The sequence below is a fragment of the Streptomyces sp. NPDC057963 genome, from assembly GCF_042887155.1.
Classification (GTDB): Bacteria; Actinomycetota; Actinomycetes; order Streptomycetales; family Streptomycetaceae; genus Streptomyces.
Map to the genome: position 1 here is coordinate 267775 of NZ_JBHVPX010000013.1, position 46880 is coordinate 314654.

Genomic DNA, 46880 nt, shown 5'->3' on the forward strand with positions numbered 1-46880 from the left:
GGGGTGGTGCGGGGGCGGGGTTGCGCTGAGGGGCCCCCCCCCCCCGCCACCCCCCCCCCCCCCCCGCGCGGGGGCGGGCGGGGGCCCCGGGGGGGGCGCCCCCCCCCGACGGTGGGCGGGGCGGGTGGCCCGACGGACCCGATGCGGTGCCGTGGGTCAGACCTGCCGGAACGGCAGGTAGTCCACGTCGTACCCGAAGTACCGCGGCCCGGCGAGGGCCAGACCGCCCGGTGTGGTCCAGCGCGGGTCGCACGGGGCCGCGAGAACGCTGACGCGCAGGCCGTAGCGCAGGTGCTGCCGATTCCGTTCAGGTCGAGGTCGCCGACCGCCTTGACCCGGATACGGGTCGCGCCGCCCGGCAGATAGGCGAGCGGGACCTCCTCCACGTCGACGATGCGGACCGTGCCGGGCCTGGCGCCCACGCTCTCGGCCCGGCCCACGGCCTCCTCGCGGGCCTCGGCAAGTACGGAGTCCCTGCGCCCCTCGGGAACCCGGAAGACCCGGTCCACCTCTCCGCCGACCTGGGCGATGGCGGCGCCCACGGCGTTGGCGACGTCGAAGTGGCCAGGGCGGCGCACCTCGTCGAACCCCGGCAGGGCCGAGGGCACCAGCACGCTGCCGCCGCCCACCGCGACGACCGGCAGCGGCCCCGCCGAGGTGCGCATCCGGTCGACCGTCTCGGCCGGCCGCTCGGCGATCCGGTCGAACGCACGGGTGGTGAACCCGCGGTCCAGGTGCGCGACACGGGAGTGGTCGCCGATGTCCGCGCGGCCCGCGGCGACCGCGAGATCGGTCGCGGTCAGGGTGGAGCCGCCGAAGACCAGTGCCTCCTCGGTGAGCCGGAAGCCGACCGAGCGGGGGCCCGTCTCGCCGTCGGCCGACACCAGGGATCCGCCGTCGATGCCGAGCGAGAGGACGTCGGGGATACGGAAGTTGGTGCGGATGCCCGCGGCCTCGCTCTCGCCCGCCGCCTCGCGCGGGAAACCGCCGGCCAGTATGCCGACGTCCGCGGTCGTGCCGCCGACATCGACGACCGCGCAGTCGCCGAGACCGGACAGGAACGCGGCGCCGCGCATCAAGTTGGTGGGCCCTGAGGCGAAGGTCGCCACCGGGTAGGCGCGGGCGAAGTCCACGTCCATCAGGGTGCCGTCGTTCTGCGACAGGAAGAACGGGGCGGTCAGCTCGTCCGCGACCCGCGCCACGAGCACGGACAGGGCCGGGTCGAGGACCGTGGCGTTCTCACGGGCCAGCAGGTCGAGGGTGCCGACGTCGCTGGAGAGCAGAACGGTCGTTCCGGGCCCGTCTCGGCGCGCAGGATCTCGGCGGCCTCCCGCTCCTGGCCGCCGTCGACGGGAGAGAACACTGCGGTGACCGCGAACGCCTCGGCGCGGCCCGCGAGTGCGGCGCCGAACCGGGCCACGGCGTCCCGGTCGAGCGGTGTGGTGTCACGGGGCGCCAGGCCCCCGCCGCCCCTGACGTTCGCGGTGCCCGCGCCCCAGGATCCAGGCCGCCTTCCGCCCGATCATCGCGCCGACCGAGGAACTCGCCTGGGAGAAGGCCCACCGGACACCGGCCCGGATCAAGGCCCGCAAGGCCGGCGCGCCGCCGCCCGCTGAACAGCCCGCTGAACACCGGCTCCCGGCAGCTCCTCGCGGTGGCCGCCGCGCGCGAGCGCCACGACCGGGCACTGTGGACGCCGACCGCGGCGGAAACGGGCGGCGCGGGCAATTCGACGGCCTTGCTGGGAACACCCGAGACGGTGGCGCAGGCATTGCTGGCCTACTACGACCTGGGCGTGGAGATCCTCTCGGCCCGCGGCTACGACCTGCTGGACGACGCGATCGGCTTCGGCCGCCGTGTCGTCCCGATCGTCCGCGAGGAAGTGGCCGAGAGGGACGCGGCCCGCCCGGCGCACATCTTCAGCCCCTCCGCCGGTTGAGGAGCGGGGGTCCGGAGGCGCAGCCCCCGGTTACGGGAAGGGGCGGGCAGGGGAACAGGCCCGCCGCAGGCGCACCCCCGCACCGCACCGCACCACCGCACTCCACACCCACACCCGCACCCCGCCCCGGAATCCGCACCCAGCGGAACCCTCACCCCACGGAGCTGTAGGCCACAACCCCCCGCAACACCGCATCCACCGCCTTGCGCGCACTCCGCGCGACAGAACTCCCCTCCCGCGGAGCCGCGGCCGCGATCTGCCCCAGCACGTCGATCACCTGCTTGCACCACCGCACGAAGTCCCCGGCCGGCATGTCCGCCTCGCCCAGCACCTCGTCCAGCGTCCGCCCCGACGCCCACATGTAGACCGCCCAGGCAAACCCCAGATCGGGTTCGCGCTGCCCGACCCCCTCCGCCTGGTTGATCTTGAATTCCTCCTCCAGGGCATCGAGCCGGCCCCAGATCCGGACCATCTCGCCCATCGCGGTCTTCGCGGGACCCGACGGCAGCTTGGGCGCCACGGCGTCGTCTGCCTGCCGCGCCTCGTACACCAACGCCGAGACGCACGCGGCGAGTTCAGCGGGGTTCAGGTCTTCCCACACGCCGTCCCGCAGGCATTCGCTCGCCAGCAGGTCCAGCTCGCCGTAGAGCCGTGCGAGGCGCCGCCCGTGTTCGGTGACCTCATTGCCCCGCAGGTAGTCGAGCTCGGTGAGCAGCGCGACGATCCGGTCGAAGGTGCGGGCGATCGTGTTCGTCCGTCCCTCGATGCGCCGCTCCAGCTGCTTGGTGTCGCGCTGCAGCCGGTGGTGCCGCTCGGCCCACCGGGCGTGGTCCTCCCGCTCGTCGCACCCGTGGCAGGGGTGCGCGCGCAACGCCGCCCGGTAGCGGGCGATCTCCCGGTCGTCGGCCGCCGGGGACCGCTCCTTGCGATGCCGCTCCGGCGCTATGTGCCCGGCCTTCGTCCGCAGCGCGGAGGCCAGATCGCGGCGCGACTGGGGCGAGCGCGGATTGAACGACTTCGGTACCCGCATCCGCTCCAGCGCTTCGACCGGAACCGGGAAGTCGATCGAGGCGAGCCTCTTGACCTGCCGCTCGGCGGTCAGCACCAACGGCCGTGGCCCGTCGTGGTATTCGAGCCCGCGGTGCCCGTGCGCGTTGGTCCGTCCGGCGGACAGCCCCGGGTCGAGGACCAGCGCCAGTCCGGCGAACTTGCCGGTGGGTACGTGGATGACGTCGCCCGGCTTGAGCTTCTCCAGGGACGCCGCCGCGGCGGCCCGCCGATGCGACGCGCCCTGCTTGGCAAGCTCGGTCTCCCGGTCCTTGAGGTCGCGGCGCAGCCGCGCGTACTCCTCGAAGTCACCGAGGTGGCAGGTCATGCCCTCCCGGTAGCCCGCCAGCCCCTCTTCGTTCCGCTGGACCTGGCGGGAGATCCCGACCACCGAGCGGTCGGCCTGGAACTGGGCGAAGGAGGTCTCCAGCAGCTCGCGCGAGCGATGCCGCCCGAACTGGTGCACCAGGTTGACGGCCATGTTGTACGAGGGCCGGAAGCTGGACCGCAGCGGATACGTCCGCGTACCCGCGAGTCCGGCCAGCCCGCCCGGATCCATGCCGCGCTGCCACAGCACCACCGCGTGGCCCTCGACGTCGATCCCGCGCCGTCCGGCCCGCCCGGTCAGCTGCGTGTACTCGCCGGGGGTGATGTCGGCGTGCTGCTCGCCGTTCCACTTGACGAGCTTCTCCAGCACGACCGAGCGCGCTGGCATGTTGATGCCGAGGGCGAGGGTCTCCGTCGCGAACACGGCCTTGACGAGCCCTCGTACGAACAGTTCCTCGACGACTTCCTTGAACGTGGGCAGCATTCCGGCGTGGTGCGCGGCGATGCCGCGCTCCAGTCCTTCGAGCCACTCGTAGTAGCCGAGGACATGGAGGTCCTCACCGGGGATGGACGCCGTCCGCTCCTCGACGATCTCGCGGACCAGCCGCCGCTTGGCGTCGTCGTTGAGCCGGAGTCCGGCGTGCAGGCACTGCTGTACGGCGGCCTCGCAGGCAGCCCGGCTGAAGATGAACGTGATGGCGGGCAGCAGCCCTTCGGCGTCCAGCCGGTCGATGACCTCGGGCCTGGAGGGGGTCCAGATCCGGCTGCGCTGGCGGCGCTCGCGCTCGCGGTCCGCCTCGCGGACCATTTTGCCGCGGCGGCGCTCGCGCGGGTTGTACCCCCGCTGGCTCTCCATCCGGGCGAGCCGGACGAGGTCGGGGTTGACCTCGCGGCGTCCGGTGCCGCGGCCGCCGTGGTCGGTCTCCTCCTCGAAGAGGTCGTACATCCGGCGGCCCGCCAGGACGTGCTGCCAGAGCGGCACGGGGCGGTGTTCGGAGACGATGACCTGGGTGTCGCCGCGGACGGTGTCCAGCCAGTCACCGAACTCCTCGGCGTTGGACACGGTCGCCGACAGCGACACGAGGGTCACGGAGTCCGGGAGGTGAATGATCACTTCCTCCCAGACGGCGCCCCGGAAGCGGTCGGAGAGGTAGTGCACCTCGTCCATCACCACATAGCCGAGGCCGCGCAGCGTCTGCGAGCCTGCGTACAGCATGTTCCGCAGCACCTCGGTGGTCATGACGACCACCGGCGCATCGCCGTTGAGGCTGTTGTCGCCGGTCAGCAGGCCCACCTTGTCCGGCCCGTAGCGCTTGACCAGATCGGCGAACTTCTGATTGGACAGGGCCTTGATGGGGGTGGTGTAGAAGCACTTGCGGCCCTGCGCGAGCGCGAGGTGCACGGCGAATTCGCCGACGATCGTCTTGCCCGAACCGGTCGGAGCGGCGACGAGCACCCCCTTGCCGGCCTCCAGCGCCTCGCATGCCTCGATCTGGTAAGGGTCCAGATCGAACTCGTACAACTCGCGGAAGGGCGCGAGTGCGGTGGCCAGCTCGGCGGCGCGGATCCGAGAAGCCTGGTATCGCTCAGCTGGTGAGAGGTCCTCTGTCATCTTGCTTATGAGCCTACCCGCCGCCTCTGACAGTGACGCGATCTTTAAATCACGGTGGGAGGACCCGGTGCGAGCACCCGTACCGCGCCGGGTACGCAGGTCGCGGTGAGCGGCAGCGCCCCGAGTTGCTCACCGTCCGCGTACGCCGTGACACCGGCTGCGGCCAGTTCGATCGAGGAGACCCGGTACGAGGTGACGTCGGGGTGGCCGAGGTGCGTTCCCTTGTAGACGCGGGGAAAGACCTTGAGGAGTGTGGTGCGGCTGCAGTCCCCGACGACGGTCACGTCGAAGAACCCGTCGTCCATGACGGCGTCCGCGCAGATCCGCATGCCTCCGCCGTACGTCGATCCGTTGCCGACGGCGATGAGCGTCGCCTCGATCTCCCGGACCGGCCCCCCGTCCAGGCCGATGCGGTACGGGATGGGTCTGAACGCGGCGAGCTCGGCGAGGATCGCGAGGTCGTACTTGAACCGTCCGCCGACCCAGCGCATCCGGTTGCCGCGGTCGTTGACCCGGGAATCGAAGCCGGAGGCGAGCACGGACCCGAACCACCGCTCACCGACCCTGCCGAGGTCGATCGCCCGGACCGCACCGCCCTTCAGCGCCTGGGCGGCGAGCCGTCCGGCGGCGGCCGGATCCCGTATCGGCGTCCCGAGGGCGCGGGCGAAGTCGTTCCCGGTACCCACGGCGACGACGCCGAGCGGGGTCCTCGTGCCGGCGACGGCCTGCAGGGCGAGGGACACCATGCCGTCCCCGCCCACGGCTATCAGCGCACCGGTGCCGCCCGCGACGGCCTCCCGTGCCCGCCGCAGGGCGTCGTCGGCGTCCTCGCCGAGAATCGTGCGCACGGAGAATCCGGCGTCCCGCAACGCGGAAGCGGCCGGCTGCGCGGCGTGCGCGCCCCGGCCGCGTCCCGCGGTGGGATTGACGAAAAGGGTGATCTCGCTGGTCACCCCGGGGACCCTACAAGGTCAGGTGATGTCGTCGTAACCGTTGACCCGGTCACGGTCCGAGCTCGCCTGGGTGGGCAACGACCGGCCGGAGGAGACCGGTTCGATCTCACCGATGTCCTCAGGAGTGAGGTCCAGCTCCGAGGCCTCGTCGTCGGCGGGTCCGGCCGCCACGATCCGTGCCTTGCGACGGTCGTTGAGGAGCGAGATCCCCGTGGCCACGAAGTAGAGCACCCAGATCGGTCCGGCGAGCGCCAGCATGCTCACCGGGTCGGTGCTGGGCGTGGCCACTGCCGCGAAGACGGTAATGCCCATGATCATGCCCCGCCACCAGCCGAGCATGCGCTTGCCGGTGAGGACCCCGCCGAAGTTCAGCATGACGAGCAGCAGCGGCAGCTCGAAGGAGAGCCCGAAGACGACCACCATGCGCGTGATCAGATCGAGCAGCTCGTCCAGCGGCAGCTGGTTGTCGAGGTCGGCCGGCGAGAATTCCAGAAGCACCCGCGCCATGGTCGGCAGCGTCTTGTACGCGAAGAAGCCACCGGCCAGGAAGAGCGGGAATCCCGCGCCCACGAAGGCGAGCGAGTACTTCTTCTCCTGCTTGTGGAGCCCCGGTGCGACGAAGGCCCACAACTGGTAGAGCCAGATCGGCGACGACAGGACGACACCTGCCATCAAGGAGACCTTGAGGGCGAGGGTGAACGGGGTGAGCAGACCGTTCAGGACGATACGCGCGCAGGTACCGTCCTCCTGCTTGGCGAGTTCGGCGAAGCTGTACGCGCACCCGACCGACTTCAGCACCGGGTTGGTGAAGAACTCGATGATCTCCTTGTAGAAAAACGCGGCCACAATCGTGACGACGACGATCCCGAGCAGCCCCTTGGCCAACCGGTTACGCAGCTCACGCAGGTGCTCGACCAGGGGCATGCGCCCCTCTGGGTCCGTCTCCTGCTTGCGGGCAGACTTGAGCAACCCACGTCCTCATCTCGTGCAGCAGGCCCTCACCGATCAGGGCGCCTGCGTCGGCCCGTTTCTTGTCAGCGCTTGGTCGAGTCGGTCGGCTCGGCGACCGGACGCGAACTGGTCACGTCACCCGGCGCGGCCTTGATGGTGCGCGGGGCGGCCTGGTCCTGGGCGGCGGTGTCGTTCGCCGGTTCGGCCGGAGTGGCAGACGGGCTGCCCTCGGACTTCATGGCCTTGGCCTCGCTCTTGAGGATGCGGGCCGACTTGCCGAGCGAGCGAGCCATGTCAGGAAGCTTCTTCGCGCCGAACAGCAGAACAATGACGACGAGGATCAGGATGATCTCGGGAGCGCCGAGCCTTCCGAACATATGCGTGTACCTTCTCACCGAGGCAGCAGGGGTGGGGCGGATCGAACGTCGGACGGACGTCCGATCGTCGTACTGTCAGCGATCGTATCCCGCAGGAGTAAACGCAGGGCAATACCCATGCATCCTTGCGATTACGGCCCATGCCTCGCTCTCCGGGCCGCTTTCAGCAGCGTACCCCCCGAACCCGTGAAACTGGAGGCCGCGCCTGCGCCGTTCGATCGTCCCTGCTCACGGGGGTGCGGGGTCACGGCGCCCCGGGGTCACCCGAACGTGGGAGCGGTCCTTCTAGCGCAACGCCTCACCGGTGGCGGCGAGGTCCGTCGCGGCGCGTTCGAGGTCCTCCGCCGCCCGGTTGATGCGCTGGGTGGTCCGCGTCACCTGACGCCCCAGACGCTGGGCCTCGACGAAGACCTTGACGGCCAGCACCCCGAGGACGGCGATCCCGAGGAACCCCAGGGCGATGGCGAGCATGGGCCAGAGCATGCGCAGAGCCTCGATGTGTCTAGGTGTCCGGAGTTCTAAAGGCTGGTGTGCAGGCGCAGCGTCCGCACGCCGCCGCCGGTGAGGAGCTCAACTATCCGCTCCCCGGCGGGTTTGCGGACGGCCGCGCCGCACGCGGGGCAGGTGAAGGAGTAGAACGTCGTCCGGCGGCTGGCACCCACGGCGAGGCGGATGGCGCCCGCCGCCAGCTCGAACCGCTCGCGGCAGTCCGGGCAGGCGGCCTTGAACCGTACGGACTCGGGCACCACCACGGTCGGCACGCCCGACATCACGGACATATTGCTCATATCTCTCAGGTCCTCGTTCAGGCCGGGCCGTCATAGGCAGCGAGCGCGGCACGGGCCGCCCGCTGTGCGCTCTGTGCCAGTTCCGGCGGGGAGACGATGCGGCCTTCCCCGCCGAGCCGCAGCGCGAGCCTGCGCAGTGAGGCCGGGTCGGGCGTGCGCAGGGTGATCCGCAGCCCGCCGTCGGGCAGCTCCTGGGCACTGTCGTGCGGATAGTACTCGGCGACCCACCGGCCGCCGGGGCCCACCTCCACCACGACCTCCGGGTCCTCGGCCGACGGCTGGACGAGCCCTTCGGACAGATCCCGCAGCTCCAGCTCGGGCGGCGCGGCCGGCTCGTCCAGCAGCCGGATCTCGGCGACCCGGTCGAGCCGGAACGTACGCCGGTCCTCGGTGGACCGGCACCAGGCCTCCATGTACGTATGGCCCACGGCGAACAGCCGGATCGGGTCGACCTCGCGCTCGGTCAGCTCGTCGCGCGCGGGCGAGTAGTAGCGCAGCCAGAGCCGGCGCCGCTCGGAGATCGCCCGGTCGACATCGGCGAAGACGCCGCCCTCGGACTCGAAGGTGACCGAGAGCCGCGAGCTCGCCGCTCCCACCTCACCGGCCGCGGTCTCCAGCTTCGCGGTGGCCCGCAGCAGCGCCTGCCGGTCGCTCTCGCGCAGCCCCGGCAGGGTGGCCACGGCGCGGGCGGCGACCAGCAGCGCCGTCGCCTCGTCGGCCGCGAGCCGCAGCGGCTCCGCGACATCGTCCGGGTTGTGCCACCAGATCCGGTCGCCGTCGGTGTCGATGTCCAGCAGATCGCCGCCGCGGAAGCTCGTCCCGCACATGGGCAGCACATCGAGGTCCGAGATCAGCTCGTCCTCGGTGATCCCGAAGGCGCGGGCGACGTCCTGGACGTGGGCGCCGGGGCGCTCACGCAGATACGTCACCAGGGAGAGCATCCGGCGGGTCTGGTCGATCGCGTTCGTGGCCATGAAATGGGTCCCCTCAGTCCTTGGCCACGGCGCGCAGCCGGTCCACCACATCGGCCCGCAGATCGGCGGGTTCCTGCACGACGACGTCCGGACCGAACTCGACGAGCCAGGCATCCAGACCGTGTCCGTACGGAATCTCCAACTCGTCCCACCCGTCGCCGAGTTCCCGGACCGATACGGCGCGCGAGCGCAGCGGGTATCCGGCCCCCGCGCGCAGCTTGATGCGCGCGGTCCGGGTGGCCGTCTCCCCCGCCCAGCTCTCGACCGTCTCCCGGACGGTCACGACGTCGGGCACCTCGGCGGTGAACGCTCCGGCCCGGGAGCGGACCCGGCCGGTGATCCGGGAGAGCCGGAACACCCGCTCGGCGCCGCGCTCCCGGTCCCAGCCGGCCAGGTACCAGTGGCCGCGCCAGCACTCCAGCGTCCACGGCTCGACCTGGCGCTGCTCGGGCCGGGCGGCGTTGGCCTTGCGGTAGTCGAAGGTCACCGGGCGGCGGTCCCGGCAGGCCAGCATCAACGGCTCGAAGGCGGCCTCATGAACGGGGATGCGGGGTTCGAGGGCGCTGTGCACCTCGTACGCGTCCTCGGCCTCCGGCATGCCCGCGGCCCGCAGCTTCTGCAGCGCACCACTGGCGGCACCGGCCAGCCGCGCCTGCTGCCAGACCTTGGCGGCCAGTCCGAGGGCGGCGGCCTCCTCGGCGTCCAGCGTGATCGGGGGCAGCCGGTTGCTGTCGCGGCGGGCGAGATATCCCGTCTCGCCGTCCAGGTTCTCCACGGTTTCGATGACCAGACCGAGCTCGCGCAGATCTTCCTTGTCGCGCTCGAACATCCGGTTGAAGGCGTCGTCGGAACCGGCTTCCAGATAGGCCTCGATGGAGCCCCGCAGCTCGCGCTTGCTCAGCGGACGCCGGGTCCCCAGCAGACACAGAGCCAGGTTCATCAGCCGCTCGGCCTTGGCGATCGCCATCGACGCCCTTTCTGTTTTGCTCTACGACCGTCGACCGTACCGCTCCGCGGTGTCCGGACAAAAGCGAGGGCCCGTGCCTTGCGGCACGGGCCCTCGCATCGCACGGATGCGGATCAGACGGCGACCAGGTCGCAGACGAAGATCAGTGTCTCGCCGGGGGCGATACGGCCGCCACCGGCGCCGCGGTCGCCGTACGCGAGGTGCGCGGGGATGGTCAGCTGGCGGCGGCCGCCGACCTTCATGCCCTGCACGCCCTGGTCCCAGCCGGAGATGACCTGGCCGGCACCGAGCTGGAACTGCAGCGGGGCGCCGCGGTTCCAGGAGGCGTCGAACTCCTCGCCGGTGGAGAAGGCCACGCCCACGTAGTGGACGGAGACGGTGGCGCCCGCCTTGGCAACCGCGCCGTCGCCTTCCCAGATGTCCTTGATCTCCAGGTCGGCCGGCGGCTCGCCACCCGGGAAGTCGATCTCGGGCTTCTCGATGCTCACTGACTTGCTCCTCTTAATGATGAACTGGGCAACCGGGACAGTCTTACATCTTCGCCAGGATGTCCACGGCGAAGACCAGCGTCGACTTCGCCGGAATCGACTGCTGCGCCTTGTCGCCGAACCCCTGGTCCGGCGGGATGACGAGGAGCACGCGGCTGCCGATCTTCTTGCCGACCAGACCGTTCTTGAGCCCCTTGAGGGTGACCTGGGCGAGCGGGAAGGTCTGCGTCTTGCCCGCGGTGTAGGTGCTGTCGAACGTCTTGCCGTCCTTCCACAGCAGACCCACATAGTTCACGACGACGCTGTCGGTGTCCTTCACGACATCGCCCTTGGACTCCAGGATGTAATGGGAGACGAGCTTCTTCGGCGGGTCGCTCTTGGTCGGGATGGTGACCTTCGGGGCCTTGCCGTCCGTGTTGGTGCCGACCTTGGGCAGGGCGATGTCGTCCTGGGCGACCTCGGTGCCCTTGGCGGACGCCGGGATCTGCGTCGCCTTCAGAACGTCGACGACGAAGACGAGCGTGGCGTTCGGCTTGATGTCGCCCTGGCCCTGCGCCCCGTAGCCGAGCTCCGGCGGGATGACCAGCTCGACCCGGCTGCCGACCTTCTTGCCGACCAGGCCCTTGTCCCAGCCCTGGATCACCATGCCGGCGCCGAGGGTCAGGTCGAACGGCTGCTTGCGGTCGAAGCTGTTGTCGAACGGCTTGTCGGAGTCCCAGGCCTGCCCGAGGTAGTTGACCTGGATCGCGTCGCCGTTCTTGAGCGTGGCGCCGTCCCCCTCGCTGACGACCCGGGTCTTCAGCTCCTTGGGCGGGTTCCCCGTGCCTTTGGCCAGGGTGGGCTTCTCGCCGAACTTCGCGCCCGCGGTGATCGCGGGGAACCCGTCCTTGGACGCGGCGGAGGCGGAAGCGGAAGCGGAGCCCTTTTCGTCACCGCAGGACGCTGTCAGCAGCAACAGGGGGACGACGAGAAGGCCGGCAAGTCGGCGCACTTGTTCCTCAGATCTCAGACGGCACAGTTGGTTGAGTCCCCGACACTCTAGGGCGTACGCAGGGCCCCGCACGAGGAACGTACGGGGCCCGCGTCGCGTCGGAAGCCGGGGTTTCCTGTCGCCGGCTCACATACCCGCGATCAGCTTCTCCACCCGGTCGTCGACCGAACGGAACGGGTCCTTGCACAACACCGTGCGCTGCGCCTGGTCGTTGAGCTTGAGATGGACCCAGTCGACGGTGAAGTCCCGCCGCTGCTCCTGGGCCCTGCGGATGAAGTCTCCGCGCAGCCGCGCCCTGGTCGTCTGCGGGGGCACCGACTTGCCCTCGAAGATCTTCAGGTCGTTGCACACACGGGCGGCCTGCCCCTTGCGCTCCAGCAGGTAGTACAGGCCGCGGCGGCGGTGGATGTCGTGGTACGCGAGGTCTATCTGGGCGACCCGCGGATGCGACATGGTCATGTTGTGCTTGGCCCGGTACCGCTCGATGAGCTTGTACTTCATCACCCAGTCGATCTCGGTCTCGATCCGGTCGAGGTCCTCGGCCTCGACCGCGTCGAGCGTACGGCCCCACAGTTCCAGGACCTGGGCGACGGTGCCGGTGCGGATGCCCCGGCGGTCGACGAAGTCCACGGCCTTCTCGTAGTACTCGCGCTGCACCTCGATGGCGGACGCCTCACGGCCACTGGCCAGGCGCACCTTGCGCTGCCCCGTGGTGTCGTGACTGACCTCGCGGATCGCCCGGATCGGGTTCTCCAGCGTCAGATCCCGCATCACGGTGCCCGCCTCGATCATGCGGAGCACCAGATCGGTCGCGCCGACCTTGAGCAGCATCGTCGTCTCGGACATGTTGGAGTCGCCGACGATGACGTGGAGGCGGCGGTAGCGCTCCGCGTCCGCGTGCGGTTCGTCGCGCGTGTTGATGATCGGGCGGGAACGGGTCGTCGCGGAGCTGACGCCCTCCCAGATGTGCTCGGCACGCTGGCTGACGCAGTAGACGGCGCCCCGCGGTGTCTGCAGCACCTTGCCCGCGCCGCAGATCAGTTGCCTCGTGACGAGGAAAGGAATGAGGATGTCCGCGAGCCGGGAGAATTCTCCGTGCCGCGCCACGAGATAGTTCTCGTGGCACCCGTAGGAGTTTCCCGCCGAGTCGGTGTTGTTCTTGAAGAGATAGACGTCGCCCGCGATTCCCTCCTCGTGCAGGCGGCGTTCGGCGTCGACGAGCAGACCTTCGAGAATGCGCTCGCCGGCCTTGTCGTGGGTGACCAATTCGGTCAGGTTGTCGCATTCGGGGGTTGCATATTCCGGATGCGATCCCACGTCGAGGTAGAGGCGGGCGCCGTTCCGCAGAAAGACATTGCTGCTGCGGCCCCATGACACAACACGGCGGAAGAGGTAGCGCGCCACTTCATCAGGGGACAGTCGGCGCTGTCCCCTGAACGTGCACGTGACGCCGTACTCGTTCTCCAGCCCGAAAATGCGGCGGTCCATGACTGAACATTACGCCTGATGGCCTGAGCTGAAACCGGGTTCGACAGCACCGTTTCGATCATTTTCCGATCCCTGTACGGCAACTGCCGTGCGCCCGGGAACTGCGAGGACCCTTCCCGCGGCCAGCAGAACCAGCAGCGCCGCCACCCCACCGGCCCCCGCGACGGCGAAGCTCCACGCCGTACCGCCCAGCTCGACGGCCGGGCCGGCCACGGCCGTTCCCGCCGCCGCGCCCACCCCGAACGTCGTCACGAGCCAGGAGAACGCCTCCGTCACCGTGCCCCGCGGGGCGTGCCGGTCGACCACGATGAACGAGCACGCGATCGCGGGCGCCAGAAAGACTCCGGCCACCGCCGCCAGAGCGGTCATGGCGGCGACCCCCGGGGTCAGCATCAGCGGCAGGTAGCCCAGTGCCAGCAGGGCGACGATGCCCCGCAGCCGGCGCTCGGGAGCCCCGGCCCACTGCCGCGCCCCGTACACCGCGCCTCCGACCAGCGCACCCAGGCCGAGCGCGGCCATCAGCCAGCCGTAGACCGACTCCCGGCCGTGGTCGTCGGCGTACGCCACACCGGCCACCGTGATGGATCCGAGGGCGAGCCCGACGAAGAAGAACGAGCCGAGCAGCACCAGCAGCCCCGGCGAACGCAGCGCACCCAGCCAGTGCGCCTCGCGGGGCCCGGAGCGCCAGGCGCGGGAGGGCTCGGAGAGGACGACGGAGAGCGCCCCCAGGACCCCGATCGCGTTGATCACGAGCAGGGCGGCGGCGGGCGACCACAGGGAGACGAGCAGGGTCACCAGCAGCGGGCCCACGGTGAACATGACCTCCTGGGCGACGGCGTCCATCGCGTACGCCCGGTGCACCCGGTCCTCGCTGCCCAGGACGCTCGGCCACAGGGCCCGCAGACCGCCCTCCAGCGGCGGGGTGAAGACGCCGGCCACCACCACCGCCCCGTAGGCCAGCGGCAGCGAACCCAGGCCCACCAGGGCCAGCAGGGCCATGCCCAGCGCCGACACCACGGCGGCCGGCAGCTGGACGCGCGGCTGGCCGTACAGGTCGACGGCGCGGCCCAGCAGCGGCTGCCCGACCGCGGTGGACAGCCCGTACACGGCCGCGAGGGCGCCGGCGAGGGTGTAGCTGCCGCCCTCGGCGCGGGTGAACAGCACGATCGCGATGTGCGCGGTGCCGTTCGGCAGCCGCCCCACCAGGGTTCCCGTCAGCAGCCGGGCGGCATGCCGCGCCCGGAGGATGTCCAGATATCCCGCGGCCATGTCCCGCCCTTCTCCTGCGGGCGCTCTCCGGCACCCTGAGTTTTACGTATAACGTCGAGGTTCATACGTACCATGTGCCCAGTCCGCAGGTCCACCTCACGGCGCCTGCCCCAACCGGCCCGGAGGCCCCGAGTGACCAGCGCACCACCGTCACGCCCCGACCCGCCCCGGCCCACCAGCCACGATGTCGCGCGGGCCGTCGGGGTCTCGCAGGCCACCGTCTCCCTCGTGCTCGGCGGAAAATGGCGCGGCCGGGTCTCCGAGGCCACCGCCGAACGCGTCCGGCACGCCGCCCGCGGCCTCGGCTACCAGCCCAACCTCGCCGCCCGCAGCCTCCGCCTCGGCCGTACCAGGACCGCTCTGCTCGTCGTTCCCGCGCTCACGAGCGAGTTCTTCGCCCGCGTCTACACCGGCGCCGCCGAGGTCGCCGCCGAACACGGCTTCGGGGTCGTCCTCTATCCGTCGCCCGAAGGCGTCGGTCCGGCCAGGGACCCGTTCGCCTCGGCACGCGCCTCCCTGGACGGGGTGATCGCCTCGTCCATGGCCGCCGGCGCCCTCGACGCGCTGCGCGGCGCCGGTCTGCCGCTGGTCATGCTCGACAGCGACCCGGCGGACACCGGTGTCGCGGCCCGGGTCAACCTCGACATCGCCGACGGCATGCGGCAGGTCGCGGACCATCTGCTCGCGCTCGGCCACCGCCGCTTCGTGCACCTCGCGTCGGCGGTCGACTCCTGGACCTTCGCCGTCCGCGCGCGGGCACTCCACGACGCCCTGGCGGCGGTGCCCGGCACCTCCGTACGGACCGTCGCGGCGGCGCTCGACGTGCACGCGGGCCGCGAGGCGACGGAGCGGGCGCTGGACGCCCCCGGCCCCCGGCCCACTGCCCTCGTGTGCGACGACGACATCCTCGCCGCGGGCGCCTGCAAGGCCGCCCGCAGACTGGGGCTCCGGGTCCCCGACGACCTCTCCGTCACCGGTTTCGACGATCTGGCCCTGGCCACGGCCGTCGAACCGGAGCTCACCACCGTGCAGCTGCCCGCCGAGCAGGTCGGGGAACGCGGCATGGCCGCCCTGCTGGCGGTCCTGGACGGCCGCCCGGCCGAGCCCGGCAGCCTGCCCGTGCGGCTGGTGGCACGCGGCTCCTCGGCGCCCCCGCCCGCGGACGGCCCGCAGGCATGACGGTGCCCCGGCCCGCCGGGAGCGACGGACCGGGGCACCGGAGGAACTACTCCACGTCCCCACCGGAGTCGGTGGAATCGGTGGGCTTGGCGACGTCCGTCGTGCTCGCGGGAGACCCGGACTCCTCGCCGTCCTCGATGTCGGAGGGGGCGTCCGTCGGCGCGGCGCCGCCGTCCGCCTCCAGCAACCGCGCCAGCTGCCGGCCGACGATCCGCTTGAACTTGCGCTGCTGCGGCCTCGTACGGTCCAGGACCGCGACCTCCAGCCGCTCCGCGGGGATCTCCCGCTCGCTGCCGTTGGGATCACGGGACAGCGCCTGCACGGCCAGCTTGAGCGCCTCGGCGAGCGTCATCCCATCCCGGTGCCGCTGATCCAGGAAGGTGCTGATCTGCTCGGCGTTGCCGCCGACCGCGACGGAGCCGTGCTCGTCGACGATCGAGCCGTCGTGCGGCAGCCGGTAGATCTGGTCGCCCTCCGGCTCGGCGCCCACCTCGGCGACCACCAGCTCCACCTCGTACGGCTTCTCGGCCGCACTGGAGAAGATGGTGCCCAGCGTCTGCGCGTAGACGTTGGCCAGCCCACGGGCCGTCACATCGTCGCGGTCGTAGGTGTACCCGCGCAGATCGGCGTAGCGCACACCGCCGATGCGGAGGTTCTCGTACTCGTTGTACTTGCCGGCGGCGGCGAAACCGATCCGGTCGTAGATCTCGCTGAACTTGTGCAGCGCACGGGACGGGTTCTCGCCGACGAACACGATGCCGTCGGCGTACTGCAGCACAACCAGGCTGCGACCACGGGCGATGCCCTTCCGGGCGTATTCCGCCCGGTCGGCCATGGCCTGCTGAGGTGAGACATAGAACGGCGTCGACACCGGTTATCCGTCCCTTTCTGTCAGTGACAAGAGCATCGAAGAAGCAGCGGAACGGCGGTCAGAGCAGCGCGGCGCGCGGGCCGTCGGGCTGTTCCATGCGACGTTCCAGGATCGAGCGGGCGATCTCCGAGGATTCCGCCTCGGCCAGCTTCCGGAAGCCCTCGTCGGTGATGACGGTGACGATCGGATAGATCCGCCGGGCCACATCGGGACCGCCGGTCGCCGAATCGTCGTCCGCGGCGTCGTACAGGGCCTGGACGACCAGCGTGAGAGCCTCCTGCTCCGTCAGGTCCTCGCGGTAGAGCTTCTTCATCGACCCGCGGGCGAAGATCGATCCGGAGCCGGTGGCCGCGTAGCCGACTTCCTCGGAACGGCCGCCGGTGACGTCGTACGAGAAGATCCGGCCCTTCTCGCGGTCGACGTCGAAGCCGGCGAAGAGCGGCACGACGGCGAGGCCCTGCATGGCCATGGCCAGGTTGCTGCGGATCATCGTGGAGAGCCGGTTCGCCTTGCCCTCCAGGGAGAGCTGGGCGCCCTCGACCTTCTCGAAGTGCTCCAGCTCCAGCTGGAAGAGCTTGACCATCTCCACGGCCAGCCCGGCCGTACCGGCAATGCCCACCGCCGAATACTCGTCGGCCGGGAAGACCTTCTCGATGTCGCGCTGCGCGATCATGTTGCCCATGGTGGCCCGCCGGTCGCCGGCCAGGACCACACCGCCGGCGAACGTCGCCGCGACGATGGTCGTCCCGTGCGGCGCCTCGATGACCCCCTGCAGGGGCGGCAGGCTCCGGTTGCCGGGGAGCAGCTGAGGAGAGTGGTCGGACAGGAAATCCATGAACGAAGAGGATCCCGGCGTCAGGAAGGCAGCTGGTAGACGCCCGGTGCTACGAGTGTTGGCTTCCACGCGTTTCCCTCCAGGTAAGCGACGGCCCCGCGGAAGGTGCCGGGATCGTCTCCCGACGTGCCGATGGCCGAATTGCAGTTGATGCGGTTACGCCACGGACCCTACCCGCCCCGTGGCAGTGATCCACCTGAACTGCGGGGGCAGCCGCACCGCTCGCGGTGCCGCTTGTGCCCGCGCGGCACGGGCCGACTCCGCCCGCACCGCGCGCACCTCTCCACCCCCGCGTTCACGCCTGTGAACTACTGTCCACCCTTTTGAACGAAGGAACGCACGAAGTCCTCTGCGTTCTCCTCGAGCACGTCATCGATCTCGTCCAGAACCGAGTCGACATCGTCGCTCAGCTTCTCCTGGCGCTCCTTGAGGTCCTCGGACGCCTGCGCGTCCTGCGCCTGCTCCTCGACCTCCTCCGTGGAGCGCGTCGCCTTCTGCTGTCCGCCGCCGGTGTCCTTGGTCGCCATATAGCTCACCCCGCTCGGTTCGAAGCACTTGATCAGACCCTACCCACGGGGTCCGACATTGGCCCGGTACTTGTCTCAACGTCCGGGGGTCATCCCGATGATTCCCCGATCGCGGCCCTTTCAGCCGCCCGACAGCACCTGGACGAGCTCCTCCGCCGTGCGGCAGCGGTCCAGGAGCGCCTTGACGTGGTTGCGGGTGCCCCGGAGCGGTTCCAGAGTGGGGACCCGCTGCAGCGAGTCGTGGCCCGGCAGATCGAAGATGACGGAGTCCCACGAGGCCGCGGCCACGTCGTCGGCGTACTGCTCCAGGCAGCGGCCCCGGAAGTAGGCCCTGGTGTCCTCCGGCGGGGCCGTACGGGCCTTCTCGACGTCCCGGTCGTCCAGCAGGCGCTTCATCTTGCCGCGCGCCGCCAGACGGTTGTACAGGCCCTTCTCGGCCCTCACGTCGGCGTACTGGAGGTCCACCAGGTGCAGCCGCGCCGCGTCCCAGTCCAGGCCGTCACGGCGGCGGTAGCCCTCCATGAGTTCCCGCTTGGCGATCCAGTCGAGCTCGCCGGACAGGCTCATCGGATCGTTCTCCAGCCGGTTGAGGGTGTCCTCCCAGCGGACCAGGACGTCCTTGGTCTGCTCGTCGGCGTCCGCCCCGTACCGTTCCTCGACGTACTTGCGGCCCAGCTCGAAGTACTCCATCTGGAGCTGCACCGCGGTGAGCGTACGGCCGCTGCGCAGCGTGATCAGGTGCTGCAGAGTCGGGTCGTGGGAGACGTGGTGCAGCGTGCGCACCGGCTGGTCGACCGCGAGGTCGACGTTGATGAAGCCGTCCTCGATCATGGAGAGGACCAGGGCGGTGGTGCCGAGCTTGAGATAGGTGGAGATCTCCGAAAGGTTCGCGTCGCCGATGATCACATGGAGCCGGCGGTACTTCTCGGCGTCGGAGTGCGGTTCGTCGCGGGTGTTGATGATGGGGCGCTTGAGGGTGGTCTCCAGGCCGACCTCGACCTCGAAGTAGTCCGCGCGCTGGCTGATCTGGAAGCCGTGCTCGTGGCCGTCCTGGCCGATTCCCACGCGTCCCGCGCCGGTCACCACCTGGCGGGAGACGAAGAACGGGGTCAGATGGCGCACGATGTCGGAGAAGGGGGTCTCCCGCTTCATCAGGTAGTTCTCGTGCGTGCCGTACGAGGCGCCCTTGTTGTCGGTGTTGTTCTTGTAGAGGTGGATCGGCTGGGCGCCGGGCAGCTGGGCCGCGCGCTCGGCCGCCTCGGCCATGATGCGTTCGCCGGCCTTGTCCCAGAGCACCGCGTCCCGCGGATTGGTGACTTCCGGGGAGCTGTATTCGGGGTGCGCGTGGTCGACGTAGAGGCGGGCCCCGTTGGTGAGGATGACATTGGCGAGGCCGATGTCCTCGTCGGTGAGCTGGCTGGAGTCCGCGGTCTCGCGGGCGAGGTCGAATCCTCGCGCGTCCCGCAGCGGGTTCTCCTCCTCGAAGTCCCAGCGGGCGCGGCGCGCCCGGTGCATCGCCGCCGCGTAGGCATTGACGATCTGGGACGAGGTGAGCATGGCATTGGCGTTGGGGTGGCCGGGGACGGAGATCCCGTACTCCGTCTCGATGCCCATTACTCGCCGTACGGTCATGCGGCCCTCCTTGCCCGGCGGCGCTCCCTTGAGGGGCGGCGCTCAAGTACCGCTGCTTGTCGGTGGCGCGTGCGCTGCCCGTCCACGCACTGCGCGACCGGGCGGTACGCAAGAGCCTAGAGCGCCTCTGTGCTGGTGGGGAGATCAATTGCGTCATTGCTGCGGTGTCGTGCGAGCTGTCCGGAAAGCAACCGGCTGCGGATGCCCGGCCGGGCATCCGCAGCCGGTCCGCGCTTTACAGGTACTGCCCGGTATTCGCCACCGTGTCGATGGAGCGGCCGGTGTCGGCGCCCTGCTTTCCGGTGACAAGCGTACGGATGAACACGATCCGCTCGCCCTTCTTGCCGGAGATGCGGGCCCAGTCGTCCGGGTTCGTGGTGTTCGGCAGGTCCTCGTTCTCCTTGAACTCGTCCACGCATGCCTGGAGGAGATGGGAGACGCGAAGGCCCTTCTGGCCCTGGTCGAGGAAATCCTTGATGGCCATCTTCTTGGCCCGGTCGACGATGTTCTGGATCATCGCGCCGGAATTGAAGTCCTTGAAGTAGAGGACTTCCTTGTCGCCGTTGGCGTACGTGACTTCGAGGAAGCGGTTCTCCTCGGACTCGGTGTACATCCGCTCGACGACGGACTGGATCATCGCGTGCGTGGCGGCTTCCTTGGAGCCGGTGTGCTCCGCGAGGTCGTCCGAGTGCAGGGGCAGCGAAGGCGTGAGGTACTTCGCGAAGATGTCCTTCGCGGCCTCCGCGTCCGGGCGCTCGATCTTGATCTTCACATCGAGGCGGCCGGGTCGCAGGATCGCGGGGTCGATCATGTCCTCGCGGTTGGAGGCGCCGATGACGATGACGTTCTCCAGGCCCTCGACACCGTCGATCTCGGCGAGCAGCTGGGGGACGATGGTGTTCTCCACGTCCGAGCTGACGCCGGATCCCCGGGTGCGGAAGAGGGACTCCATCTCGTCGAAGAAGACGATGACGGGAGTGCCCTCGCCGGCCTTCTCGCGGGCACGCTGGAAGACCAGGCGGATGTGCCGCTCGGTCTCGCCGACGTACTTGTTGAGGAGCTCCGGGCCCTTGATGTTGAGGAAGTAGCTCTTGCCCGCGGGCTGGCCCGTGACTTCGGCGACCTTCTTGGCAAGGGAGTTGGCCACCGCCTTGGCGATGAGCGTCTTTCCGCAGCCGGGCGGGCCGTAGAGCAGGATGCCCTTCGGCGGCCGCAGTTCGTGCTCCTTGAAGAGGTCGGGGTGGAGGTAGGGGAGCTCGACCGCGTCCCGGATCAGCTCGATCTGGTCGCCCAGGCCGCCGATCTTGTCGTAGTCGATGTCCGGGACCTCTTCGAGGACGAGCTCTTCTACCTCGCTCTTGGGGACCACTTCGTAGACATAGCCGGACCTGGGTTCGAGCAGGAGCGCGTCGCCTGGGCGGATGGTGGTGTCCAGCAGTGGCTCGGCGAGCCGTACCACCCGTTCCTCGTCGGTGTGCCCGATGACCAGGGCCCGCTCGCCGTCCTCAAGGATCTCCTTGAGGGTGACGATGTCCCCGGCCCGCTCGAATTCCATGGCGTCGACCACGTTGAGCGCTTCGTTGAGCATGACTTCCTGGCCGCGCCGGAGGTCGTCGAGTTCGACGCTGGGGCTGACATTCACCCGGAGCTTTCGGCCTCCGGTGAAGATGTCGCAGGTGCTGTCCTCATTGCCCTGCAAGAACACGCCGAAACCGGCCGGCGGCTGTGCGAGCCGGTCGACCTCTTCCTTGAGGGCCACGATCTGGTCGCGGGCCTCGCGGAGCGTGTTGGCGAGCCGTTCGTTCTGCGCGGACACGCCTGCCAGGTTGGTCTGCAACTCGACGATCCGCTCTTCGAGAATCCTCGTATGGCGCGGAGAGTCGGCGAGCTTACGTCGCAGGACGGCGATTTCCTGCTCGAGATAGGCGACCTGGCCGGCTGGGTCTTCGGACCCCCGCCCGGGCCGGATGCCGCGGTTGATGTCGTCGTCGTGGGCTGCCACGGTCCTCACCTCCTCCAAGGGGAGCTGGACGCTTCCTGACCCTACCTGGGTGGGTGATGATTGAAACCCCTAGATCACAAAGACTGCGGGGCGTGTCCGATCTTCACCCTTGCGTTCCCCCTCGTGAGAGGGGAATACCCACCCTTCAACATCGGAAAGCGGCCGGTTGTATCGTCGAACCGTTCAACACCCGTCAGGGCTGGCTTCTTTTGGTTCGGATACGCAGGGAACGGCAGGAGAAATGACCGTGCAGCAGGATGCTCCCACCGGCAGCGACACACAGGGTCTGGAGGTCTGGATCGACCAGGACCTCTGCACGGGGGACGGCATCTGCGTGCAGTACGCGCCCGAGGTGTTCGAGCTGGACATCGACGGTCTGGCGTATGTGAAGAGCAGCGACGACGAGCTGTTGCAGGACAAGGGCGCGACCACGCCCGTACCGCTGCCGCTGCTTCAGGACGTCGTGGATTCGGCCAAGGAGTGCCCGGGCGACTGCATCCATGTGCGTCGTGTTTCGGACAGGGTCGAAGTGTACGGTCCGGAGGCCGCCTGATCCGGCGGCTCCGGGCGGGCGGGCACGCGCGGTGACCGCTCAGGCGTCGGCCGGGGCGGCCTGGACACTGCGGACGAACGCGCCGCCCTTCCACCGCCAGGTGACCTTCTCCTGCTGGTCGGGGCAGCAGCGGGGCACGTCGGCCGAGGAGTAGCCGAGCAGGGTGGCGGAGACGACGCCGTCACGCACCGCGAGATCACCTACGTTCATCTTCTGCGCGGGGTCCACCAGGGTCGCCACGATCCTGGGTGCGGCCCCGCTTCCCCGTGTGAGGACGTAGACGCCGCTGGGCGGGGTGCCGGATCCGGCGTCGCAGTGGACCGCGGCGACGGTCTCGGGGCGGCCGTCGCCGTCGAGGTCGCCGGGTGCCTGTTGGGCCACGATGCTCCCCGCCCCGGCGCATTCCAGGGGATAGGCCACCCGCTCCGGATCAGGTGCGGCGACGGGTGCGGTGCCGTGCTCTGCGGTGGTCCGGTGGGTCGTCGAGGCGGAGGCGGCGGGGTCCGGCTGGAGCATTCCGGCGGCTGCGACGACAGCGGCCATGGCTGTCGCGGTGGCGAGCCAGTGAAGCGGCCTGCTGTCGGTGTGCGCGAGGTCCGGGAGCTCGGAGGGCTGCACGCGGGATGTCTCCTGTGGTTCCTGTGGATCGAGGATGCCTGGATGCCCGGGTGGGCGGTGCCGCCGGTGGGACGTCCGCGGTGGCGTGGGGTGGCCAGCATCGTGCCACACCCCACGGGACAGGGGAACGGTGGGGTCGGCGCCGGTACGTTGTGCGGCTCAGCCGCGGGAGGAGCCGCTCTGGCTGCCGGGGCCGTCGTAGTCCTCGCCGTAGGCGCCCTTGGCCGGGCGGCGGCGGCGCAGCGGGGCCTCCACACCGTCGGCCAGGCGGCGGGCGGTGACGAGGAAGCCGGTGTGGCCGATCATCCGGTGGTCCGGACGGACGGCCAGTCCCTCGACGTGCCAGTTGCGGATCATCGATTCCCAGGGCTGCGGTTCGGCGAAGCAGCCCATCTCGCGGATGGACTCGACGGTCCGCGCGAGCTGGGTGGTCGTCGCGACGTACGCGCAGAGGATGCCGCCGGGGACGAGCGTCTTGGCGACGGCCTCCAGGCACTCCCAGGGGGCGAGCATGTCGAGGACGACCCGGTCGACGTCGGTGTCCGAGAGGTTGTCCTGGAGGTCGCCGACGGTGAGCTGCCAGGCGGGGTGGGGTTCGCCGAAGTAGCGTTCCACGTTCTGCTGGGCGATCTCGGCGAAGTCCTCGCGGCGCTCGTAGGAGTGCAGCATGCCCTGGTCGCCGATGGCGCGCAGCAGGAAGGTGGAGAGCGAGCCGGAGCCGACGCCGGCTTCCACGACGCGGGCGCCGGGGAAGATGTCGGCGAAGGCCAGGATCTGCCCCGCGTCCTTGGGGTAGACCACGGCGGCGCCGCGGGGCATGGACAGGACGTAGTCGGGGAGCAGGGGGCGCAGCGCGAGATAGGCGACGTTTCCCGTGGTTCGGACAACACTGCCCTCGGGGGCACCGATCAGCTCGTCGTGCGGGAAAGAACCCTTGTGGGTGTGGAAGTTCTTTCCGGCTTCGAGCGTGAAGGTGTAGTGGCGTCCCTTGGGATCGGTGAGCTGGACCTGGTCCCCGACCTTGAAGGGCCCGCGTCGGCGGGCGGCACCGGTCGGTTCAGACATGTGACCAGCGTACCGGTGATTCCCCGGGCTCCGACCGCGAGGCGGGGCACGGGCCCGGCGGTCAGGCGGCCGGCCTGGCCAGGGCGGCGACGAATGCCCGTTCGACGTCGGCGGTGGACAGCACGCCGTAGATCTCCCCGGTCTCCTCAAGGACGAGGTATTCGGTGGCGGGTTCGGCCTTGAGGCGGTCCAGGAGTGCTTCGCCGGCCAGCTCGGCGGAGATCCTCATGCCTTCGGTGAGGTCCTGGGCGAGGCCGCCCACGGCCACCCACGGGCGGCGGTGTTCGGGGACGGAGACGATGGCCGTTTCGCGGACGACGCCCTTGGGTTCGCCGTGTCCGTCGACGACGACGAGGGCGCGGGCACCCGCCTCGTTGGCGCGGCGCAGGGCCTCGGAGAGCGGGGTGGCGGCCTCCACCGGGACGGCGCGCCGGGTGAGGGTGCGGGCACACAGTTCGGGGAGGTGCTCGCGCAGGCGGGCCATGCGCAGGCTGTTGCCCGCTCCGGTCCAGATGATGGCGGCGAGGATGGCGGCGAGCAGCGCGTCGGTGACGGTGTCCATGCCGCTGAGGTCCCGGGGGTCGTTCCCGAAGGAGCCGGTGTGGGTGAGCAGCGGGAGGCCGATGAGGGTGACGACGGCGAGGGCCCGGCCGACCCAGGCGGCGGCGACGGTGCCGCTCATCGGCCGGCCGGTGATCTTCCAGACGACGGCGCGGAGCATCCGTCCGCCGTCGAGCGGGAGGCCGGGCAGGAGGTTGAAGGCCGCCACCAGGAGGTTGGAGATCATCAGTCCGGCGAGGAGGACGCCGGGCACGGTGCCGGGTGCGACGAACATCATCCCGACGTAGAAGAGGCCGGCGAGCACCAGGGAGAGCAGCGGGCCGACGAAGGCGAGCAGGAATTCGCGGCCGGGCGTCTCGGACTCCTTCTCGATCTCGGAGACGCCGCCGAAGAACTGGAGCTGGATACGGCGCACAGGCAGCTCGTAGCGCAGCGCGACGACCGTGTGGGCGAGTTCGTGGACGAGCACGGAGGCGTAGAAGGCGATCGCGAAGAAGAGGGAGACCAGGTAGCGCGCCGCGCCGAGCTCGGGCAGTACGCGTTCGAGCTGACCGCCGAAGACCCAGGTGATCAGTGCGGCCACGATGAACCAGCTCGGTGCGACATATACGGGCACGCCGAAGGGACGGCCCATGAGAAGGCCGCCGCCGGGATCTTCGGGGCGCCGCGGTTCGCCCTTGCCGGGGCCGGTGCCGGGGGCCGTTCCCCCCGTACCGGGCTGCGGCCGCCCGCTGTCGCCGCTCTCGTCCACGGGGTCCTTTCGGTCGGTGCCGTACGGCACGATCATGCAGTGTTCGAGGGTCTGTGGTCGATGGTATGCCGCCGGCTGTCTGTGGCGGGCCGTAGGGTCTTCGACATGACCTCCCTGCCGCGGCCCGCTCAGCCGCCTTCGTCCCTGTCGCCGTCGCGGGCGAGCGATTTCATGCAGTGTCCTCTGCTGTACCGCTTCCGGGTCATCGACAAACTGCCGGAGAAGCCCAGCGAAGCGGCCACTCGGGGCACGCTGGTCCACGCGGTGCTGGAGCGGCTCTTCGACAACCCGGCCGCGGAGCGCACGACGGGCCGGGCCACCTCGCTGATCCCCGCCCAGTGGGACCGGCTGCTGGAGTCGAAGCCGGAGCTGTCGGAGCTGTTCGCGGAGGATGCCGGGGGCGAGCGGCTGTCGCGCTGGCTCTCGGAGGCGGAGAGCCTGGTGGAGCGCTGGTTCTCGTTGGAGGATCCGACGCGCCTGGAGCCCGCCGAGCGGGAGATGTTCGTCGAGACGGAGCTGGAGTCGGGCCTGCGGCTGCGCGGGGTGATCGACCGGATCGATGTGGCGCCGACGGGCGAGGTCCGGATCGTCGACTACAAGACGGGAAAGGCACCGCGCCCGGAGTACGCGGAGGGCGCGCTCTTCCAGATGAAGTTCTACGCCCTGGTGATCTGGCGGCTGAAGGGCGTGGTGCCGCGCCGGCTCCAGCTCGTCTATCTCGGCAGCGGCGACATCATGACGTACGACCCGGTGGTGGCGGATCTGGAGCGGGTCGAGCGGAAGCTGCTGGCCCTCTGGGACGCGATCCGGCTGGCCACGGAGACGGGTGAGTGGCGGCCCCGGCCGACGAAGCTGTGCGGCTGGTGCGACCACCGGTCGGTCTGCCCGGAATTCGGCGGCACTCCCCCGGTATATCCGTTGTCCGTACGCCCGGCGGAGCCGGAGCAGGACGTCCAGGGCAGAATGGACCCGGTCCGCGCTGAGGCCGCCCGGCCTGTGGCCCTCGAAGGACCTCAACTCGAAGGACCGTAAGGAGACCCTGTGGCTATCCGCGTCCTACTGGTCGACGACCAACCACTGCTGCGCACCGGCTTCCGGATGATTCTGGAGGCGGAGGGGGATCTCGCGGTGGTGGGCGAGGCCGGTGACGGCCTCCAGGCTCTCGACCAGGTGCGGGCGCTGCAGCCCGATGTGGTGCTGATGGACATTCGCATGCCGCGGATGGACGGCGTCGAGGCGACGCGTCAGATCACCGGTCCGGGCCGGGACGGTCCGGCGAAGGTGCTGGTGCTGACCACGTTCGATCTCGACGAGTACGTGGTGGAGGCGTTGCGCGCCGGCGCCAGCGGCTTCCTGCTGAAGGACGCTCCGGCCAATGAGCTGGTGCAGGCGATCCGTGTGGTCGCGGCGGGCGAGGCGATGCTCGCTCCGAGCATCACCCGCAGGCTGCTCGACAAGTACGCGGACCACCTGCCGTCCGGCGAGGAGCCGCTGCCGGACACCCTGCACACGCTGACGGACCGGGAGGTCGAGGTGCTGAAGCTGGTGGCGCGCGGCCTGTCGAACGCGGAGATCGCCGCGGACCTGTTCGTCAGCGAGACGACGGTCAAGACGCATGTCGGCCACGTGCTGACCAAGCTCGGCCTGCGGGACCGGGTGCAGGCGGCCGTGTACGCGTACGAGAGCGGCCTGGTGCGCCCCGGCGCCCAGTGAGCGAACCGGAAGGCGGCCCCACAAGGCCCGGAACGCGGACGGCGCCCCCCGGCCGGGGGGCGCCGTCCGCGTTCAGCCGGTGCCCTTGCCGAGTTCCCAGAGGTGGAGGTCGGCGGAGGAGTTGACCGCCCACTCGACGCCGGAGAGTCCTTCGCGGGAAGCGGCGTACTGCTTGCCCTGCCAGATCGGCAGGAGGGGGACGTCGGTGGCGATGACGTCCTGGAGCTGCCGGAAGGTCTTGGTCGCGGCGCTGCGGTCGGACTCCCGGCGGGACTGCGGGATGAGCGTCTTCTGGGCCGGAGTCAACGTGTAGGGCGAGTTGAGGAAGTTGTTCCGGTCGAGGAACGGCGCCACGAAGTTGTCGGGGTCCGGGAAGTCGGGGAACCAGCCCATGCCGTACACGGCGTAGTCGCCCCGCAGCTGTGCCGGGCGGTACTTCGCCCAAGGGGTTCCCTCGACGGTCACGTCGAACAGTCCGGTGTCGTTGAACTGCTTCTTCAGGGTTCCGAACTCGGCGGCGGAGCCGGCGCCGACACGGTCGGACGGGTAGTGGAGGGTGAGCTTCACCGGGGTGTCGACGCCTGCGTCGTGCAGGATCGCCGCGGCCTTCACGGCACTGGGTTCCCGGTACTTGTCGTAGAACGAGTTCGCGTGCGCGGTGATACCGGACGGGATCAGCGAGTACAGCGGCTCGGCCGTGGTGCCGTACACCTTGCCCGCGATCTCGCCGCGGTCGATGATCTGGGCCATGGCCTGGCGGACGGCCTTGTTCTTCACGGCCGGGTCGTTGGTGTTGAAGCCCAGGAAATGGATGGCGAGGCCGGGCATCTCGGTGAGTCTGATGCCGTCCTCGGGCTTTTCGAGCATCTGCCGGGACTGCTCGGGCGACATGGTGCGGGTCATCATGTCGATCTTCTTGTCGTCGAGGGCCTTGCCCATGGCCTCCGGGCCGGGGAAGACGTCCAGCTCGACCTTCTCGTTCCGCACCTTCAGGTCCCCCTTGTAGAGGGGATTCCTGGTGAAGAGGACCTTGACGACCTTGTTGTGCTCGACTTCCGGCTTCATCGTGTACGGGCCGGAGCCGTCCACCTGGAATCCGGCGCGCGCGGACTTCGCCTCGTACTTGCTCCGGGGCACGATCCCGGCGACCGGGGTGGCGAGCTTGTACGGGAACGTGGCGTCGGGCGTGCGGAGGTGGAAGACGACCTCCCGCTCGCCGCGCGTCTCGACGGTGTCGATGTTGGCGAGGAGGGCGACGGGGCCGTTGTCGGCGTCGATGCGGATGACCCGGTCGATGGAGTACTTCACGTCATCGGCGGTGAGCGCCGTGCCGTCGGCGAACTTCAGGCCGCCGCGCAGCTTGCAGCGGTAGCTCTCGTTCTGGGTGTCCGTGAAGGCGCAGCTCTCCGCCGCTTCGGGTACCGGCTCGCCGCCGCCGCGCGGCACGTGCATCAGCGTCTGCACGGTCTGCCGGAGAACGTTCCAGACGCCCGCTTCGTAGCCGATGGCGGGGTCGAGAGGGGCAGGGCTGTCCTTGGAGGCGACGAACTGGTCCGTGGTGCCGACAACGATGGCGGCCTTGCCATCGCTCCCGTCTCCCGACGCGCCGCAGGCGGCGAGTGCGGGTGCGAGCAGGCCGACGACGGCCGGCAGCACCAGAATCTTGCGGTTCATTGTGGACGCTCTCCCTCATCCGGCATTGAGAGAGCGACACTAGTGCGCGCCGTCGGCGTGGCCGGACCGGAGCCGCCCCGATGCGTAATCGGACGGTGATGGGAATGACCGGCGAGCCGTTTTCCCCGGTCGGGAAGGTTTCTCACGAGAAGCCATCAACCGGGACACTTCGATACCCCAAAAAGGCCATCTCGGGCGATCTTGAAGAGCCATTGATCGCGATTCGGGTGACAAAGGTCACGCCCGAACCCGTTTTTCCTCTGCCGTGGGCCCGGCTTGCGTACACGCGCACACGACAGAAAACGCACCGTCCCGCGCCGAGAGTTTTTCGGTTCGTTCACAGGAACACTCTCGGTGTGCGGATCAGCGCCCTCCCGTGACCAGGCCCCGGAGGAATGCGAGATCGACTTCTTCGAGCGACCGCACGACCACGCGGCCGGACGCGGGGGCGATGGGCGCTACGGACGGTACGGCGACGACCCGGCAGCCCGCGGCCTCCGCGGCCGCGACACCGGTGGCGGTGTCCTCGATGACCGCGCAGCGCTCGGGCTCCGCCCCGAAGCCGGACGCGGCGGTGAGATAGGGCTCCGGGTGCGGCTTCGTACGGGTGACCTCGTCGCCCGCGACGGTGAGCGAGAAGTGGTGGTGGCCCACCGAGTCCAGCACCCGGTCGATGATCCGCCGATGGGAGGCGGAGACCAGGGCGGTGGGAATCTCGTGCCGGGCCAGTTCGGCCAGCAGCCGTGCCGCGCCCGGCATCAGCGGCACACCGCGGCCGATGCGCTCCTCGAACCGGTCGTTGAGCAGCACGGTGAGTTCGGCGAGGGTGATGTCCGCGCCGGTGACGTCCATGAGGTAGCCGGCGCTGCGGGTCATCGGCCCGCCGACCACCACGTCCCGCCATGCCTCGTCGAGCCGGTGCCCGAGACCGGCGAAGACCTCCACCTCGGCGTCCCACCAGAAGCCCTCGGTGTCGACGAGGGTGCCGTCCATGTCGAGCAGGACGGCCTGCAGGGCGGCACCTTCGGCCGTGCGGGTCATGGACGCGGGAACCGTGCTGGTCATCCGGCACACCTTCCGTAAGGGACGAGAAGGCCGGCCGCCTTTTCCCGTGGGAGGGGGCGACCGGCCTGCACTGGACCGACCAGTGTACGACTTGTCCTGCTACCGCGCGGTGAACGCCGTCTTACCGCGCGTTGAAGTACAACGCCGTCCTACCGCGCGTTGAAGTACTTCGCCTCCGGGTGATGGATGACGATCGCGTCGGTGGACTGCTCCGGGTGCAGCTGGAACTCCTCCGAGAGATGCACGCCGATCCGCTCCGGCTGGAGCAGCTCGGCGATCTTCGCCCGGTCCTCCAGGTCGGGGCAGGCGCCGTAGCCGAGGGAGAAGCGCGCGCCCCGGTACTTCAGCGCGAACATGTCCTCGACATCGGCCGGGTCCTCGCCGCCGAAGCCGAGCTCGGAGCGGACCCGGGCGTGCCAGTACTCGGCGAGCGCCTCGGCCAGCTGCACGGACAGGCCGTGCAGCTCCAGGTAGTCGCGGTAGGAGTTGGCCTCGAAGAGCTTGGCGGTCTCGCCGCCGATCTTCGAGCCGACGGTGACGACCTGGAGGCCGATCACATCCGTCTCGCCGGATTCCTCGGGGCGGAAGAAGTCCGCGAGGCAGAGGCGGCGGCCGCGGCGCTGGCGCGGGAAGGTGAAGCGGGTGCGCTCGGAGCCGTCCTCGTGGAGCAGGATCAGGTCGTCGCCCTTGGAGACGCAGGGGAAGTAGCCGTAGACGACGGCGGCTTCCAGCAGGTTCTCGGTGTGGAGCTTGTCGAGCCAGCCGCGCAGGTGCGGGCGGCCCTCGGTCTCCACCAGCTCCTCGTACGTCGGTCCGTCACCGGCGCGGGCCTGCTTGAGACCCCACTGGCCCTTGAAGAGCGCGCCCTCGTCCAGCCAGGACGCGTACTCCTTGAGCTGGATGCCCTTGACGACCCGGGTGCCCCAGAAGGGGGGCTCGGGGACCCGGTTGTCGACGGCGACGTCGGAGCGGACGCCCTCCTCCGGCTCGTCGGCCGCCAAGGCCGCGGTGTCGCGCTTGGGCACGCGGCGCTGCTTGAGTTCCGGGAGGGCGGCGCCGGGGACGCCTCGCTTGACCGCGATCAGGGCGTCCATCAGGCGCAGTCCCTCGAAGGCGTCGCGGGCGTAGCGGACCTCGCCCTCGTAGATCTCGTGGAGGTCCTGCTCGACGTAGGCCCGGGTGAGGGCGGCGCCGCCGAGGATCACCGGGAAGTCGGCGGCCAGCTTGCGCTGGTTCAGCTCCTCCAGGTTCTCCTTCATGATCACGGTGGACTTCACCAGGAGGCCGGACATGCCGATGACGTCGGCGCGGTGCTCCTCGGCGGCCTCCAGGATCGCGGAGACGGGCTGCTTGATGCCGAGGTTCACGACGTTGTAGCCGTTGTTGGACAGGATGATGTCGACGAGGTTCTTGCCGATGTCGTGGACGTCGCCGCGGACGGTGGCCAGGACGATGGTGCCCTTGCCCTCGGCGTCGGACTTCTCCATGTGCGGTTCCAGATGGGCCACCGCGGTCTTCATGACCTCGGCGGACTGGAGCACGAACGGCAGCTGCATCTGGCCGGAGCCGAAGAGTTCGCCGACGACCTTCATGCCCTCCAGGAGGGTGTCGTTGACGATGTCGAGGGCCGGGCGGGTCCGCAGGGCCTCGTCGAGGTCGGCCTCCAGGCCGTTCTTCTCTCCGTCGATGATGCGGCGCTGGAGGCGTTCGTCGAGCGGCAGGGCGAGGAGTTCCTCGGCCTTGCCGGCCTTCATCGACTTCGTGCTGACGCCCTCGAAGAGCTCCATGAGCCTCTGGAGGGGGTCGTAGCCCTCGGAGCGGCGGTCGTAGACGAGGTCGAGCGCGACCTTGACCTCCTCCTCCTCAAGACGTGCGATCGGCAGGATCTTGGAGGCGTGCACGATCGCGGAGTCGAGACCGGCCTTGACGCACTCGTCGAGGAAGACGGAGTTCAGGACGGTGCGTGCGGCCGGGTTCAGGCCGAAGGAGATGTTGGACAGGCCGAGCGTGGTCTGTACGTCGGGGTGGCGCTTCTTGAGTTCGCGGATGGCCCCGATGGTGGCGATGCCGTCGCCCCGGGACTCCTCCTGACCGGTGCAGATGGTGAAGGTCAGGGTGTCGATGAGGATGTCGGACTCCTGGATGCCCCAGTTGCCGGTCAGGTCCGCGATGAGCCGCTCGGCGACGGCGACCTTGTGCTCGACGGTGCGGGCCTGCCCCTCCTCGTCGATGGTCAGGGCGATCAGCGCGGCGCCGTGCTCGGCGGCCAGCGCGGTGACCCTGGCGAAGCGGGACTCGGGTCCGTCGCCGTCCTCGTAGTTGACGGAGTTGAGGACGGCGCGGCCGCCGAGCTTCTCCAGACCGGCCCGCAGGACGGGCAGCTCGGTGGAGTCGAGCACGATCGGCAGGGTGGAGGCGGTGGCGAAGCGGCCGGCCAGCTCCTCCATGTCCGCCACACCGTCGCGGCCCACGTAGTCGACGCAGAGGTCGAGCATGTGCGCGCCCTCGCGGATCTGGTCGCGGGCCATCTCCACGCAGTCGTCCCAGCGGGCCTCCAGCATGGCCTCGCGGAACTTCTTCGATCCGTTGGCGTTCGTCCGCTCACCGATCGCGAGGTACGAGGTGTCCTGGCGGAACGGGACGGTCTGGTAGAGGGACGCGGCGCCCGGCTCGGGGTGCGGGGTGCGGGTGGTGACGGCGGCGCCGCGGACCCGTTCGACGACCTGGCGCAGGTGCTCCGGCGTCGTACCGCAGCAGCCGCCGACCAGCGAGAGGCCGTATTCGCGGACGAAGGTCTCCTGCGCGTCGGCCAGTTCCGCCGGGGACAGCGGGTAGTGCGCGCCGTCCCTGCCGAGCACGGGGAGGCCGGCGTTGGGCATGCAGGAGAGCGGGATGCGCGAGTGGCGGGCGAGGTAGCGCAGGTGCTCGCTCATCTCGGCGGGGCCGGTGGCGCAGTTCAGGCCGATGAGGTCGATGCCGAGCGGCTCCAGGGCGGTGAGCGCCGCGCCGATCTCGGAGCCGAGCAGCATGGTGCCGGTCGTTTCGACGGTGACGGAGCAGATCACCGGGAGGTTGGCGCCGGTGGCCTCCAGGGCGCGGCGGGCGCCGATGACGGAGGCCTTGGTCTGCAGCAGGTCCTGGGTGGTCTCGACCAGGAGGGCGTCGGCGCCGCCGGCGATCATGCCCTCGGCGTTCTGCTGGTAGGCGTCGCGGAGCTTGGTGTACGGGGCGTGGCCCAGCGTCGGCAGCTTCGTGCCCGGCCCCATGGAGCCGAGCACCCAGCGCTGCTGTCCGGTGGAGGCGGTGAATTCGTCGGCGACCTCGCGGGCGATGCGCGCGCCGGACTCGGAGAGCTCGAAGACCCGCTCGGCGATGTCGTACTCGCCCAGGGCCGCCAGGTTGGCGCCGAAGGTGTTCGTCTCCACGCAGTCCACGCCGACGGCGAAGTACTCCTGGTGCACGGAGCGCACGATGTCGGGACGCGTGACGTTCAGGATCTCGTTGCAGCCTTCGAGATTCTGGAAGTCCTCAAGACTGGGGTCCTGTGCCTGGAGCATGGTGCCCATGGCACCGTCGGCCACCACCACCCGGGTGGCGAGTGCCTCGCGGAGGGCTTCGGCTCGGTTCCGGCTGTCGGCGGAAGGGGTCGGCGACGAGGCCATGGATGTACTCCCTGGGATGCGACGGCTGTCGGCTTTGCGTCTTCGGCGGAAGGCGCACCAGGCCAGCGTAGCCGGGTGGCACCCGGGGCCGTCACTCCGTCCCAGGGAACGGACGGCATGCTGTGCGGGGGGATGTCCGGATCGGAGTGGTGCAGCGGTTTTCCGGCGTGATCGCGCACGGGTCGGCATCGACCGATAGTGTTCAGCATTGTCGAACCGAGGTGGAGGAGTACGGCGCGATGGCCAAGAACATCCAGTCGCTGGAGCGGGCGGCGGCGATGCTGCGCCTGCTGGCAGGCGGCGAGCGGCGGCTGGGGCTGTCCGACATCGCCTCTTCACTGGGCCTGGCCAAGGGCACCGCGCACGGCATCCTGCGCACGCTCCAGCACGAGGGCTTCGTCGAGCAGGACACGGCCTCCGGCCGCTATCAGCTGGGCGCCGAGCTGCTGCGGCTGGGCAACAGCTATCTGGACGTGCACGAGCTGCGGGCGCGCGCGCTCGTCTGGACGGACGACCTGGCCCGCTCCAGCGGCGAGAGCGCCCATCTGGGCGTCCTGCACCAGCAGGGCGTCCTCATCGTCCACCACGTCTTCCGGCCCGACGACAGCCGTCAGGTCCTGGAGGTCGGGGCCATGCAGCCGCTGCACTCGACGGCCCTGGGCAAGGTGCTCTCCGCGTACGACCCGGTGGCGCACACCGAGGCCCTGGAGGCCGAGCGGCGGCCGTTCACCCCGCGCACCGTCACGGACGTGGAGGAGTTCGAGGCGATGCTCGACCTGATCCGAGCCCGCGGCTGGGCGGCCGACGTGGAGGAGACCTGGGAGGGCGTGGCCGCGGTGGCCGCCCCGATCCACGACCGGCGGCGGATGCCGGTCGGCGCGGTGGCCGTGACCGGTGCGGTGGAGCGGGTCTGCGCGGACGGGGAGCTGCGCCCCGAGCTGGTCGCGGCGGTGCGGGACTGCGCCCGCGCGGTCTCCAGGGATCTGGGCGCCCGGCCCTTCTGACCGCCTCGGCGGGTGGCCGTCACCGGCGGCGCGACACGACGGGTCGCCGGTAACGATCGAGTTATGGGCCACACAACCCTTGACGCATGATTCACCGGGGTGAAGCATTGCCGTTCATCGGTCGGCATTGTCGAACAGCTAACGGAATTTCGCGTTAAGGTGTGACAGCGCCAAGGGCCGGAAAACGCCCTCACGTGAGGGCGCGGACCACCGGAGGGACCCGGGGTTCGGCTTCCCTGGACGAAGGACAAAGGAGTCGCGGGTGTCCAGCTCCGACATCTTCATCGGCGAGACCATAGGTACCGCCGTACTCATCCTGCTCGGCGGCGGTGTCTGTGCCGCCGTCACTCTCAAGCGCTCCAAGGCGCAGAACGCCGGCTGGCTCGCCATCACCTTCGGGTGGGGTTTCGCCGTGCTGACCGGCGCTTATCTGGCCGGTGGCGTTTCCGGCGCGCACCTCAATCCGGCGGTCACGATCGGTCTCGCGATCGAGGGCGGCACCAAGTGGAGCGACGTACCGCTGTACCTCGGCTCCCAGCTGTTCGGCGCGATGATCGGCGCGGTGCTGGTCTGGCTGACGTACTACGGGCAGTTCCGGGCGCATCTCACAGATCCGGAGATCGTGGGCGCCCAGCCGGGTGAAGAGGCCATGGTCGACCAGGCCTCGGCCCCGAAGGCGGGCCCGGTGCTGGGCATCTTCTCCACCGGTCCCGAGATCCGCCACGCGGTGCAGAACCTCGTCACCGAGATCATCGCCACCGTCGTGCTCGTCCTGGCGATCCTCACCCAGGGCCTGAACAACGACGGCAACGGCCTCGGCACGCTCGGCGCGTTGGTCACCGCTCTGGTCGTCGTCGGCATCGGTCTCTCGCTCGGCGGGCCGACGGGTTACGCAATCAACCCGGTTCGCGACCTCGGTCCGCGTATCGTGCACGCGCTGCTGCCGCTGCCGAACAAGGGCGGCTCCGACTGGGGCTACGCGTGGATCCCGGTGGTCGGACCGCTCGTCGGCGGCGCGATCGCGGGCGGGCTCTACAACGTCGCCTTCGCCTGAGCCGTGACGCACAGCGCTGTGACGTACCGAGCCGCAACCCTCACGACCACACAGACTTCCGGGAGCACACCGTGACCGACGCACACACCACCGGCCCGTTCATCGCCGCCATCGACCAGGGCACCACCTCCAGCCGCTGCATCGTCTTCGACAAGGACGGCCGGATCGTCTCCGTCGACCAGAAGGAGCACGAGCAGATCTTCCCGAAGCCGGGCTGGGTCGAGCACAACGCGACCGAGATCTGGGAGAACGTCCAGGAGGTCGTGGCGGGCGCCGTCGTCAAGGCGGGCATCACCGCCGCCGACGTGAAGGCCATCGGCATCACCAACCAGCGCGAGACCACGCTGCTCTGGGACAGGAACACCGGTGAGCCCGTCCACAACGCCCTCGTCTGGCAGGACACCCGCACCGACGCGCTCTGCAAGGAGCTCGGCCGCAACGTGGGCCAGGACCGCTTCCGCCGCGAGACCGGTCTGCCGCTCGCCTCGTACTTCGCCGGCCCCAAGGTCCGCTGGCTGCTCGACAACGTCGAGGGGCTGCGCGAGCGCGCCGAGCGCGGCGACATCCTCTTCGGCACCATGGACTCCTGGGTCATCTGGAACCTGACCGGCGGCACGGACGGCGGCGTCCACGTCACCGATGTCACCAACGCTTCGCGCACCCTGCTGATGAACCTGCACACCATGGCGTGGGACGACAAGATCCTCGCGTCCATGGAGATCCCGGCGGCCGTGCTGCCCGAGATCCGCTCCTCCGCCGAGGTGTACGGCACCGCGAAGGGCGGCGTCCTGGACGGTGTCCCGGTCGCCTCCGCGCTCGGCGACCAGCAGGCGGCTCTCTTCGGCCAGACCTGCTTCTCCGAGGGCGAGGCCAAGTCCACGTACGGCACCGGCACCTTCATGCTGATGAACACCGGCGAGACGCCGGTCAACTCCTACAACGGACTCCTGACGACCGTCGGGTACCGGATCGGCGACCAGAAGCCGGTCTATGCCCTGGAAGGCTCCATCGCCGTCACCGGCTCCCTGGTGCAGTGGATGCGCGACCAGATGGGCCTGATCAAGTCCGCGGCCGAGATCGAGACGCTGGCCTCGTCGGTCGAGGACAACGGCGGTGCGTACTTCGTGCCCGCCTTCTCCGGTCTGTTCGCCCCGTACTGGCGCTCCGACGCCCGCGGCGTCATCGCTGGTCTGACCAGGTACGTCACCAAGGCGCACATCGCCCGTGCCGTCCTGGAGGCCACCGCCTGGCAGACCCGCGAGATCACCGACGCCATGACGAAGGACTCCGGTGTCGAGCTGGCCGCCCTGAAGGTCGACGGCGGCATGACCTCCAACAACTTGCTGATGCAGACGCTCTCCGACTTCCTGGACGCACCCGTGGTGCGGCCCATGGTCGCCGAGACGACCTGCCTCGGCGCCGCCTACGCCGCCGGTCTCGCCGTCGGCTTCTGGCCGGACACCGACGCGCTGCGCGCCAACTGGCGCCGGGCCGCCGAGTGGACCCCCCGCATGGCCGCGGACACCCGCGACCGCGAGTACAAGAGCTGGCTCAAGGCCGTGGAACGTTCCATGGGCTGGCTCGAAGACGAGGAGTAATCGACATGACCACCCTGCGACGCGTTCCCGCACTGGGGACGCACCCGGCCTCCGGCTCCCTCCCGAGCCGCGCCGAGACTCGGGAGCAGCTGTCCAAGGCTGCGTACGACCTCCTGGTGATCGGTGGCGGCATCCTGGGCATCTCCACCGCCTGGCACGCCGCGCAGTCCGGGCTGCGGGTGGCCCTGGTGGACGCCGGCGACTTCGCCGGCGCCACCTCCTCCGCCTCCTCCAAGCTGCTCCACGGCGGTCTGCGCTACCTGCAGACCGGTGCGGTGAAGCTGGTCGCGGAGAACCACTTCGAGCGCCGTGCGGTGTCCCGCCAGGTGGCTCCGCACCTGGCCAATCCGCTCACCTTCTACCTGCCGGTCTACAAGGGCGGCCCGCACGGCGCGGCCAAGCTCGGCGCGGGCGTGTTCGCGTACTCGGCGCTCTCCGCGTTCGGTGACGGGGTCGGGCACGTGATCAGCCCGGCGAAGGCGCAGCGCGACGTGCCGGAGCTGCGCACGGACAACCTGAAGGCCGTCGCGGTCTACGGCGACGACCAGATGAACGACGCCCGCATGGCGCTGATGACGGTCCGCGCGGCCGTCGACGCGGGTGCGGTCGTCCTGAACCACGCGGCGGTGACCGGGCTGCGGTTCACCCGGGGCCGGGTGACGGGCGCCGACCTGGAGGACCGTACGGACGGCACGGAGTTCGGCGTCGACGCCCGTCTCGTGCTGAACGCCACCGGCCCGTGGGTCGATCACCTGCGCAGGATGGAGGACGCCGGCGCGGCTCCTTCGATACGCCTGTCCAAGGGCGCGCACCTGGTGCTGAAGCGGACGCGTCCGTGGAAGGCCGCGCTGGCCACGCCGATCGACAAGTACCGGATCACGTTCGCCCTGCCGTGGGAGGACATGCTCCTGCTCGGTACGACGGACGAGGAGTACGAGGGCGATCCGGCGGACGTCGCGGTCAACGAGAAGGACACCGCGCAGATCCTGGACGAGGCCGCGTTCTCCATCAAGGACCAGCAGCTTTCGCGGGATCTGATCACGTACTCCTTCGCGGGGCTGCGGGTGCTGCCCGGCGGACCGGGCGACACGTCCAAGGCCAAGCGCGAGACGGTCGTGACGGAGGGCCGCGGCGGGATGCTGTCGGTCGCGGGCGGCAAGTGGACGACGTTCCGCCACATCGGCCGTACGGTGATGAACAAGCTGGCCGCGCTCCCCGGGCACCCCCTGGCGGACGACATGGAGCCGATCGCGCATCTGCCGAAGAAGCTCCCGCTGCCCGGCATCGCCAACCCGAGAGCGGTGGCGCACCGGCTGCTGGTCGACGGCGGTACGCCCGGTCCGCGGATGGCGGCCGACACGGCCCGCCACCTCGCCACCCACTACGGCTCGCTCTCCTTCGACATCGCGCGGCTGGCGAACGAGAACCCGGCGCTGGCCGAGCGCATCCACCCGGATGCGCCGGAGATCTGGGCTCAGGTCGCCTACGCGCGTGACCACGAGTGGGCCGAGACGGCGGACGACGTGCTGCGCCGCCGGACGACGCTGACGATCCGGGGCCTGGCGACGGACGAGATCCGGGCCGGCGTCGAGTCCATGCTCGGCGACCGGGGCTGACGGAACCGGACGCATCGGACGGGGCGGCTCCCACGCGGGGCCGCCCCGTCCGCGTGTCCGGAAGATCCCGGCCCGGTCAACGCGCCGTACGGCGCCATACGGTTGCCATACGGGTGCAATCTGACGCGGGGACAGTTGAACCATGAAGCTCTCCGTGCTTTCCCTCACCGGCCACGCCCCGCACCCGCTGACCGGCCGGCGCCCCTCCCCCGCCGAGCGGTTCTCGGCAGCCCGCAGCAGATCACCGACAAGATCCTCGGCTGGCACGAGGTGTACGGGCACGATCTCCAGTCGGTCACCGTGGACGGGTTCGGGCTGAGCCACCCCGAGCAGATCGAGACGCTGGCGCGGTTCGCCGAGGACGTCGCGCCCGTGGTGCGGCGCGAGGCGCCGTCCGCGCTCTGGGACTGACCCCTGCCCGGCCCGGCGGCCGCGCACCCGGGACGGCCTTCGCCGGACCTGGCTCATCCACCTCTCCCGACCCGCATAATGAGAGGAGACATCGGATGTCTGATTCCAGTCCGGATCCAGGAGGACCGTCATGGCTGTCACCGACGAGGCGATCGAGAAGATCAAGGGAATGATCGTCTCGGGTGCGCTACGGCCCGGCGACCGGCTCCCCAAGGAGAGCGAACTCGCGGCCGAGCTGGGGCTCTCCCGCAATTCCCTCCGGGAGGCGGTGCGCGCGCTGTCACTGATCCGCATCCTCGATGTGCGGCAGGGTGACGGCACATATGTGACCAGCCTCGATCCGCAGTTGCTGCTGGAGGCGCTGAGCTTTGTGGTGGACTTCCACCGCGACGACACCGTGCTCGAATTCCTGGCGGTCCGGCGGATCCTGGAACCGGCCGCGACGGCGATGGCGGCCACCCGGATCAGCGAGACCCAACTGGACGCACTGAGCTCGCAGTTGGACGCCCTGGGTGCGCAGCCCTCGGTGGAGGAACTGGTCGCCTGCGATCTGGAGTTCCACCGCGGGATCGTGCAGTCCTCCGGGAACTCGGTGCTGTGCTCGCTGCTCGACGGGCTGTCGGGGCCGACGACCCGGGCGCGGGTCTGGCGCGGACTGACGCAGGAGGACGCGGTGAGCCGCACGCTCCACGAGCACCGGGCGATCGTGTCGGCGCTGCGTGACCGGGACGCGGAGGCCGCGCGGGCCTGGGCGACGGTGCACGTGGCGAGCGTGGAGCAGTGGTTGCGGTCGACGCTGTAGGGCGTCTTCGGGGCTCCGCCCCGCGCACGCGCCGCTCCACGCCGGTGGGGCCGACAGGCGTCGGCCCCACCGGTGTCACGGGATCAGGGGGTCAGGGGGTCAGTCCTGCTTCTCGCCGCTCGCGAAGCGGGAGATCACCAGGGCGACGATGATGATCGCGCCGTTGAGGAACTGGTTCCACAGCGCCGGGACACCGCCGAGGGTCATCACATTGACCACCAGCTGGAGCGTCAGTACGCCGGTCAGCGCACCGAACAGGGTGCCGCGCCCGCCCTTGAGGCTGATGCCGCCGATGACCGCCGCGGCGAACACCTGGAAGATCCAGCCGTTGCCCTGCGTCGCCGCGACCGATCCGTAGTGGCCGGTGTAGAGGATGCCCGCGAAGGCCGCCAGCAGCCCACCGAGGGCGAGCACGATCCAGGTGACCCGGTCCACCCGGATGCCCGCGGCGCGCGCGGCCTCCGGGTTGCCGCCGATCGCGTACAGCGAGCGCCCGTGGCGCAGCCAGGCCAGCGCCGCGCCGCCGACGGCGAACAGCGCCAGGCAGATCCAGACGGCCGCCGGTGCGCCGAACCACTCGCTCTTGCCGAGGTAGCGGAAGGACTCCGGCACGTCGGTGATGGACTTGCCCTCGGTGATACCGATGTGGAGGCCGCGCAGCATGGTGAGCATGCCGAGCGTGGCGATGAAGCCGTTGACCCGCAGCTTCAGCATCAGGAAGCCGTTGACCGCGCCGATGGCGAGGCCCACCAGCAGGCAGAGCGGGATCGCCGACCAGGCGGGCAGCAGGCCGAGTCCCGCGAAGCGTCCGCCCTCGGTGGGCAGGACCAGCCACATCGCGACGACCGGCGCGATGCCGATCGTCGACTCCAGCGAGAGGTCCATCCGTCCGCAGATCAGGATCAGCGCCTGGCCCAGGACCAGCAGACTCAGCTCGGAGGACTGCTGGACAACGCTGATCAGGTTCTCGGAGGTCAGGAACACCGGCGAGACGATGAACCCGATCACCATCAGCACCAGGATCACCGGTACCAGGGAGAAGTCGCTCCACCGGATCAGCTTCAGCCGGTCCAGCGGGCTCTCGCCCGTCGGGGAGCCCTTGGGCCCGCCGTCGATGCCGTCGGCCGCCGCGGGCCGTACCGTGCCGGTCATTCCCTCTCCCCCACACCTTCCATGGCGGCGACGAGTTCCCCGTCGCTCCACCCGCTTGCGAAAGTCGCGACCACGCGCCCGTGGAACAGGGCGAGCACCCGGTCGCAGACCCGTAGGTCGTCCAGTTCGTCCGAGACGATCACCGCGGCGTTCCCCTCGTCCGCGACCCGCCGTACGACTCCGAGCAGCGAGTCCTTGGATTTGACGTCCACGCCCGCGGTGGGCCGGACCGCCACCAGCACGCTCGGCGCGCGGGCCAGCGCGCGGGCCACCACAACCTTCTGCTGGTTGCCGCCGGAGAGCCCGGAGACGGGCTGCTCGGGTCCCTGTGTCTTGATGTCCAGCGAGGCGATCATCGACCGTGCGAACTCCCGTGTGCGGGAGGGCAGTACGGTCCCCCACGGGCCGAGCTGGTCCGTGACCGTGAGGGTGGCGTTCTCGGCGACGCTGCGTTCCGGTACGAGGCCCTGGTCGTGCCGGTCCTCGGGGATGTAGCCGATCCCGGCGTCCAGCGCGTGCGGCACGCTGCCGGAGCGCACGGCCCTGCCGTGGACGAGGACCGTGCCGCCGCCCGCCTTGCGCATTCCGGCCAGCGTCTCGCCCAGGGCCGTGTTGCCGCTGGCCGCGGAGCCGGCCAGGCCGAGCACCTCGCCGGGGCGGACCTCCAGGTCCAGGGGCTCGAACTGGCCCTCCAGGGTGAGCCCTTCGGTACGCAGGACGGGGGCGGCCGACTCGTCCCGTACCGCCGCACCGGCACCGCTCGCGTGCCAGGCGGTGGCGCCGGCGGACTGTTCGCCGGTCATCGCCGCCACCAGTTCCGCCTTGTCGATGCCGGCGACCGGGGCGGTGAGCACATGGCGGGCGTCGCGGTAGACGGTGACCGCCGTGCACAGTTCGTACACCTCCTGCAGATGGTGGGAGATGAAGAGGAACGCGACCCCCTGGCTCTGCAGTTCCCTGAGCTTGTCGAAGAGCCGCCCGATGCCGCGGGCGTCGAGCTGGGCGGTCGGCTCGTCCAGGATGATCAGCCGGGCGCCGAAGGACAGCGCGCGGGCGATCTCGACGAACTGCCGCTGCTCGACGGCGAGATCGCGCGCCCGGGTGCCGGGGTCGACCTGGACGCCGTACTCGGCGAGGAGCCCCTGGGCCCGCTTGCGGAGCTTCCCCCAGCTGATCCAGCGGGCCTTGTCGTCGAAACGGTTGAGGAAGAGGTTCTCCGCGACGGTCAGATCGGGGACGACCATGGACTTCTGGTAGACGCAGGCGACCTTGGACTGCCAGGCCGCGGTGTCCCCGAAGGCGGGCGCGGGCTGCCCGCCGAACGTGACCGTGCCCGCGTCCGGCTTGTGGAGTCCGGTCACCACGCCGACCAGCGTGGACTTGCCGGCGCCGTTGCGGCCGACGAGGGCGTGGGACTCACCGGGCCGCACGGTGAGCCGGACCCCGTCGAGCGCCAGGGTGGGGCCGAAGCGTTTGACGACGCCTTCCGCCTGTACGGCAGGTGGTGGTACCTGGTCCATGGCTAGCTCTTCTTCTCCAGCTGGTTCGCCCACAGCTTCGGGTCGTCGACGTTGTCCTTGGTCACCAGCGGCGCGGGGAGCTGGTCCTCCAGGCCGCCCGGGATCTCGATGATGTTCGAGTCGTGGTCGGTCGGGCCCACTGCGAAGGTCTTGCCGTCCAGGGCCGCCTTCGCGTAGTAGAGCGCGTACTTCGCGTACAGGTCGGCGGGCTGGGAGATCGTCGCGTCGATCTTCCCGGCCTTGATGGCGTCGAACTCCTCCGGGATGCCGTCGTTGGAGATGATCGTGATGTGGCCCGGCGCACCGGCCGGCTTCAGCAGCTTCTTCTGCTCCAGGAGCGCGAGGGTGGGCTGCAGGAAGACACCGCCGGCCTGCATGTAGATCCCCTTGATGTCGGGGTTGGCGGCCAGGGTGGCCTGGAGCTTCGCCGAGGCGACGTCGCCCTTCCAGTCGGTGGCCAGCTCGAAGACCTTGATGCCGGGGAAGTCCTTGTCCATGCAGGACTTGAACGCCTCGGACCGGTCACGGCCGTTGATCGAGGAGAGGTCGCCCTGGAACTCGACGACCTTGCCCCTGCCCTTCAGCTGTTCGCCGAGGTACTTGCAGGCGTTGGTCCCGTACGCCTTGTTGTCGGCCCGCACCACCATGTAGATGTTGCCCTTGTCGGGGCGGGTGTCGACGCTGATGACGGGGATCTTCTTCTCGTTCAGCGTATTGAGCGACTCGGCGATGGCACCGGTGTCCTGAGGTGCCATCACGACGGCCTTGGCACCCTGGTCGGTGAAGGTCTGGACGTTGGCGACCAGCTTGCCGATGTCGTTCTGCGAGTTGGTCAGCGGCAGCGCCTTGACCTCGCCCGCCTTGATCCCCTTCTCCACATAGTTCTGGTATGAGTTCCAGAAGTCGCTGTCGCTGCGCGGCAGATCGATCCCGATCTTCCCGCCGCCCGCCCCGTCGTCGGAGGACTCGCGGTTGCAGCCCGCGAGGGCAGTGACGGCCAGCAGTACGGCGCAGGCCGCCGCACTCGTCGTACGCACTCTCATTGGTGTCCCAATCCTTTGTGGAGTACCGGCTCGGAGCTCTGTGGCAGAGCGGGGGGCGTGGTGCGGGGGGGCGTGGTGCGCGGGGGGCGTGGTGCGCGGGGGGCGTGGTGCGCGGGGGTGCGGCCCGGTGGTGCGGCCCGGCCCGTCCGGCGGATCGGGCCGGACGGGCCCGGGGCCGCGTCCCGGATCAGCTGTCGGCGGGGCGCAGCCGCAGACCCTGCATCCCGCCGTCGACGGCGAGCGCCGTGCCGGTGACGGAGGCGGCGGCCGGGCTCGCGAGGTAGACGATCGCGGCGGCCACCTCGTCGGCCGAGACCAGCCGCCCCAGCGGCTGGCGGGCGTTGAGCGCGGCGCGCTCGGCCGCCGGATCACCGGCCTGGCCGAGGAGCCGTCCGATCCACGGGGTGTCCGCGGTGCCCGGGTTGACGCAGTTGACCCGGATGCCCTCGCGGACGTGGTCGGCGGCCATCGCGAGGGTCAGGGAGAGGACCGCGCCCTTGCTCGCGCTGTACAGGGCGCGCTGCGGCAGTCCGGCGGTCGCGGCGATCGAGCAGGTCTGGGTGATCGACGCGGCGCCGGGGCGGTCGGCCGCCGCACGCCGCAGATGGGGCAGGGCGTGCCGGGCGGTGCGGACCATGCCGAGGACGTTGATGTCCAGGACCCGGGTCCACTCCTCGTCGGCGTTGTCCTCGACGGTGCCGATGGAACCGATGCCCGCGTTGGACACCACGGTGTGCAGGCCGCCCAGTTCGCCGGCGGCCCGGTCGACCGCCTCCCGCACGGCGTCGTCGTCGGTGACGTCCGCCTCGACGGCCAGGACGCCCGCGGGTGCGCCCGCGGTCTCCCGGTCGAGTACGGCCACCTGCGCGCCGCGGGCCAGCAGCAGGGTCGCGACGGCCGCCCCGATGCCGGAGGCGCCGCCCGTCACCAGGGCGTTCATCCCCTCGAAGTCGCTTGTGCCGGTCATCGGTCAGCCTCCTCGGTGGTACGGCGGGCCTGCCATACGGGGCCCTCCGGGTAGCGGTGTGCGGCGATCGACTCGGGGAGCATCCGGGCGGAGAAGCCCGGTGAACCCGGCGCGGCATAGCGGCCGTTCTCGATCACGGTGGGGTCGGCGAAGTGTTCGTGGAGATGGTCCACGTACTCGATCACGCGGTTCTCCCAGCTGCCGGAGACCGCCACATAGTCGAACATCGAGAGGTGCTGCACCAGCTCGCACAGCCCGACTCCGCCCGCGTGCGGGCAGACCGGTACGCCGTACTTGGCGGCGAGCAGCAGGATCGCGAGGTTCTCGTTGACGCCGGCGACCCGGGCCGCGTCGATCTGGACGAAGTCGACCGCTCCGGCCTGCAGCAGCTGCTTGAAGACGACCCGGTTGGCGACGTGTTCGCCGGTGGCGACCTTGACCGGCTGCCCGGCGCGGACGGCCGCGTGGCCGAGGACGTCGTCGGGGCTGGTCGGCTCCTCGATCCAGTGCGGGTCGTACGGCGCGAGCGCGGTCATCCACTCGACCGCGTCGGCGACGTCCCAGCGCTGGTTGGCGTCGACGGCGATCCGGACGTCGGGCCCGACGGCCTCGCGGGCCAGGGCGAGTCTGCGTACGTCGTCGCCGAGACTGCCGCCGACCTTCAGCTTGATCTGGGTGAAGCCGTCGGCGACGGCCTCCTTCGCCAGCCTGACGAGCTTGTCGTCGGTGTATCCCAGCCAGCCCGGCGAGGTGGTGTACGCCGGGTAGCCCTCCGCGCGCAGCCGTTCGGCGCGCTCGGCCCGCCCCGGTTCGGCGGCTCGCAGGATCGCGAGGGCCTCGTCAGGAGTGAGGGCGTCGGTGAGGTAGCGGAAGTCGACGAGCGAGACGATCTCCTCGGGCGTCATCTCGGCGAGGAACTGCCAGACGGGCCTGCCCGCCTGCTTCGCCGCCAGGTCCCAGGCGGCGTTGACGACCGCGCCGGCCGCCATGTGCATCACGCCCTTCTCGGGGCCGAGCCAGCGCAGTTGGGAGTCATGGGTGAGCTCACGGTGCAGGAGGGCGAGGTCGGCCGCGGTGCGGGGGGCCGGGCGCCCCACCAGGTACGGGCGCAGTGCCTCGATCGCGGCGGCCATCACCTCGTTGCCGCGCCCGATGGTGAAGCAGAAGCCATGTCCCTCGATCACCGCACCGTTGTCACCCGGTCCGGTTCGCAGGACGACATAGGCGGCCGAGTAGTCGGGATCGGGGTTCATGGCGTCCGAGCCGTCCAGTTGTTCCGAGGTCGGAAAACGGATGTCGTGGACCTCGAAATCCGTGACGGTCTGACTCATGTGCGCCCCCAGGGGAATAACATCGGACCTCTGTTCTGGTCATCCGATGTATAGCGTCACGAAGGCGCCACCGTCCAGCGTTGGAGCGAAATTGACCGGACACAGCTCGGATGTATCCATAGACTGATGCCCTGATTCGACCGGTGATGCACCCCCGCGGCGCAGGTTCACCCAGCTGTGCACAGGGGCTGCGGCGGGAGTGGCCGGAAGCCGTAAGGTTGGTGCGTACGCAAGGGAACTTCGGAAGGAGGCCTGGGTGATCGAGCTCGAGGGGGTTCCCGAGCTGATCGACCCGGTCATGGTGGCCGCGTTCGAGGGTTGGAACGACGCGGGTGACGCCGCCTCCACGGCGGTCGCTCACCTGGACCGGGAGTGGAAGGGCGAGGTGTTCGCGGCGCTGGACGCCGAGGACTACTACGACTTCCAGGTCAACCGGCCGACGATCTGGCTGGACGGCGGGGTGCGCAAGATCACCTGGCCGACCACCCGGCTCTCCGTGGTGCGCGTCGGCGGGGAGAAGCCCCGCGATCTCGTCCTGGTCCGCGGTATCGAACCGTCCATGCGCTGGCGCTCGTTCTGCAACGAGATCCTGGCCTTCGCCCATGAGCTGGGCGTGGAGATGGTGGTGGTCCTGGGCGCGCTGCTCGGCGACACCCCGCACACCCGCCCGGTGCCGGTCAGCGGAGTCACCTCCGACCCGGACCTGGCGCGGACCATGGACCTGGAGGAGACCAGGTACGAGGGTCCGACGGGCATCGTCGGCATCCTCCAGGAGGCCTGCACGCACGCGGGCGTGCCCGCGGTGAGCCTGTGGGCGGCGGTGCCGCACTATGTGTCGCAGCCGCCCAACCCGAAGGCCACCCTCGCCCTGCTCAACCGTCTGGAGGACCTCCTCGGTCTGCGCATCCCGCTGGGCGAACTGCCCGAGGACGCGCGCGCCTGGCAGCTCGGCGTGGACCAACTGGCGGCCGAGGACAGCGAAGTGGCGGAGTACGTGCAGACGCTGGAGGAGGCCCGGGACACGGCGGAGCTTCCCGAGGCGAGCGGCGAGGCCATCGCCCGGGAGTTCGAGCGCTATCTGCGCCGCAGGGACACCGGTCCGGGCCAGACGCCCGGCGGGCACGCGACCGAGAGCGGCGACGCGTCGTATCTGCGCGACACGTCCAGCGGCCGCGCCCGTCCGCCGAAGCCGCTCCGGCCGGAGACCGGCGGCGGGACGGGGCCCGGCTCGCCGCCCACCGGCGGCCCCGGCCGGCAGCCGCCGGCCGGCGAGGGGGACGAAAGGATCGAGGGGACCGAGAACGGCGACGCCGGCGCCGACGACAGCGACGGCCCGCGGGATTCGTCGGAGGACTCCTCGGAGGACTGAGACGACCGGTGGAGGGGCGGGGGGGGGGGACCCCCCCCCCGCGCCGGTGGGGGGGGGGGGGGGTGGGGTGCAACGGGCCCGTTAATGGGGGGGGGGGTTTTAACAAAAAACCGCCCCCCCAAACCGCGGTAATA

General features: G+C 70.1%; 39 protein-coding genes and 4 pseudogenes. 12 read left to right on the forward strand and 31 right to left on the reverse strand.

Going from position 1 to position 46880, the window contains the following annotated elements:
• Positions 1-156: 156 nt before the first annotated feature.
• Together ACFVT1_RS28755 and ACFVT1_RS28760 are read right to left on the reverse strand one after the other, a co-directional pair.
• On the reverse strand, positions 157-291 hold the full coding sequence (locus tag ACFVT1_RS28755) for a hypothetical protein (protein ID WP_389800604.1): 135 nt from the start codon (positions 289-291) through the stop codon (positions 157-159).
• A 440-nt stretch (positions 292-731) separates the two neighbouring features.
• Positions 732-1139 (reverse strand): annotated as a pseudogene (locus ACFVT1_RS28760) (hydantoinase/oxoprolinase family protein); the annotation flags it as partial.
• A gap of 355 nt (positions 1140-1494) precedes the next feature.
• Here ACFVT1_RS28760 and ACFVT1_RS28765 point away from each other — a divergent pair.
• Positions 1495-1939: pseudogene (locus ACFVT1_RS28765) on the forward strand (LLM class flavin-dependent oxidoreductase); the annotation flags it as partial.
• A 151-nt stretch (positions 1940-2090) separates the two neighbouring features.
• Here ACFVT1_RS28765 and ACFVT1_RS28770 read toward each other — a convergent pair.
• From ACFVT1_RS28770 to ACFVT1_RS28825, 12 genes are all read right to left on the reverse strand, one after another.
• Positions 2091-4925 carry a DEAD/DEAH box helicase gene (locus tag ACFVT1_RS28770; protein ID WP_389800536.1) on the reverse strand — a complete coding sequence of 945 codons (2835 nt, stop codon included), beginning with the start codon at positions 4923-4925 and terminating at the stop codon, positions 2091-2093.
• Between the two features lie 44 nt (positions 4926-4969).
• On the reverse strand, positions 4970-5878 hold the full coding sequence (locus ACFVT1_RS28775) for a diacylglycerol kinase (protein ID WP_389800537.1): 909 nt from the start codon (positions 5876-5878) through the stop codon (positions 4970-4972).
• Between the two features lie 18 nt (positions 5879-5896).
• On the reverse strand, positions 5897-6847 hold the full coding sequence (tatC, locus tag ACFVT1_RS28780) for a twin-arginine translocase subunit TatC (RefSeq protein WP_389800539.1): 951 nt from the start codon (positions 6845-6847) through the stop codon (positions 5897-5899).
• A gap of 65 nt (positions 6848-6912) precedes the next feature.
• Complete coding sequence (gene tatA, locus ACFVT1_RS28785) at positions 6913-7206, reverse strand: Sec-independent protein translocase subunit TatA (protein WP_362211480.1); 294 nt, start codon at positions 7204-7206, stop codon at positions 6913-6915.
• Between the two features lie 285 nt (positions 7207-7491).
• On the reverse strand, positions 7492-7689 hold the full coding sequence (locus tag ACFVT1_RS28790) for a hypothetical protein (protein ID WP_389800541.1): 198 nt from the start codon (positions 7687-7689) through the stop codon (positions 7492-7494).
• Between the two features lie 35 nt (positions 7690-7724).
• A complete protein-coding gene (locus ACFVT1_RS28795) occupies positions 7725-7994 on the reverse strand; it encodes a hypothetical protein (RefSeq protein WP_389800543.1) in 270 nt (89 codons plus the stop codon).
• A 17-nt stretch (positions 7995-8011) separates the two neighbouring features.
• Positions 8012-8968, reverse strand: a complete 957-nt coding sequence (locus ACFVT1_RS28800; RefSeq protein ID WP_362211486.1) for a WYL domain-containing protein — start codon at positions 8966-8968, stop codon at positions 8012-8014.
• Positions 8969-8981: 13 nt separating this feature from the next.
• A complete protein-coding gene (locus tag ACFVT1_RS28805; protein ID WP_389800545.1) occupies positions 8982-9935 on the reverse strand; it encodes a helix-turn-helix transcriptional regulator in 954 nt (317 codons plus the stop codon).
• 113 nt (positions 9936-10048) lie between these two features.
• On the reverse strand, positions 10049-10423 hold the full coding sequence (locus ACFVT1_RS28810; RefSeq protein ID WP_266745230.1) for an FKBP-type peptidyl-prolyl cis-trans isomerase: 375 nt from the start codon (positions 10421-10423) through the stop codon (positions 10049-10051).
• 43 nt (positions 10424-10466) lie between these two features.
• Positions 10467-11414: an FKBP-type peptidyl-prolyl cis-trans isomerase gene (locus tag ACFVT1_RS28815; protein ID WP_389800547.1), complete on the reverse strand. Its 948-nt coding sequence runs from the start codon at positions 11412-11414 to the stop codon at positions 10467-10469.
• Between the two features lie 126 nt (positions 11415-11540).
• Positions 11541-12902, reverse strand: coding sequence for a Pup--protein ligase (pafA, locus tag ACFVT1_RS28820; RefSeq protein ID WP_093894153.1), 1362 nt, complete (start codon positions 12900-12902; stop codon positions 11541-11543).
• 9 nt (positions 12903-12911) lie between these two features.
• The gene (locus ACFVT1_RS28825) at positions 12912-14171 is read right to left on the reverse strand and encodes an MFS transporter (RefSeq protein WP_389800549.1); all 1260 of its coding nucleotides are present in this window, start codon (positions 14169-14171) and stop codon (positions 12912-12914) included.
• Between the two features lie 72 nt (positions 14172-14243).
• Between ACFVT1_RS28825 and ACFVT1_RS28830 the strand changes: the two genes are divergently transcribed.
• Positions 14244-15350, forward strand: coding sequence for a LacI family DNA-binding transcriptional regulator (locus tag ACFVT1_RS28830; RefSeq protein WP_389800551.1), 1107 nt, complete (start codon positions 14244-14246; stop codon positions 15348-15350).
• 46 nt (positions 15351-15396) lie between these two features.
• Here ACFVT1_RS28830 and prcA read toward each other — a convergent pair whose 3' ends face one another.
• From prcA to arc, 6 genes and pseudogenes are all read right to left on the reverse strand, one after another.
• Positions 15397-16221 carry a proteasome subunit alpha gene (gene prcA, locus ACFVT1_RS28835; protein ID WP_389800552.1) on the reverse strand — a complete coding sequence of 275 codons (825 nt, stop codon included), beginning with the start codon at positions 16219-16221 and terminating at the stop codon, positions 15397-15399.
• A gap of 58 nt (positions 16222-16279) precedes the next feature.
• The gene (prcB, locus tag ACFVT1_RS28840; RefSeq protein WP_389800554.1) at positions 16280-17125 is read right to left on the reverse strand and encodes a proteasome subunit beta; all 846 of its coding nucleotides are present in this window, start codon (positions 17123-17125) and stop codon (positions 16280-16282) included.
• Positions 17077-17267: pseudogene (locus tag ACFVT1_RS28845) on the reverse strand (endonuclease domain-containing protein); the annotation flags it as partial. The gene prcB and the pseudogene ACFVT1_RS28845, both read right to left, overlap by 49 nt.
• A gap of 97 nt (positions 17268-17364) precedes the next feature.
• A complete protein-coding gene (locus tag ACFVT1_RS28850; protein ID WP_016325855.1) occupies positions 17365-17583 on the reverse strand; it encodes a ubiquitin-like protein Pup in 219 nt (72 codons plus the stop codon).
• A gap of 120 nt (positions 17584-17703) precedes the next feature.
• Positions 17704-19215: a depupylase/deamidase Dop gene (dop, locus tag ACFVT1_RS28855; RefSeq protein WP_389800556.1), complete on the reverse strand. Its 1512-nt coding sequence runs from the start codon at positions 19213-19215 to the stop codon at positions 17704-17706.
• A gap of 235 nt (positions 19216-19450) precedes the next feature.
• On the reverse strand, positions 19451-21217 hold the full coding sequence (gene arc, locus ACFVT1_RS28860) for a proteasome ATPase (RefSeq protein WP_389800558.1): 1767 nt from the start codon (positions 21215-21217) through the stop codon (positions 19451-19453).
• A gap of 241 nt (positions 21218-21458) precedes the next feature.
• Between arc and ACFVT1_RS28865 the strand changes: the two genes are divergently transcribed.
• Complete coding sequence (locus ACFVT1_RS28865) at positions 21459-21770, forward strand: ferredoxin (RefSeq protein WP_389800560.1); 312 nt, start codon at positions 21459-21461, stop codon at positions 21768-21770.
• A 39-nt stretch (positions 21771-21809) separates the two neighbouring features.
• On the opposite strand, the gene ACFVT1_RS28870 is transcribed toward ACFVT1_RS28865, so the two are convergent.
• The 3 genes from ACFVT1_RS28870 to ACFVT1_RS28880 form a co-directional block, all read right to left on the reverse strand.
• The gene (locus ACFVT1_RS28870) at positions 21810-22388 is read right to left on the reverse strand and encodes a hypothetical protein (protein WP_389800561.1); all 579 of its coding nucleotides are present in this window, start codon (positions 22386-22388) and stop codon (positions 21810-21812) included.
• Positions 22389-22547: 159 nt separating this feature from the next.
• Entirely contained in the window at positions 22548-23453 is a 906-nt protein-coding gene (locus ACFVT1_RS28875; RefSeq protein WP_389800562.1) for a tRNA (adenine-N1)-methyltransferase, read from the reverse strand.
• Positions 23454-23514: 61 nt separating this feature from the next.
• Positions 23515-24765, reverse strand: coding sequence for a site-2 protease family protein (locus tag ACFVT1_RS28880; RefSeq protein ID WP_389800606.1), 1251 nt, complete (start codon positions 24763-24765; stop codon positions 23515-23517).
• A 171-nt stretch (positions 24766-24936) separates the two neighbouring features.
• Here ACFVT1_RS28880 and ACFVT1_RS28885 point away from each other — a divergent pair, with 171 nt between their 5' ends.
• Together ACFVT1_RS28885 and ACFVT1_RS28890 are read left to right on the forward strand one after the other, a co-directional pair.
• Positions 24937-25797, forward strand: coding sequence for a RecB family exonuclease (locus ACFVT1_RS28885; RefSeq protein ID WP_389800608.1), 861 nt, complete (start codon positions 24937-24939; stop codon positions 25795-25797).
• Between the two features lie 9 nt (positions 25798-25806).
• Positions 25807-26478, forward strand: coding sequence for a response regulator transcription factor (locus tag ACFVT1_RS28890; protein ID WP_266736078.1), 672 nt, complete (start codon positions 25807-25809; stop codon positions 26476-26478).
• A gap of 72 nt (positions 26479-26550) precedes the next feature.
• On the opposite strand, the gene ACFVT1_RS28895 is transcribed toward ACFVT1_RS28890, so the two are convergent.
• The 3 genes from ACFVT1_RS28895 to metH form a co-directional block, all read right to left on the reverse strand.
• Positions 26551-28152 (reverse strand): ABC transporter substrate-binding protein, encoded by a 1602-nt coding sequence (locus ACFVT1_RS28895; protein ID WP_389800564.1) that lies wholly within the window; start codon positions 28150-28152, stop codon positions 26551-26553.
• Positions 28153-28515: 363 nt separating this feature from the next.
• Positions 28516-29217 carry an HAD family hydrolase gene (locus ACFVT1_RS28900; protein ID WP_389800566.1) on the reverse strand — a complete coding sequence of 234 codons (702 nt, stop codon included), beginning with the start codon at positions 29215-29217 and terminating at the stop codon, positions 28516-28518.
• 149 nt (positions 29218-29366) lie between these two features.
• Positions 29367-32879 carry a methionine synthase gene (gene metH, locus ACFVT1_RS28905; protein ID WP_389800567.1) on the reverse strand — a complete coding sequence of 1171 codons (3513 nt, stop codon included), beginning with the start codon at positions 32877-32879 and terminating at the stop codon, positions 29367-29369.
• Positions 32880-33118: 239 nt separating this feature from the next.
• Here metH and ACFVT1_RS28910 point away from each other — a divergent pair, with 239 nt between their 5' ends.
• The 6 genes and pseudogenes from ACFVT1_RS28910 to ACFVT1_RS28935 all read left to right on the forward strand — a co-directional run bounded on the left by ACFVT1_RS28910 (position 33119) and on the right by ACFVT1_RS28935 (position 39364).
• Complete coding sequence (locus tag ACFVT1_RS28910; RefSeq protein ID WP_389800569.1) at positions 33119-33883, forward strand: IclR family transcriptional regulator; 765 nt, start codon at positions 33119-33121, stop codon at positions 33881-33883.
• 262 nt (positions 33884-34145) lie between these two features.
• A complete protein-coding gene (locus ACFVT1_RS28915; protein WP_389800570.1) occupies positions 34146-34937 on the forward strand; it encodes an MIP/aquaporin family protein in 792 nt (263 codons plus the stop codon).
• Positions 34938-35008: 71 nt separating this feature from the next.
• On the forward strand, positions 35009-36535 hold the full coding sequence (gene glpK, locus ACFVT1_RS28920) for a glycerol kinase GlpK (protein ID WP_389800572.1): 1527 nt from the start codon (positions 35009-35011) through the stop codon (positions 36533-36535).
• 5 nt (positions 36536-36540) lie between these two features.
• A complete protein-coding gene (locus ACFVT1_RS28925; protein ID WP_389800574.1) occupies positions 36541-38151 on the forward strand; it encodes an FAD-dependent oxidoreductase in 1611 nt (536 codons plus the stop codon).
• Positions 38152-38370: 219 nt separating this feature from the next.
• Positions 38371-38562, forward strand: a pseudogene (locus tag ACFVT1_RS28930) (LLM class flavin-dependent oxidoreductase); the annotation flags it as partial.
• 130 nt (positions 38563-38692) lie between these two features.
• Positions 38693-39364 (forward strand): FadR/GntR family transcriptional regulator, encoded by a 672-nt coding sequence (locus tag ACFVT1_RS28935; protein WP_389800575.1) that lies wholly within the window; start codon positions 38693-38695, stop codon positions 39362-39364.
• A gap of 99 nt (positions 39365-39463) precedes the next feature.
• On the opposite strand, the gene ACFVT1_RS28940 is transcribed toward ACFVT1_RS28935, so the two are convergent.
• The 5 genes from ACFVT1_RS28940 to ACFVT1_RS28960 form a co-directional block, all read right to left on the reverse strand.
• On the reverse strand, positions 39464-40516 hold the full coding sequence (locus ACFVT1_RS28940) for an ABC transporter permease (protein WP_389800577.1): 1053 nt from the start codon (positions 40514-40516) through the stop codon (positions 39464-39466).
• Positions 40513-42036: a sugar ABC transporter ATP-binding protein gene (locus ACFVT1_RS28945; protein WP_389800579.1), complete on the reverse strand. Its 1524-nt coding sequence runs from the start codon at positions 42034-42036 to the stop codon at positions 40513-40515. Before ACFVT1_RS28945 ends, ACFVT1_RS28940 begins: the two co-directional genes overlap by 4 nt.
• Positions 42037-42038: 2 nt before the next feature.
• On the reverse strand, positions 42039-43079 hold the full coding sequence (locus ACFVT1_RS28950; protein ID WP_389800580.1) for a sugar ABC transporter substrate-binding protein: 1041 nt from the start codon (positions 43077-43079) through the stop codon (positions 42039-42041).
• Positions 43080-43266: 187 nt separating this feature from the next.
• Positions 43267-44046, reverse strand: a complete 780-nt coding sequence (locus tag ACFVT1_RS28955; protein WP_362211574.1) for an SDR family oxidoreductase — start codon at positions 44044-44046, stop codon at positions 43267-43269.
• On the reverse strand, positions 44043-45377 hold the full coding sequence (locus ACFVT1_RS28960) for an L-fuconate dehydratase (protein ID WP_362211571.1): 1335 nt from the start codon (positions 45375-45377) through the stop codon (positions 44043-44045). The genes ACFVT1_RS28955 and ACFVT1_RS28960 overlap by 4 nt, the downstream gene beginning before the upstream one ends.
• 256 nt (positions 45378-45633) lie before the next feature.
• On the opposite strand from ACFVT1_RS28960, the gene ACFVT1_RS28965 reads away from it, so the two are divergent.
• Entirely contained in the window at positions 45634-46746 is a 1113-nt protein-coding gene (locus ACFVT1_RS28965; protein ID WP_389800582.1) for a PAC2 family protein, read from the forward strand.
• Positions 46747-46880: the final 134 nt, after the last annotated feature.

Bases quoted from the DNA above. Each gene is read 5' to 3' on its own strand.
- ACFVT1_RS28770 (WP_389800536.1), bottom strand. From the start codon at position 4,925: ATGACAGAGGACCTCTCACCAGCTGAGCGATACCAGGCTTCTCGGATC.
- tatA (WP_362211480.1), bottom strand. From the start codon at position 7,206: ATGTTCGGAAGGCTCGGCGCTCCCGAGATCATCCTGATCCTCGTCGTC.
- ACFVT1_RS28790 (WP_389800541.1), bottom strand. From the start codon at position 7,689: ATGCTCTGGCCCATGCTCGCCATCGCCCTGGGGTTCCTCGGGATCGCC.
- ACFVT1_RS28795 (WP_389800543.1), bottom strand. From the start codon at position 7,994: ATGAGCAATATGTCCGTGATGTCGGGCGTGCCGACCGTGGTGGTGCCC.
- ACFVT1_RS28800 (WP_362211486.1), bottom strand. From the start codon at position 8,968: ATGGCCACGAACGCGATCGACCAGACCCGCCGGATGCTCTCCCTGGTG.
- ACFVT1_RS28805 (WP_389800545.1), bottom strand. From the start codon at position 9,935: ATGGCGATCGCCAAGGCCGAGCGGCTGATGAACCTGGCTCTGTGTCTG.
- pafA (WP_093894153.1), bottom strand. From the start codon at position 12,902: ATGGACCGCCGCATTTTCGGGCTGGAGAACGAGTACGGCGTCACGTGC.
- ACFVT1_RS28825 (WP_389800549.1), bottom strand. From the start codon at position 14,171: ATGGCCGCGGGATATCTGGACATCCTCCGGGCGCGGCATGCCGCCCGG.
- ACFVT1_RS28830 (WP_389800551.1), top strand. From the start codon at position 14,244: ATGTGCCCAGTCCGCAGGTCCACCTCACGGCGCCTGCCCCAACCGGCC.
- ACFVT1_RS28850 (WP_016325855.1), bottom strand. From the start codon at position 17,583: ATGGCGACCAAGGACACCGGCGGCGGACAGCAGAAGGCGACGCGCTCC.
- dop (WP_389800556.1), bottom strand. From the start codon at position 19,215: ATGACCGTACGGCGAGTAATGGGCATCGAGACGGAGTACGGGATCTCC.
- ACFVT1_RS28865 (WP_389800560.1), top strand. From the start codon at position 21,459: ATGACCGTGCAGCAGGATGCTCCCACCGGCAGCGACACACAGGGTCTG.
- ACFVT1_RS28875 (WP_389800562.1), bottom strand. From the start codon at position 23,453: ATGTCTGAACCGACCGGTGCCGCCCGCCGACGCGGGCCCTTCAAGGTC.
- ACFVT1_RS28885 (WP_389800608.1), top strand. From the start codon at position 24,937: ATGCAGTGTCCTCTGCTGTACCGCTTCCGGGTCATCGACAAACTGCCG.
- ACFVT1_RS28895 (WP_389800564.1), bottom strand. From the start codon at position 28,152: ATGAACCGCAAGATTCTGGTGCTGCCGGCCGTCGTCGGCCTGCTCGCA.
- ACFVT1_RS28900 (WP_389800566.1), bottom strand. From the start codon at position 29,217: ATGACCAGCACGGTTCCCGCGTCCATGACCCGCACGGCCGAAGGTGCC.
- metH (WP_389800567.1), bottom strand. From the start codon at position 32,879: ATGGCCTCGTCGCCGACCCCTTCCGCCGACAGCCGGAACCGAGCCGAA.
- ACFVT1_RS28910 (WP_389800569.1), top strand. From the start codon at position 33,119: ATGGCCAAGAACATCCAGTCGCTGGAGCGGGCGGCGGCGATGCTGCGC.
- ACFVT1_RS28925 (WP_389800574.1), top strand. From the start codon at position 36,541: ATGACCACCCTGCGACGCGTTCCCGCACTGGGGACGCACCCGGCCTCC.
- ACFVT1_RS28935 (WP_389800575.1), top strand. From the start codon at position 38,693: ATGGCTGTCACCGACGAGGCGATCGAGAAGATCAAGGGAATGATCGTC.
- ACFVT1_RS28940 (WP_389800577.1), bottom strand. From the start codon at position 40,516: ATGACCGGCACGGTACGGCCCGCGGCGGCCGACGGCATCGACGGCGGG.
- ACFVT1_RS28945 (WP_389800579.1), bottom strand. From the start codon at position 42,036: ATGGACCAGGTACCACCACCTGCCGTACAGGCGGAAGGCGTCGTCAAA.
- ACFVT1_RS28950 (WP_389800580.1), bottom strand. From the start codon at position 43,079: ATGAGAGTGCGTACGACGAGTGCGGCGGCCTGCGCCGTACTGCTGGCC.
- ACFVT1_RS28955 (WP_362211574.1), bottom strand. From the start codon at position 44,046: ATGACCGGCACAAGCGACTTCGAGGGGATGAACGCCCTGGTGACGGGC.
- ACFVT1_RS28960 (WP_362211571.1), bottom strand. From the start codon at position 45,377: ATGAGTCAGACCGTCACGGATTTCGAGGTCCACGACATCCGTTTTCCG.